The sequence below is a fragment of the Candidatus Polarisedimenticolia bacterium genome, from assembly GCA_036004685.1.
Classification (GTDB): domain Bacteria; phylum Acidobacteriota; class Polarisedimenticolia; order Gp22-AA2; family AA152; genus DASYRE01.
The window spans coordinates 1-48,104 of record DASYRE010000021.1 but is presented as its reverse complement, the minus strand read 5'-3'; the positions used below and the strand labels follow the sequence as shown (position 1 = coordinate 48,104).

Below are 48,104 nucleotides of genomic sequence, written 5' to 3'. Positions count from 1 at the left end.
CTGACCAGCCTGGCGAAGGATGGAATCGCCAGCGCGGTCACGGGCGGCATGACGAACGACTTCAACTGCGACATCCTGTTCGCCAACGGCCAGTTCTTCCAGTGGCCGCAGGGTACGCAGACCTAAGCAGGCGTCCACTCTCTTCCTGCGGGCGGTGCCGGACTTCCGGCGCCGCCCTTTTTTTTGCGCCAGCCGATGGATGGAGCATCCGAGCCGCCGCTCGGCTACAATCACGCGCGGCGCGCCGCCGCCGCGCGCGAGCGGCGCAACTGGAAGGAAGCCTTGACACCCGATCCGGCGCAGGCAAGGTGGAGTCTCCGGGTGCTTTTTCTCGCGGCCCTGATCGGCTGCGTGGCGCTGCTTCCTCCCGAGTTGCATCCCTCCGGGCTCGAGCTGGCGTCGGCATTGGCCGCCGGGGCCGGGATCCTCGTCCTGTTTCCGCCGCGGAATCCCCTGAGGTTCCAGCGCGAGTGGCGGGGGGTCGCGTCGATCGTCCTCGTCTACTGCCTGGCGGCGGTCGCCGCCTCGTCGCAGCCGCATCGGAGCCTGTCGGTCCTGATGGGCGCCGGTCTTTCCTTCCTGGCGTTCGCGGCGGCGCGCGCGATCTCCGAAGATCGAGAGGCGGACCGGGAAAGAATCCTGATGAGCGTGATCGCGACCGGCGCGCTGGTGGCCGCCTGGGGGATCCATCAGCGCCTCTTCGGCCTGGCCGACACCGCCCGGCGCCTGCGCAGCCTCGGGCAGCCGGAAATGGATCCACACATTCTGCGGGCCGAATCGGGGCGCGCCTTCGGACCGTTTCTCCTTCCCTCGTCCCTGGGGATCTACCTGGCGATGGCGCTGCCGCTGACCTGCCGCGCCCTGCTCCGATCCAGGGGGCGCGGACGATGGCGAATCGTCGTGGCGGCTCTGCTTCTCGTCCAGGTCGCGGGCCTCGCGGCGACTCTTTCGGGAGGAGCGGCCGGATCCCTCATGCTTGCCGCTGCCTTCCTCGTGTCGCACAGACCGTCGAAGCGAATCCGGCCGCTGGTGGCACTGGCGATTCTCTCCCTCGCGGCAGTCGCCGGCTTCACGGTCCTGAGGGCGGGGGAGGGCCTCACCCCCCTGCAATTGCGCGCCGCAAATTGGCTCGCCGCCTGGAGGATTTTCTCCAGAGCGCCGTTGATGGGCGTCGGGTTCGGCAATTTCGGAGACGCCTATGCGCGCCTGCTCTCGCCCGGGATGAACGAAACGGCATACGTCCACAACAGCTATCTCCAGGCGGCGGCGGAAGGGGGTCTCCTGGCCTTCGCCTGGGTCCTCGCCGGGTCGATCGCCCTGGTGGCGGGGATTTCCCGCGCCCTGAAGTCGGTCACCGAAAGATGGGACTCGGTCCTCCTGAGCATCCCGCCGGTCGCGTTCCTGCTGCACAACCTGGTCGACTTCTCCGCCTACCAGCCGTCGCTGAGCGTCACCTTCGGAGCGCTGGCCGGAGCTGCCCTGGCGCGCGGCGGCGCGGGCTCGGGGCCGGCCGAGCCGCGACGCGATCCCGGCCGCGCCTTCAGGATGGCTCTCTTGGTGCTCATCCTGGGGCTCGCCGGCTGGGGGTGGCGGGAGGCGGCGACACGGCTGAGCCTCGAGTCCGGCCGGTCGATGGCGGAGCAGGGAAGGATTGCCGAAGGGACGAAGCTGATTCGTCGCGCCGCCCGGAAAGATCCGGGCGATCCCGATCCGCCGGCGCTGCTCTCCGAGATCGCTCTCACCGGCGATGCCGGGATCAGCCGAACTGAAGGAGCCGCCGCCGCCCGACGCGCCGTCGAGCTCCGACCGGAGCGGGCCTTCGGCCACTACGTCCTGGCGCTCTACGCGATGGCCCGGGGAGATCCGGCGGACGCCTGGGTGGAAATCGCCAGCGCGCGTCGGAAGTATCCGGCGCGGGAGCTGTACGCTCGGGAGGAAGAGCGGCTGCGCGCCCTTCTCACGCGCGGCGGCGCGCCGGAGAAAGCCGTCGATGATTCCCGTTGAGCGCCCGCGGCTCGGCTGGGTGCCCGCTCTCTTCCTGCTGGCGCTGCCGTTCGGGGAGGGTGGGGCGGCTCCCGGGGCCCTTTTCGCGATCCACACCCTGGTCTTCGCCGGCGCCGCGGCGCTCGCGCTTCTCCCGGCAGGTTCCCGCCCGCCGGCGCTGATGCCCCGGTCGCTGCTCGCCCCCGCTTCGGCCTTCGTGATCGCCCTTCTGCTGTCCGCCTGGGGGACTCCGTATCCCTACGCGAGCTTCCTGCGATGCCTCGATCTCCTGGTCGCGGGAGTCGCGTTCGTCCTCGCCCGGCGGTGGGGCGCGCCGGATCCGGAGCACAGGATGCTGAGGAACTGCCTGCTTGCCTCGGGAGTCCTGCAGGCGGGGGCGGTGCTCTTCGGCGCCGCCGCGGGCCGCCTGCCAGCCACGCTTGCCGCCTGGGGACTTCTCAATGCCAATCATCAGGCTGCCTACCTCGGTTTCGCGAGCCTCATCGCGCTTCCCGAGCTGCTGGCGGGCGATCGAAAAAGAAGCAGCTGGCGCCTCGCGGCGATGGCGCTTTGCCTCGCCGCGTTCTCGGTGCTGGCCTCGCGGGGGGCGCTGCTGGGGCTCGCGGCCGGCGTCCTTTGGCTGGCCTGGGACTCCCGCGGAGAGATCAGCGGAAAGCGCCGGCTGGCAGTGGCGGCGATTTTCGCGGGGGTCGCCGGCTTGTCGGTTCTGGCTCTGGCGCACCGCTTTGCGGCGCTGGGCGATCCTTTTCCCTACGAGCGCGCCAGAATCTGGAAAGCGGACCTGAACTGCTTCGCGGGGCACCCCGTGCTCGGAGTTGGCCCGGGAGTCTTCCGCCACGTGGCGCACCGCTTCAATTTTCCTCTCGCGGGGCCGGTCCGCTACGCGCGGAACTTCGAGACACCCCACAGCGACTACCTCGGATTTCTCGTGGAGACCGGAATCGTCGGTTTCGCCTCGGCGCTGTTCCTCGGGGCGCGAATCCTCGCCGTGATCGGGCGATCGAGACGGGCATCGCCTCTTATGGGAACCGGACTCATGGCCGGGGCGATCGCCCTGGCCGTGCAGGCGGCGGTCGAGGACCTGTCGCTGCGGCCGGCCTTGATTCTGAGCCTCGCGGTGCTTGCCGGTGTTGCCTCGCGGGAAACCGAAGTCACAGAGAGCCGGCTCTTTCGCGGCTGGAAGGAAAAGGCTCTTTTCGCCGCCCTGCCTGTCGCGGTGGCCTGGGCGATCGCCGTCCTGTGTCCCTACGCCGCCTTCCGGAACGATCAGGCGATGCGGCATGCCGCCTCGTTGAAAGAGATGGAGAATCATTTCCAGACGGCGGTCGCGGCGAATCGCTATCAAGGAGAGACCTGGAGATTTCCGGCCACCGCCTTCCTGGCGGCGCGGCCGCCCGCCGGACTGACGCTGGAACTGTATGCCCGCTTTCGCCTCGAGTTGGACCAGGGGATCCGGGTGGACTCCGCCTCCGCTGATCTTCTCCTCACGCGCGCGCGCCTGGAGAGCCGGGCATTTCGGGAGCTGTTTCACGATGAAGCCACCCTGAGAAGGGCCCTCGAATCCTACCGTGAGGGGGTTCGAAGGGTCCCCCACGATCCCCGGCCCCGCTTGGAAATGGCCACTTTTCTGAATGAGATAGGGCGTGGGCAGGAGGCGCTGGTTGAGGTCCGGAAAGCCTTGCGGGAGGAGCCCGGATTCCTCGCGGCGAGGCTTTTGGCGGCGCTTCTCCTGCAAGCCTCGGGCGACCTCGGAGCCGCCAAGGGGGAATGGGAGCGCGCCCGCGACATTCGGCATGGCCTTTTAACTTACAGGCCTGACAGTGTTTATGCCGCTGATATCGTTCGGGATGTGCCGCCCTACGAAGCGCGACTCCGGGAACTGCTCGGACCTTCCTAAAGCTGCGTCCAAAAACCCGTCAATTTCTGGACAAGCCCCAGAGCGGAGTATATATTCCGCGCTGCAAGTACTTGTCTCGCGGCATGATGCCGTTTTCCGAGAGGTTCAGAGATGTGCGGCATCTGTGGGGTATTCAGCTTCGAGATCCCCACCGAGGCGATCCTGTCGGAGCCCATTCTCATCCGGATGCGGGAGACGCTCGTCCATCGCGGACCCGACGATGCCGGCGTCTGGATCTCGTCCGACCGCAGGATGGGCATGGGGCATCGACGCCTCGCCATTGTCGATCTCACGCCGGCCGGCCGCCAACCGATGTCGAACGAAGATGAGACGCTCTGGATCTCCTTCAACGGGGAGATCTACAACCATCAGGATCTGAGAAGGCCGCTCGAGGCCAGGGGGCACCGCTATCGGTCGGCGACCGACACCGAGACGATCCTTCACCTCTTCGAGGAGAAAGGGCTCCGGACGTTCCAGGACCTCGACGGGATGTTCGCCATCGCCTTGTACGACGCGACCAAGAAAGAGCTCGTCCTGGTCCGTGATCGGATCGGAGTCAAGCCGCTTTATTACGCCTCGATCCCCGGAGGCCTGGTCTTCGGCTCCGAGATCAAGGCCTTGCTCGCCCACCCCGCCGTCTCCCCGCGGCTCGACTTCGAGGCCTTTCTCGACTATCTGACCTTCGTTTCCACCCCCGCGCCCGCCACCCTCTTCGAGGGGATTCGCAAGCTTCGTCCCGGAACCTGCCTGCGGGTCGGCGCCGGAGGCGAGATGCGGGAGGAGGTCTACTGGGACGCCATCGTCCCCGGGCGTCTCGAGGAGACCGACGAGAGCGACATCTGCACCGAGATCCTCCGGCTTCTGGAGAACGCGGTCGCGAAGCGCATGATGTCGGACGTGCCCTTCGGCGTCTACCTTTCGGGGGGCATCGACTCCTCCGCCAACGTCGCCCTGATGTCGCGGAAGATGGATCGTCCGGTGACGACCTTCTCGGTGGGATTCGCGGGCCAGCCCGCCTACAACGAGCTGGAGGAGGCCCGCCGGGTGGCGCGCCTCTTCTCCTGCGACCACCACGAAATCGTCCTCACGGCGCGCGATTTGCAGGAAACAGTCCCGGAGCTCATCCATCACCAGGACGAGCCGCTCGCCGACTGGGTCTGCGTTCCTTTGTACCATCTCGCCAAGCGGACGCGGCAGAGCGGCACGATCGTGGTGCAAGTGGGGGAGGGAAGCGACGAGCAGTTCTTCGGATATCCGGGGTACCTGTCGGTCTACGGCATGGAGAAACGGTTCGGGAGCGCGCTGCGCTCCCTTCCGGCTTCCTTGCGAGCCGCGCTTCACGCCTCGGCGGCCACGGCGTCGCGCCTGCTGTCCCGCGGCGGGGACCGGCTGGAGCTCCTGCGCAGCGCCGCGCGCGGCGAGACGACGTTCTGGGGAGGCGCCATCGCGTTCAAGGGCGAGGAGAAGCGGGACGTCCTTTCGGCGTCGGCCCGCCTGCGCTGCAACGGCTTCGACTCCTACCGGGTCGTGGCCGATTACTGGGAGCGGATCGGCCGCGCCAAGCCCGAAGCGGATTTCGGCGAGAGAATGGTCTATCTGGAGCTCAAGCAGCGCCTCGCCGAGCTGCTCCTGATGCGGGTGGACAAGATGACGATGGCGGCCGGCGTGGAAGCCCGGGTTCCGTTTCTCGACTACCGGCTCGTCGAGTACACCATGAGAATCCCGACGGACCTCAAGATCCGCGGGGGGGTCTCGAAGTATCTCCTGAAGAAATCTCTCGCCGGCGTCCTTCCGCCGGAGATCCTCCACCGTAAGAAGCAGGGCTTCGGCGCGCCCGTCTCCGAATGGTTCGCGGGGGAGCTGTACCGCTTCGCGGAGGCCTCGATCCTCTCCTCCCGCCTGCGCGAGCTGGACCTTCTCGACTACGGCGTCATCCAGGGCATGCTGGAGGAGCACCGTTCCGGACGGAGGGACCGGGCCTTCCACCTGTGGAATCTCTTCAATCTCAGCCGCTGGTACGACTATTGGGTCGCGGGACGGAGGGGAATTTGAGGTTCTCCGGGGACGTGGCCGCCACCTTCGCCGCGCGGGTGGCGCTGGTGGGAGCCGGGGTCGCCTCCTCCGTGCTCACGGCGAGGGGCCTCGGGCCGGGAGGCCGCGGAATCCTGGCGACCTTGGGAGCGCTCGCCGGGATCGGCCTGCAGATGGGCAATCTCGGCCTGCACGCTTCAAACACCTACCAGATATCGCGCTGCCGCGGGCTTCTCGGTCCTTTGTGGGGGAACAGCCGGAGGACCGCCTGGTCGATCGGCGCCGCGCTGGCGATCCTGACGCTGTCGCTGGCGTTTTTCGTGCCGCAGGTCCTGGGAGAGATCCCGCTCTGGCTGCTACTCCCGGCGGTCGCCTGCATCCCGTTTCAGCTGCTGATTCTGTTCGGACTGAATCTCCTGGTGGGGCTCGGGCGGGTTCCTCTCTTCAACGCGCTGGAAGTGACATTCCGGGGGATTGGTCTCGGGGCGTTGTTCGTCGTCCTGGTCGTGATGCAAGGCGACGTTCGTTGGGTGCTCCTGCTGAATCTCGCCATCGCGGCCGGGGCGGCCCTGGCCGTGGCCGGCGTGCTTCAGAAGCTCCTGCGCGAATCGGGAGGCGGAACGCCGAGGGCCGATCTGGTCCTCTTCCGGACGAGCGTGGGCTACGGAGCGCGAGCCTATACGGCGGCGCTTCTGGCCTTTCTCATCGTCCGGTCGGACATGCTGCTCGTGAACGTGATGCGGGGCACCTCCGATGCGGGCGTCTACTCGATCGCCGTCCAGGTGGCGGACCTGATCTACCTGCTTCCCATGAGCGTCGGGATGGTCCTCTTCCCCCGCCTCACGCGGCACGAGGAGGGAGATCCCGTCTTCGCGAGGAAGGTCACGCGCCACACCGCCTTTCTGCTGATGCTGCTTTGCGTGGCGGCCGGTCTTCTCGCGAAGCCGGCCGTCGCATTGCTGTACGGCGCGGCGTTCCTGCCGGCGGTGACCGCCCTCTGGTGGCTGCTTCCAGGAATCTGGGCCTACGGCGTGACGAATCAGATCGCCACCCAGCTGGCTTCCGCGGGAATGCCGTGGTCGGCCGTCTGGATCTGGATCCCGCCCCTGCTCTTGAACGTGGCGCTGAATCTCTCCTGGATCCCACGCTGGGGGATCCTCGGCGCCTCCGCCTCGTCGAGTCTGTGCTACGGCCTGGCGCTCGTTCTGCACCTGGTCCTCTGGAAGCGGCGGCTGCGGGGCTCGGTCGGAGACGCGCTGCTGCTGCGCCGGTCGGATCTGCGGGAGATTGGCGCTCTCGCGTGGATCACCGGATGGTCGTGAGAAGAAACTTCGAGGAGCTCTACCGCCAGGAGGAGGACCCCTGGCAGATCGGGGGCGCCGAGGACGAGCGGTATAGGGTCTATCTGGAGCTCCTGCACCACCGCCGGCCCGCCGGCGGCTTCGACGCGGCCCTCGATCTCGGATGCGGCAAAGGGGCCTTCACCGCCCGGCTCGCCTCCGTGGCGCGGCGCGTGACCGGTGTGGAGCTTTCCGAGATTGCCGTCGCCAAGGCGCGGGCCGCTCATCCCGGCATCCGGTTCCTGCGCGGCGACGCCCGCCGGCTGAAGGATCTGGATCTGCCTCCGAAATCGTTCGATCTGGTGGTCTGCAGCGACGTCATCGCCTACTTCACGCCCCGGGAAGCCGAACGCCTCCTGGAGGAGGTTCGCGGTCTTCTCGCCCCCGAAGGGATGCTGTTCCTCGCGGCCTGGTCGCCCGGCGGCCGCTACTACACGCCCGAGTCGCTCGAGCGGATTCTCTGCCGCCGCTTCGCCGTGACCGCGCGCCATCTGCTTCCCAGCTCCCACGTCTTCTTCCTGGCCCGCCGGAGATGGCGTGATCTGGTCCTGACGATCGACTACGAGACCTGGCAGCCGATCCCAGCAGGAAAGCGGATCGACTGGCAGGAGAGCGTGCTGCGGCCGGCCGAGTCGCTCATGCGGACGGCGGAGCGGTTCGGCGCGCCGCTGACCTTCTTCGTGGAGATGGGGGAGCTTCTGTTCTTGAGAGAAAGCGATCCGGCGGCGGCGGCCGCCCTGGAGGAGCAGATACGTGCCGCCCGGAGGCGCGGACACGATCTCCAGCTGCACCTGCATCCCGAGTGGCTTCCGGAATCGAAGCCGCGCCGGGACGCGGCCTCCGGAAGCTGGTGGTGGGACGAGGGGCGGAGCCGCCTCCATTGCCTGGAAGAGGATCCGGCGGCCGTGCTCCGGCGCTTGAAGGAGGAGCTCGAGCGCATCGTTCACGACGCGGACCCCGGCTATCGGGTGCGCGTCTTCCGGGCCGGAAAGTACCGGATCCAGCCGCACCGGAAGATCTTCCAGGCGCTCTGGGAGTGCGGGATCCAAGCCGACTCCTCGGTCTGGCAGGGCGGACATTCGTTCGAGCATCGTTATGACTTCCGGGGCGCCTGCTCCGCCATGAACCCCTTCTTCCCCTCCCCCGACGAGATCAACCACCCCGCCCCTCCGGCCGAGGAGGGGATCCTGGAATTCCCCATCCAATCGATGCGGGGAAAGCGCCTCAGCCTGGACGGCGCCGGTGCCGAAGAGCTGCTCGAGGCGTTCGACCGCGGCCGGCGGAGGGATCCGGTTGCCTGGTTCAAGGACTTGCATCCGGACGCCTGGCGGCGGATCGCCTCGCGCCTGCGCCGGGCGCCGGTCGTGGGAAGCCATCCGCGACTCGATCGCGAGCCGGCGCCGGCGTTCAACGCCGAGGGAGACGACACGATCGTGGCGATCGGGCATACCAAGGGGAATCTCCGCTTCGCGGAGATCGAGCGGTTCCTGGAGACGCTGTCGCGCCGGGAGGAGGTGCGCTTCCGGCGATTCTCGGACGTGGTGGACGAGCGTCTCGCGGAGCGCGGCCGCCGGCGCCCGTCGGATAGGGAGAGTCTCGAACACCAGGTCGAGCGGGAGCGCGAGGCGATTCTGGGGGAAGCGCGCAACGCGGCCCAATCGGCCCGCCTCCAAGAGAGGGTCCCCCTCGATCGCGGCCGGATCCTGGATCTGGGATGCGGGGCCGGGTATTGGACGAAGATCCTCCACGACCGGCACGGAGTCTGTGTCGGTGCCGACTTCGGCGCCGAGTTCCTGCAGAAGGCCCGGCAGGTCCACCAGGTTTCCGTGGTGCGGTGCGACTTCCACGCTCTTCCCTTTCCCGCATCGAGCTTCGACGCGGTTTACGCCGACAACGTCCTGGAGCATTCCCCTGATCCCGCCCGGGCCCTGTTCGAAATTCACCGGATCCTGGGCCGGCGGGGCCTGCTCGCCGCGGCCGTCCCCCCCGACGCGCGCGGCCCGCGTTACCCGGTCTCCGATCACCTCTGGAAGATGGATCGAGCCGATCTCGAGCGCCGGCTCTTCGAAGCGGGGTTCAGCCGGGTCCGGATCGCCGAGGTGGACACCGTCGAGACGCTCGACATGCCCCCCTATCCCGCATCCGGGAACGCGATGCTCTACGTGACGGCCTGGAAGCACGGCGGAGAGGAATACACCGACCGGCAACGGGCGTCCGACCTGATGGAGTTCCTCTACCGGCGGCTGGATCCCTCCCGGAGTCAGGAAAGTCTCGATCTCACGGCGATTCTCCGGGGCGGAGTCGCCTGGTGCCTCGGCTACTGCGCCGCTCTCGGCGAGATGGCGCGCCGGGAAGGGATCGCCTCCCGCTACGTAACGCTGCAGGCCGAGGACCATCCCCGGGGCCGCGGCAAGCGCCGGCATGACACGCACGAAGTGGTGGAGCTGCTCGTGGCGGGAAGATGGCTCGTCTTCGATCCGATGGCCAACCGGATTCTCGAGGGAAGCGTGGAAGAGATCCTCGCCGACCCCGGCCTCGCCGATCGAGGCGCCGCGTCGAGGCTTCCGGACGAGCGATTCCGCTCCCGCGGATACCATCTCTACTGCTCCTCCTTCTTCTACGAGCGCGTCGTCCGTTATTGCCGCCGGAGCCGTCTCGATTCCGGGGAGATCTGGCATTGGATCCCGGTGCGCCGGGCCCGGAAGCGATCCGGCGGAGAAGCCGCCGAATCGCTGCGGCGGCTGCTCTTGACCGATCCCGAGCGAAAGCCGGAGGAAGGGGAGCGTCCGGCCGCCGGCGAATGGACGCGTGAGGATTTTCTGCGCTCGTCGCCACGCGACATTCTGCGGAAGCTGAGAGGCATCCGCGAGGAGATTTTCGAGATCGTGAGCGAGGACCTCGCCTGGCACGAGCGCGTCTTCAGGCTGCAAGTGTTGGGGGCCCTCGCCCGGTCGCGGGAGAGGCGACTGCGCGATCTCAAGGGACGCGTCGAGACGCTGGGATGGGTTCCGCTGCTCACCCGGCAGATTCCGGCGCTCCTGGCCGGCGCGCTGCGGGCGGCGGCTTCGCGGCCGCGGATGGCGGCGGTGCTCGCCGGGCTGTCGCAGGTCCCGCGCCGCCGCGTTCGCGACCTCCCCGCCCGCCGAGCAGCTTCGGTCCTCTACCTCCGCTCCGATCTGTGGCGCGATCTGCGCGCCGGAGGATCGGTGGGTCACATCGCCGGGATGGCGGAGGCGTTCCGGAGCGCCGGGCAGCGGATCCGCTTCCTGTGCGCCGATCCGCCGGCGGCGATCTCCCGCGAGGAGATGCCCGTCTTCGTGATTCCTCCTCCCTCGGTGATTCGCGTCTCGCGCTCGGCCGCGCGCTTCGAGCACTCCTTCGCGCTCGGCCGCGCCGGATCGGATCTCTTCCGGACGGACCGGCCGGGCATGATCTACCACCGCTTCGACGAAGGAAGCATCGCGGGGGTCCTGCTCTCGCGCGCGCTGCGCGTTCCGCTCGTGCTGGAGTACAACGGCTCCGGAGTCTGGATCGCCGACCATTGGGATCGCCCGCTGCCCCACCGATCGGTCTTCGAGGCGATCGAGAGGGCCAACCTGAGGCACGCGCACCTGGTGGTGGCGGTCTCGAAGGTCCTGAGGGAAGAGCTCTTGTCGAAAGGGGTGGAGCCCCACCGGATCCTGGTCTGCCCGAACGGGGTCGATTTGCGATCCTTTCATCCCGAGCGAAGCGGCGATGCGGTGCGCCGCCGGCTAGGGCTCGAGGGGAGGACGGTGATCGGCTTCGTGGGGACTTTCGGCCCGTGGCACGGGGCCGAAGTCCTGGCGCAGGCGTGGGGCCGGGTCGCCCGGCTTCATCCGCGGGCGGCACTCTTGTTCGTCGGGGACGGACCGGGCATGCCGCGCGTGCGGGAGATCATCCGGCAGAGCGGAGCGGAAGAGCATTGCCGGTTCGCCGGCCTCGTGCCGCAGCGTGAGGCCCCCGATTACCTGGCGGCGTGCGACCTCTTCGCCTCGCCGCATCTGCCGAACCGGGACGGCAGCCGCTTCTTCGGCTCGCCCACCAAGCTCTTCGAGTACATGGCGATGGGCAGGGGGATCGTGGCGAGCGACCTGGAGCAGATCGGTGAGGTCCTGGTGCCGGAGAGGACGGCGCTCCTGGTGCCGCCCGGGGATCCGGAGGCGCTGGCGGAGGCCCTGGGGCGGCTGGCGGGCGATGAGCCGCTGCGCCGGCGCCTCGGAGCGGCCGCCCGGGAGGCGGCGGCGGCGCATACCTGGGATCGGAACGCCGCCCGCGTCCTTGAAGCGGTACGTTTTCTTTGAGGGGAGCCTTGGCAGCTTATCGGGTCGAGGATCTGGCGCGCGACGTTCGCAAGGCGCTGTCGCTTCCCGCCGCCGAGACGTTGCGGCGCCTTTCGGGGAGGGCGGTGCGGTACGCCCGGCGCGTCCGCAACCGCCGGCAGATCCCCAGCCTCACCGATGCCGATTTGCTGGCGGCCCTCGCCGTTCCGGCCGCGTCGCGCCAGGAGCTGGTGGCGCGGCGCCGCTTGAGCGAGCCCCTCGTGCCAGCGTCCCTTCAGGTCCGCGCGGCGGCCCGCGCCCTCAGCCAGAGCTGTCCCGAGTCGCTGGAGCCGATTCTGCGGTCGGCGGAGGCGCTGGTGGCGGGGGTTTTCGACCTCCTGGGATCCGGCCCGCGGCGTCTCGGCGAACGCCCCGACTGGCACACCGACTTCAAGTCGGGGAAGCGCTGGGAGCCGGCGCAGTACTCCCTGGAGATCGTCCAGCGCCCCGATCGCGGTGAAGACATCAAGGTGCCGTGGGAGCTCAGCCGGCTGCAGCATCTTCCCACTCTCGGGATCGCCGCGGCGGTGAGCGGCGATCCACGGTTCCTCGCCCTGGCGGTCGGACATCTCGAGTCGTTCGTCGCCGCCAATCCCGTTTACCGCGGAGTCAACTGGAACTGCACGATGGACGTGGCCCTGCGGGCCGCGGAGATCCTGGCCGCCGAAGGCTACCTCCGGCAGGCGGGGGACGACCGTTTCTGGGGCGAGTTGCTCAAGGCGCTGCTCCTCCACGGGAGGTTCATCGTGCGGAATCTGGAGGATGGCCCGGTGCGGGGCAACCATTACCTCGCCGACCTGGCGGGGCTCTATCTCTGCGGCCTGGGACTCTCCGAATTCCGGGAGTCGAGCGAGTGGAGGGATTTTGCCCGCCGGAGCCTGATCGAAGAGATGGACCGGCAGGTCGCCAGGGACGGGATGGACTACGAAGCCTCCCTCTCGTATCACGCCTTCGTGACCGAGATGCTCCTGTTCCCGGCGCTGTTGGCGGCGGAGAAGCACGACCCCTTTCCCCCCTCGTATAGCGAGAAACTCGCGACAATGCTCGAGGGAGTGGCGGTTCTGATTCGGCCGGACGGAACGCTGCCGCAGATCGGGGACAACGACGACGGCCGCTTCCTCATCTTCTCCCAGTACCATCGATCGCGCCGCGACTGGCGTCCGCTGATGGCGCTGGGCGGCTATCTGTTCCGGAGATCCGACTGGCTCCATCTGGCGGGGGACGCCTGGGTCGAAGGGGCTTGGGTCCTGGGAGAGCCCTTCCTGCAGTGGCGGGAAGCGGCCGCGACGCCCGCCGGGCCGCGATCCTTTCCATGCCGCGCCTTCCCCGACACGGGCATCTACCAGCTTGGCGGGGGCTCGGTGCAGATGGTGGTCGACGCCGGCGGCGTTGGGCAGGGCGGCAACGGAGGTCACGCCCACAACGACACCCTCTCTTTCGATCTCTACCTCTCCGGCCGCGAGGTCCTCGCCGATCGCGGCACCGGAAGCTACACGCCCAATCTCGCCGAGAGAAACCGCTTTCGCTCGACGCGATCGCACAACACCATGCAGGTCGACGGTGAAGAGATGAACCCCTTTCCCGAGGAGCCGTTCCGCCTGATCCCGGCGGATGCGCCGCGCGTGCTTCGCTGGCGCAGCCAGGAACGCTACGCCTATCTGCGGGCGGAGCATTCCGGGTACCGCCGCCTGGGGGTGTCGCATCGCCGCAGCATTCTCATGGATCGAAGGCAGGGGAGCTTCCGGATTGAAGATCGGCTGGAAGGGGCGGGAACACACCGGTTCGTTGCCAGCTTCCATCTCGCTCCCGGCCTCACCGCCTCGCAGGAAGAGCGAGGCTGGTCGGCGCGGGACGAGCGCGGCGCGCCGCTTTTGGAATTCTCCTGGATCGGGGATCCCGGGCCGCACCGGCTTCACGTGGAGGAGGATCTCCACTCGCCGTCCTACGGGGTGACGCGCCCCGCCTTCGTGGTCCGGGTCGAGCGGGCGGGAGCCGTTCCCTTCCGGCTCCGGTACGTCTTGACGCCGCGCCCGGGGGAGCCACGATGAGGCAGGTCCTGGTGCGAGGCGGAAAGGTGGAGGTGGCGGAAGTTCCGGCCCCCGCCCCCGATCCTCATCGGGCCCTGGTGGTGACCGCCTACTCCGTGATCAGCGCCGGCACGGAAGGCGCGGCGCTCGCGGCGAGCGGCCGGTCGTCCCTGGATCGGATGATCCGGCACCCGTCGCCGCTCCGAAGAGCGGTCGAAGTGGTGCGTTCCGAAGGTCTGCCGGGAATCCTGCGGCGGGCCGGGGCCCTTTCCTCCCCGCCGGAGGCTATGGAAATGGGCTATTCCGCGTCGGGTGTGATCGTGGAGCGGGGCGAAGGGGTGCAGATTCCCGTGGGGACGCCGGTGGCGTGCGCCGGTGCGCAGTACGCCCACCACGCGGAAATCATCTCGGTTCCCGCGAATCTGATGGCCCCCGTCCCCGCCGGGCTGCGGATGGAGGAGGCCGCGTTCGCGACGCTCGGCGCCATCGCCCTGCACGGCTTCCGGCGCGGCGGCGCCGGCGTGGGCGAGACGGTCGGCGTGGTGGGTCTCGGGTTGGTGGGAATGCTGGGAGCGCAGATCGCGCGCGCCGCCGGCTGCCGGGTGCTGGCGTTCGACCGCAGCGCGGGGCGCGCCGCTCTGGCCCGCGAGCTCGGGATCGTGGGCGCCCGAGGACTGGAGGAGTGCGATCCGGAAGGGGAGAGCCTCGGCGAAACGGCGGGCCGCGGCCTCGACGTCGTCATGGTTTTCGCCGCTTCTTCCACGAGCGAGCCCCTCGACCTCGCCATGAGGCTCGCCCGCAAGAAAGGGAGGGTCGTGGTCGTCGGGGACGTGCGCCTGGAAGCCGATCGCTCGCTCCTCTATGCCAAGGAGCTCGACCTCCTGATCTCCACGTCCTATGGACCCGGACGATACGATCCGGCATACGAAGAGGGGGGACGGGACTATCCCTTCGCCTACGTGCGCTGGACGGAAGGGAGAAACCTGGCCTGCGTCCTGGAAATGATGGCTGCCGGAGGCCTGAGGACCGCCCCGCTGATCGAGCGCATCTGGCCCGTTCAGCAGGCTCACGAAGCCTATGAGAGCCTGGCGGTGCCGCCCTCCCGTCCGGCGGTGCTTCTGTCGTACCCGGCGCGCGCCGAGCCCCCCCGGCCGATCGAGCGGACCGTTCCGCTCCGTCCGGCGACGAAGTCGGCGTCGGACCTCGGGGTCGCCATCGTCGGAGCCGGCGGCTTCATGAAGGAGGTCTTCGTTCCCGCCCTGCGCCGGCGATCCGGGGTGCGAGTCCTCGGAGTGGTCTCGGGCACCGGCGGAGGGGCGCGGCTGGCCGCGGATCGCTTCGAAGCGGCGTATGCCTCGACCGACTTGGAGGCCGTCCTGCGCGATCCGGCGATCTCCCTCGTCGTCATCGGAACCCGCCATCACCTTCACGCCGAGCAGGTGGTGCGATCGCTGCGGGCGGGAAAGTCGGTCTTCGTCGAGAAGCCGCTCTGCTTGAGCCGCGCCGAGCTCGAGCAGATTCGCGACGTCCGCCGGAGCTCCCCAGGCCTGCTGGCGGTGGGTTTCAACCGCCGGTATGCGCCCCTCGTCCGCCGGATGAGGGAGACGATTGCGCGGCTGCGGGGGCCGCTGATGATCGAGGTCCGGGTGAACGCGCTGCGCCTCCCCGCGGATCATTGGACCCGGGATCCCGCCGTGGGAGGGGGGCGGCTGACGGGGGAGGGGTGCCACTTCCTGGACCTGATCCCCTTTCTGGCCGGATCGGCCATCGCTGCGCTTCGGGCGGAGAGCCTCCCCGCCGAAGAAGGCGCCGCTTCCGGCGACAACTTCCTCCTTTCTGTTCGGATGCAAAACGGCTCGCTGGGAACCCTCTTGTACACCAGCCTCGGCGACGCCTCCTTGCCCAAGGAGCGGGTCGAGATCCACGCTGCCGGGACCTCGCTCGTCCTCGACGATTATCGGGATCTCTCGATTCACGCCGGCGGGAAGGCGCGGCGCATCACGCGGAGCCGGGACAAAGGGATCGAAGCGGAGACGGAGGCGCTGGTCGGCGCGCTGGGCGGGCAGCCCTCGGAGCTGATCTCCTGGGAGGAGATCGATGCGGCGACGGAATGGACGCTGCGGGCCCGCGAGACGCTGGAGTCCCCTTCATGAAGGGAGCCTCGTGAGCCCGGCGGCGATCATGTGGGAGCACCACTCCTGGGAAAGCCCGATCCGCGTCGGCGGCCGGGCGTTCGCGGCACGCTTCCTGGACGAGGGCTGGAGCGTGGCCTGGCTCAACGGTCCGCTCGCCCCCTGGAATCTCGCCGGCGGAAACGACGAAGTGCGGCGCCGGCGAGCCTGCTGGCGGCAAGGAGGAGTGCGCCTCCGCGCCGGGAGCGGGCGCCTCTTTGCCTACGCTCCCTTGAGCCCCTTCGCCTACCGCCGCCATCCGCTTCTGGATCGTCGCTGGCTGCACCGTCATGCCCTCTCCCTGACCGTTCCCGGCCTGATGCGGCGCCTGGAAGGAGAGGGATTCGGCCGGATCGATCTGCTTTGGCTGGCGACCGGCAGTCCTCTCCTGCCCCTGCTCGAGAAAGTGAAGTTCGATCTCAGCTTGTACCGGGTCAGCGATCACGCCGCCGCCTTTCCCGACACGCCGCGCTCCTACGCGAAGATCGAGGAGGAGGCTCTGCGAAGGGTGGATCGAGTGGTGGCCACGGCGCTCTCCCTGGCGGAGAGGGCGAGCCGCTTCAATTCGCGCGTCCTCCTGCTTCCCAATGGAGTGGATCTCCGGCGGTTTCCGATTCTTCCGAAGAGGATGTGGCCGGCTCCGGCGGCGCGCATCATCTACCTGGGGGCCATCGACAGCTGGTTCGACACTGCGGCGGTCGCCGCCCTCGCCCGCGGCCTGCCCGAGGCGGAGATCGTGCTGGCCGGGCCGAACCGGCTCGGCCGGAGCTGGGCCAAAGAGCTTCCCGCAGTGAAGTTCCAGGGTCCGGTCTCCGCGGAGGAAGTGCCGAGGATCCTGGGGGAGTCGGATCTTGGGATCATCCCGTTCCGGGACACGGCGCTGACCCGGGCCATCCACCCGGTCAAGCTCTACGAGTATTTCGCGGCCGGGATCCCGGTCGTCGCCGCCGATCTCGAGGAGATTCGCCGGATCGCCTCCCCCGCCCTCCTGGCGCGCAACGGATCCGAATGGGTGGATGCGGCGCGCAGCGCCCTGGCGGGGGGCCGGCGCAGCGAGTATCGGGCTTTCGCGGAGCGGCATGACTGGGGGACACGGTACGCCGAACTGATGGCTTTCCTCGGGCGCCCCGCGGCTCTCTCCGGCCGCCGCGCGCGGGAAGGCGCCTCATGAGGATCGGCATGGACGCGCGGTTTCTGGTGGCCGAACGGACGGGGGTGGAGACCTACTTCCAGGAGATCCTTGGAAGGCTGATCCTCCTCGGCGGCAGCGAGGAGTACCTCCTCTTCGGCGCGCGCGAGGGGGCGCCCCGTCTTCCGGAGGGAAGATGGCAGTGTGTGGGGGTTCGCTCGCCCTGGATGGCCTGGCGGCGGCCGTCCCCGGTCCCCGGGGACCGGCTCGATCTGTTCTATTCGCCGGTCACCGCTTTCCCGACCGCCGGCGTCCCGCTGCGCATCGTGACGGTCCACGATCTCTCCTGGCACCACGTCCCGGAAAGCTATTCCCTCCTCGAGCGTGCGCGGCAGCGCCGTTGGGTCTCCCTGGCGGCGCGCCGGGCCGATCGGATCGTCGCCGTTTCGGAATCGACCCGCCGTGATCTGACGGCGCTCCACCCCGAAGCCGGGCCGAAGACAGTGGTGATCCCGCCGGGCGTGGAAGATCGCTTTTTCGCCGAATGGGGACGGCGGGACGAGCAGCGCGTCAGGGACCGCTATGCGCTCGACGGCCGGTATCTGATCACCTTGGGGTCGTTCCATCCGCGCAAGAACCTCCTCCGTCTCGTCGAGGCTTACGATCTCTTCCGATCCCGGAATCCAGGCCGCGTGCAGCTCCTGATCGCGGGACGTGGGGGGCGCGACTCGAGCCGCCTGCTGTCGCGGATCGTCCGCAGCCCCTATCGCCGTGACATTCTCCTCTCCGGCTACGTTCCCCGGGAAGATCTCCCGGCGCTTTACGCCGCCGCCGATCTCCTCGTCTTTCCGTCGCGCTACGAAGGCTTCGGAATCCCGGCGCTGGAGGCGATGGCCGTCGGCACGCCGGTCCTGGTCTCCGATCTTCCGGTGTTCGAGGAGATTTGCGGTCCGGCGGCGCTCCGCTTCGATCCCGCGAGTTCCGAATCGCTGGCGGAGGGGATCGCGCTCTCGCTGACGGAAGAGCCCGGCCGGACGGAGCGAATTCAAGAGGGCGTTCGCCGCGCCCGGAGCTTCCGCTGGGAGGACTCCGCCCGCCGTCTGCTGGATCTGTTCCGCCAGGTGGGAAGGAGCGGCGCATGAGCGCGACGCGCCCTCCACGCCTGCTGCTGCTCACGGTCGGCCTCGGCGTGGGCGGGGCGGAGGAAATTCTCCGGCGTAGCCTCCCCGGGTTGCGCGACGAGGGGTTCGAGGTCACGCTGGCGGCGCTGAAGGACGGAGCGCGGCGCGGCGCGGAGCCGGGCGCCGAGGGCTCCGGAGCTCAACCTTCGGGCGGTGCGGGCCGCTTCAGCCCCGCTTGCCTGGCGCGACTCTGGTCGAAGCTCCGGCGGGGCCGGTTCGACGTCATCCACTCCCACCTCTACTGGGCCAACCTGGCCGTGAGGCTGACGGCCGCCGGCGCGGGATCCGCGGTGATCGTGAATTCGCATCACGGCACCGATGCCTGGCTTCCGGCTTCCCGGCGCTTCGTGGAGCGGGCCACCTTCTTCCTGGCGGATCGCCTCGTCGTCTGCTCCGAAGCGGTGCGGCGGTGTGCCATCGAGGAGGTCGGCCTCCCGCCGGAGAAGATCGTGACCGTGCCCAACGGCGTCGAGACGGAGAGATTCCTGAACGACGCGCGCCGCGATCCGGTGCGCGCGAATCTCGGCCTGGTCCCCGGCCAGATGGCGGTGGGCTGTGTCGGCAGGCTCGACGAGCCGGTCAAGGGATTGTCGGTGCTGATCGAGGCGATGGCGCAGGTCCGCGACCGCGTTCCCGCGGCGGTGTGCCTGGTGATCGGCGACGGGCCGGGGCGATCGCGACTCGAGGCCATGGCCCGGCGCCTGGAGCCGGGAGCGTTCCGTTTCCTCGGGGAGCGAGGCGATGTTCCGGATCTTCTTCCAGCCCTCGATCTTTACGTTCAGCCTTCGCGGCTCGAGGGATTCGGGCTGGCGGCGCTGGAAGCGATGGCCGCGGGGAAAGCGGTGGTGGCGAGCCGCGCCGGAGGACTGCCGGAAGTCGTCGACGAGGGAGTCACCGGAGATCTGGTGCCGCCGGGCGACGCGGGAGCCCTGGCGGCGGCGGTCACGCGGCTTCTCCAGGACGCCGCCCGGCGGGAACGCTACGCACGGGCGGGCCGCGAGCGGGCGCGGGAGCGGTTTCCGCTTCGCGGCATGGTCCGAGGATGGGCGGACCTCTATCGCGAGTTGATGTCCGGAAGCGCGGCGAGGAGGGCGGCTTGATTCGGATGGCGCTGGCGTTCGCGGCGGCGGCCCTGTTCTCGCACTACCTCACCCCCGTTCTGCGGCAAGCCGCCATCCGCTTCGGAATCGTGGACCGGCCCGACGGGCGCCTCAAGAACCATCGGGCGCCCGTCCCTTACTTGGGCGGCATCGCCATCTACCTCTCCTTCCTCCTGTCGCTGGCGCTTACCGCGGAGTTCGAGAGGGACGTGCTGGGAATCCTGCTCTCGGGCGCCATCGTGGTCATCCTGGGGCTGATCGACGATCTCGGCGCTCTCAGCCCGTCGGTGAAGCTGGCCGGACAAGTCGTCGCGGTGCTCGCCTTGATGAAGGCTTCGGTCACCATCAAGCTCGCCTTCCTGCCTCCGGCGCTGGCGCTTCCCCTGTCGTTCCTATGGCTCCTCGCGGTCACCAACGCCTTCAACCTGATCGACATCATGGACGGCCTGGCCGCCGGCGTCGGGCTGGTGACCGCGATCGTCCTGACGTGCGTGGCGGCCGGAAGCGGTCGCCACATGATCGCCCTGCTTCTCGCCGCGCTCTCCGGCAGCCTGGCGGGCTTCCTGCGTTACAACTTCGAACCGGCGCGGATCTACATGGGCGACGCGGGAAGTCTCTTTCTGGGGCTGATGCTGGGGGCGCTGGCCATGAACAACAGCTACACTACCAAGAACCTGGTGGCGTCGCTCTCCCCGGTCGTGATCCTCGGCGTGCCGATCTTCGACATGCTGTTCGTGATGGTCATCCGGTGGCGCCGGGGAATTCCGATCATGCGCGGCAGCCCCGATCATTTTGCCCTGCGCCTGAGGAAGTGGCGTCTCACCACGCGCCAGACGGTCTGGACCAGCTGCTTCGCCGCGGCGCTCCTGGGCGCCGTGGGGATCGCGATGATGCTCACGCCGGCGCGCGCCGCCGCCGGCATCCTGGCGGCGACGCTGGTGGTCGCGCTGGGCCTCGGAATCTATCTCAAGAAGATCGAAATGACCCTGTAGGAGCCCAGCGTTGAATCCGGTGCGCCATCTGATCCTCGGGGCGGGACTGGCGGGGCTGTCGGCCGCGTTCCACCTGCCGCGGAAGGAAACGCTGCTGATCGAGCGCGAGGCGGAGGTGGGGGGACTGTGCCGCTCGCGCGACGTCGACGGGTTCGTCTTCGACTGCACGGGACACTTGCTCCACTTGCGGGAGGGACCGGTCCGCGACCTGGTCCTGGATCTCCTCCCCGCCGCCTTCAATGCGGTACAGCGGCGCGCGCTGATCTTCTCGAAAGGGGTCCTCACGGGATACCCGTTCCAGGCGAACACCTACGGCCTTCCCCGCGAGGTGGTGCGGGAATGCGTCGTGGGGTTCATCGAGTCGATGATGAAAGCGGGGTCGGGCGAGCCCGAGAATTTCAGGCAGTGGGTGCTGGCGACGTTCGGGGAGGGGATCGCCCGGCACTTTATGTTCCCTTACAACGAGAAGCTCTACCGCGTCGATCTCGCCGAGATGGAATGCGGCTGGGTCTCCTGGTCGATCCCCCGCCCGTCGCTGGATGAAGTGATCCGCGGGGCCCTGGGGACGGAGGTCCGCGGCCTCGGCTACAACGCGCAGTTTCTCTATCCGAAGAAGGGAGGAATCTCCTGCATCCCGGAGGCGCTGGCGGCGCGCTGCGGATCGATCCGTCTGGGATGCGCCGTCCGGAGCGTCGACCCGGCGGCGCGGCGGGTCACCTTCGATTCGGGGGAAAGCGTCGGATACGAGCGGCTGATCTCGACGCTGCCGCTCGACGCGCTGCTCCGGATGCTCGATCCTCTTCCGGAGGGAATCCCGCGGCGCGGGGCGGAGAGACTGCGCGCGGTGAAGGTGATCAACCTCAACCTCGGGGTGGCGCGTCCCGACGTGCTTCCGGGGCATTGGATCTATTTCCCGGAGCCGGAGTATCCCTTCTACCGCGTCGGGTCCCCCACGAACTACTCCCGGTCGGCCGCGCCGTCCGGATGCTCCTCGCTCTACGTGGAGGTCGCCCGGAAACGGGACGAGGCGGCCGACCCGCAGAAGATCGAGGAGGAGGTCCTGGACGGGCTGCGGCGCGCCCGCATCCTGCGCCGGACGGATCGGGTCGTCGCCCGGGAGGTCCTGGTGCTCGATCCCGCCTACGTGATCTATGACCACTTCCGCCGGGACTCCCTGCCGGGGATCCTGGCGGTCCTCGAGCGTCACGAGATCTTCTCCACCGGCCGTTTCGGAGCCTGGGAGTACGGCTCAATGGAGTCGGCGATGCGGCAGGGAAGGGAAGCAGCGCGCCGGAGCGCACCGCTCCGCCGGGCGGCGGGAGATCGCCGATGAGCCGGCTTGCCGCCCCCCAGCGGCGGATCCGCGTCTGCCACGTCATCACGCTCCTGGAGCTGGGCGGCGCCCAGCAGAACACGCTCTACACGGTGGCGCACCTGGATCGCCGCCGCTTCGAGCCGGCGCTGGCGGCGGGCCGCGGCGGGCTCCTCGACGATGAGGCGAAGTCGATTTCCGATCTTCGCACCTTTTTCGTTCCGGAGCTGATTCGCGAGGCGGAGCCGTGGAGCGACTTCCGCGCCTTGGTCCGCCTGACGGCCATCTTTCGCGCCGCGCGGCCCGACATCGTGCACACCCACTCGTCGAAAGCGGGAATCCTCGGCCGCTGGGCGGCTCACCTGGCGGGCGTCCCGGCCATCGTCCACTCGGTGCACGGCTTCGGTGTCACCCCCGGGCAAAGCCGCCTCAAGCGATGGGTCTTCGGCAGGCTCGAGGCCGCGACGGCGCCGGTGACGACCCGGTTTCTGGCGGTTTCGCGCGCCAACCTCGCGGATGGGGTCCGGCGGGGCTTCTTTCCGCGGAACCGGGTGGCCCTGCTGCGCAGCGGCGTGGATCTGGCCTCTTTCCGGAACGGCATCTCGCCCGGGGATCTGCGGGCGCGCCTCGGAATCGCCGCCGCCGCGCCCATCGCCGGAATGGTGGCGTGTCTCAAGCCGCAGAAGGCGCCTCTCGATTACGTGGAAGTGGCGAGCCGGGTGGCGGCGCGGATCCCCGCGGCTCATTTCCTCTTGATCGGGGACGGAGAGCTGAGGCCGGGGGTGGAGGAGGCGGTCCGCCGGGAGCAGCTGGAAGGACGGTTCCACCTCCTGGGATGGCGGCGGGACATCCCCTCGATCATGAGGAATCTGTCGGTCCTGGTGCTGACCTCGCTCTGGGAAGGGTTGCCGCGGGTGATTCCCGAGGCGATGGCGGCCGGCGTTCCGGTGGTGGCCACCCGGGTCGACGGGATTCCGGAAGTGGTCCGAGACGGCGAGACCGGTTACCTGGCGGAGCCCCACGACGTCGACACCCTCGCCCGGCGGGTCGCGGAGCTGCTCGCCTGTTCCGATCTCCGGCTCCGGATGGGGACAGAAGCGCGCGCGGCGGTCGGGGAGTTCGACATCGACGCCATGGTGCGCAGCCAAGAGGCTCTATATCAAGAGCTTGTGGTCCATTCCGGTTGACAGAGCCCCTATCTTCTTTATATTGCACCCCCGGATGACCCGAAAAGGGGAGACTGAGCCATGACGCCGGTGCTGGAGATCTCCAATATTTCGAGGAGTTACCGGACCAACGTCTCCTTCCAGAAGTACTGGATCCTGCGGGATCTCAGCTTTTCGGTGGAAGCGGGAGAGATTTTCGGCTTCATCGGCCCGAACGGGGCTGGAAAGACCACCACCATCAAGCTCGTCATGGACTTGATTCGCCCGGACGGCGGCTCGATCCGGATCTTCGGCCGCAAGCATGACGAGGTCCAATCGAAGAGCCGGATCGGCTTCCTTCCCGAGAACCCCTATTTCTACGACTACCTGACCGCCCGGGAATTCCTCGACTTCTACGGCCGGCTGTTCGGCCTGGCGCGCCCGGCGCGCGAGGCGCGGATCCGCGAGCTTCTGGCGCGCGTCGGCCTCGCCAACCGCGCCGATCGCCAGCTCAGAAAATTCTCGAAAGGCATGCTCCAGCGGATTGGCCTGGCGCAGGCCTTGATCAACGATCCCGATCTGGTCATCTTGGACGAGCCGATGTCGGGGCTGGATCCGGTCGGAAGGCGGGAGGTCCGCGACCTGATCCTCTCCTTGAAGGAGGCGGGCAAGACGATCTTCTTCTCCACCCACATCCTCTCCGATACCGAGCTCATCTGTGATCGTGTCGGGATTCTCAGCAAAGGGGATCTGAAGGCGGTCGGCAAGGTCTCCGAGCTGCTCGCCGATCGGGTGGATTTCTGGGAAGTCACCTTCTCGGGAGTCTCCCCGGGAACCCTCCCCGGGATTGACGCGGTGATCTCCCGCGACGGGGACAAGACGCTGGTCCGCGCCCGGGACGAGGAGGCGATGAAGGCCCTGGCGGCGGCGATCCTCCGTGAAGGGGGGAGCCTGCAGGGAATCGTCCCTCACCGCGAGCGCCTCGAGGACCTTTTCCTGAGGGAGATCAAGGGGTGACCCGGATTTGGGCGATCGCATCCAACACGTTCCGCGAGGCGATTCGGGATCGCGTCCTCTACCTCCTCCTCGTCTTCGCCCTGGTCTTCATCGCGTTCGCCCAGATTCTCAGCCTGCTGACCGTGGGCAGCGAGGAGAAAATCATCAAGGACCTCGGCCTCGCGTCGATCTCGCTCTTCGGAGTCCTCACTTCCATCATCATCGGCGTGTCGCTGGTGAGCAAGGAAATCGATCGGCGGACCATCTACACGATCGTCTCCAAGCCGATCCACCGCTACCAGTTCGTCCTGGGGAAGTACTTCGGCCTGGCCCTGACCCTCTTGGTCAACACCGCAGTGATGACCTTCTGGTTCTACCTGATCCTCCTTCTCAAGGGATTCGGCGACGCCCGGCTGCTGCTGGCGGTCTACATGATCTTCCTGGAGCTGCTCCTCGTGACGGCGCTCGCGATTTTCTTCTCGTCGTTCTCGACGCCGATGCTCAGCACTCTGTTCGCGTTCTCGCTCTACCTCGTCGGGCATCTTTCCTGGAGCCTCAACCTGCTGCGCGATCGGCTCGCGGGCGCGGCCGGGAAATGGATCTGCCGGGGGCTGTACCTGGTTCTTCCGAACCTGGAGATCTTCAACATCAAGGGAGAGGTCGTGCACCGGATGCCGGTGCCGCCGGAACTGCCGTTGTGGGCGACGATCTACCTCGCCGGGTACGGAGCCGCGGTGCTGATCGCCGCCTGCTGGATCTTCCAGAGAAGGGACTTCAGCTAAGATGCCGCGCTTCGCCTTGACCCTCCTCCTTCTGCTCGCCGCGGCCCTCACGGGCGTCTCGGCCCGGAAGGTCGAGGCGCTGCGCTCGGAGCAGGCGCCCGGGCAGCATCTCCTGTACCTTCCGAGCGGCAAGTACCTCAAGGCGGTGACCTTCGGCTACAGCAATCTCATGGCCGATATGATCTACCTCTGGTCGATCCAGTACTACTCCAACTACCAGGCGTCCGATCGCTACGATTACCTGGAGCAGATCTACCGCCACGTCATCGAGGAGCTCGATCCTCACTACGTCGATCCCTACCTGGTGGGATCGATGATCATGTCGGTGGAGGCCGGGAGGCACGATCTGGCGCTGCGCCTTCTGGACGACGGGATCGCCAGGAACCCGCAGGAGTGGATCCTGGCCTTCTCGGCGGGGTTTCTCTGCTACAACACGCTGCACGACCCCCAGCGGGCCCGCGATTACTTCCAAAAGGTGGTCCGGATACCGGGCGCCCCCGCGGTGGCCAAGCGGTTCTATGCCGAGATGTTCAACCGTCTCGGCGACCGGGCGACCTCGCTGCGCTACTGGTCCGAGATCTACCAGACGGCCGATTCGGACTACGTCCGCCAGGTGAGCTGGCTGCACGTGCACGATCTGCGCATCGACCTGGATCTGGAATCGCTGCAGAGCGGCGTCGCCAGCTACCGGCAGCGGCGGGGGGGGCTTCCGTTGAGGCTGGCCGACCTGGTGCGCGCCGGGCTCCTCAGCGAGCTACCGCTCGATCCCGACGGTCGGGACTATCGCTACGATCCCCGCACGGGAAGCGTCGCTTCGGAGTCGCGCCTCCTTCTCCAGGCGCGCTGATGGAGCTTTGGCTGGCGCTGGCGTTCTTCCTCCTGGGCTCGATCATCGGGAGCTTCCTCAACGTCGTCATCCACCGGGTCCCCCGGCGCGCGTCGATCGTCTTCCCCCCTTCGGCATGCCCTGCCTGCGGCGCGCGCATCCGGGCGGCGGACAACGTCCCCATGCTTTCGTTTCTTCTGCTGCGAGGGCGATGCCGGTCGTGCCGGACGCCGATCTCGCAGCGCTATCCCTTCGTGGAGCTGCTCTCGGGGCTCTGCTCCGGCGGGCTGTTCCTGCTGTTCGGCCTCTCCGTCCCCCTGGCGGTCTACCTTCCCTTCACCTGGGCCTTGATCGCGCTGGCCTTCATCGACGCCGAGCACCAGATCCTTCCCGATCGGATCACCTACCCGGGAATCATTCTTTCCGCCGCCGTCCCCCTCCTGGGAGGGACCGAGGGAATCGCGTGGGGAATCCTTGAACCTCCGGCCTGGGGAAGCTGGGCGCTGGGAATCTTGCTGGGGGCCTCCATCCCGTATCTGGTCGGCGAGGCTTATCTCCTCGCGCAGTTCCGCAAGCCCGCCGGAGAGCGCGTCGAGGGGATGGGGATGGGCGACGTGAAGATGCTGGCGATGGTCGGCGGCTTCCTGGGGTGGAAGCTGTTGCTGCTGACGATCCTCATCGGCTCGGTGCTGGGCTCGGTCTGGGGACTTTCGGGGGTGGCCCTATCGCGCTACGGGATGAAGCAGGCGCTGCCGTTCGGGACGTTCCTGGCGGTCGGCGCGTTTCTCTCGCTCACCGCCGGTCCGGCGCTGTTGCGATGGTATGCCGCGCTCGCGGGATACGGGGGCTAGGGGATGGTCCGGCTGAATTCCTACGAAGGAAAGATCAAGACCTTCCTGGGGCTGCTGGTCCTGTTCCTGGCGATCGCCATCTACGTGAGCTTTCACCTGCTGGTCGTGAGCCGCAACGCGATCTTCGAAGAGGTACGCCAGAGGATCGGCCTGGCCGCGGAGACGGTGGAATCGGACCTCAAGGTCGGGGAATCGGGCCTCCCCCGGGAGCGCGAAGCGATCGTCGGGTCGCCGTTCAGCCAGAGCCGGTTCGCCCGGATCGCGACGGCCCACGGGCTCGTCTCGCTGGAGCTGCTGGACCCGGGCGGAAGGGTCCTGGTCTCCTCCCTGGTCGGGAGGGTTCGGATGCGCGATCCCGGCTGGGACTCGCTCGGGCCGGCGGGACGGAGGAACCTGGAGACCGGCAATACGGTGCTCTCCTCGCTCCGTTCCGATGCCGGCATCGCCTACGCGACGATGACCGGCTATCGCCCGCTGCTGGACGCGGCCGGGCGGCTTAGCGGGATCATCAAGGTGGAGGATCGGGCCGAGAACCTCGCCAGGGTGGAGCGCAGCGTGCGGATTCTCTCCGCCATCCAGGCCGCCGGATTGAGCCTGCTGGCGGTCCTGATCTTTTTCTTCGCCCGTTGGATTCTCGCGCCTTACCGAAAACTGATGGCCACCGCCGACCAGGCACGGCTGGCGGAAGCGCTCGACCGTCAATCCGTCGGCGACCCCGGGACGGAGCCTGATTTTCTGGTGGCCTCCTTTCAGGCGGTGCTGGAGAAGCTCAAAGGACAGGAGCTCGAGCTGCACCGGCTGAAGGAAACGCGCGGCGCGGCCCGCGAAGACGACTTTCCGGCGGAGAGCGTCGCCGAGAGTCTCAACAGCGGCATGATGACGCTCGACCGCGAGGGACGGATCCGCCTGGTGAATCCGGCGGCGCTGCAGATTCTGGGGATGAGCCGGGCCGACGTGGCGGGGCGCCTGGCGTCGGATCTCTTCGGCGCGGAGGAGGGGCTGGGGAAGCTCCTCCTCGAAGGGATTCGGCGCGGGCAGCCACGCAGCCGGGAGATGGTTCCGCATGCCCGGCCCGACGGAAAAGAAATCCATCTCGGCGTCGGACTGTCCCCGGTTCACGGGAGCGGCGGGGAGGTCCGCGGTCTCGTCTGCCTGCTCTCCGATCTCACCGAAATCCGCAGCCTGAGGGATCGGGTCGCCCTCAAGGAAAACCTCGCCCAGCTCGGCGAACTCTCCGCCGGGATCGCGCATGAGTTCCGCAACTCGCTCGCCACGATCCAGGGGTACGCCCGGCTCATCAGCCGGCGCTCGGAAGGGGAGGAGCGGGAGCTGGCCGCCTCGATCCTGAAAGAGGTCCAGGGAATCTCGAAGGTGGTCGAGGATTTCCTCCAGTTCGCGCGGCCGGCGCCGCTGAATCTCTCGGAGGTGGATCTGAGAGGGCTCTTGGAAGATCTCGCGCGGGAGATGTCGCAGGTCCAGGGGACGCGCCCGATTCGGGTCCTCGTCGAGGGAGATTTCCCGGCCGTGCCGGGGGACGAGCCCCTCCTCAAGCAGGCTTTTCACAATCTGATCCGCAATGCCGCCCAGGCGGCGAACGGCCAGGGAGTCCGCGTGTCGATCCGCGGCAGGGTGGAGGAGAATCACCTTAGCATCGAGCTGTCGGACAACGGCCCGGGAATACCGCCCGAAGTGCTCCCCCACATCTTCACCCCCTTCTTCACGACCCGCCCCGGGGGGAGCGGGCTGGGGCTTCCCCTGGTCCAGAGGACCATCGTCAGCCACGACGGATCGGTCGACGTGGCCAGCCAGGTCGGGCGGGGCACCCGCTTTCAGATTCGCCTTCCCCTCCCGCGGGCTGCGGAGAACGCCTAACGTCGCGTCTGGGAAATCCGCATCGCCCGGACCGGCGATGGGAAGCGGAACACTTGAACCGTTACGTTTTGTAACGCCCTCAGGGGCCGGTGCCTCACCCCGTGCCGTGAAGATCCCGGACGGCCCACCTCGATCCCCTTCCGCCTGAGCAGATCTAGCCGCGTCAAGCCCCCGACGCTCCATGGCATCCCCCTTGCTGGCTTCGGAAGGCGAGGAATCGGAACCGGCGCGAGCGCGCCACGCAAGGAGCAGCCGATGTGCCGAAAGAGAATCGATCCCGTAAGGCGCGACGCAAGAGGGGAGCGCGGTTTCTCGATCACGGAGATGCTGACCGTTCTCGCCCTGGCAGCTTTGATGATCACCTTCGTCGGTCCGGCGTTCGCCGAATCGTACCGGGCTTACAAGGTCCGGTCGGCGACCCTGGAGCTGACCGACGCGCTGCGCGCCGCCCGGCAGGTGGCCGTGTCGACGCGTGTGGCCACCAGCCTGACGATCGACACCGCCGCGGGCAGCTACTCGTGGACCGATTCCAAGGGAAGGCTCCGGACGATCGTTCTGCCTTCTCCCGTCCAATTTGTGACCGCCAACCCCGCGACCATCACCTTCACGACGAACGGGACGGTGACGACGGGGGCGGCCACGATCGCCCTGAAGAACATGGTCAGCGCTCAGGTGGCCCACCAGTGGACGATCGATCTCAACACCGTGGGGCGGATCACCACGGCGAAGAGCGAGGTGACGCCGTGAGGGGAGCTACGACGATGCGCATGCCGGATCCACGCGAGGTCTTGGGACGCGGCGCCGAGCCTCGGCGGGAGGGAGGATTCAGCCTGATCGAGGTCACCCTCGCGCTCGGGTTGCTGGCCACGGTCCTGATCTCGATCGCCTCCCTGTTCATCATGGGTGGCAAGCAGGTCAAGACCGGCAAAAGCACCACGACGGCCGCCGCCATCAGTCACGAGATCATGGAACGGATCGAGCAGAAGTCGTATTCCGACACCTACGCCTATTTCGGAGGGACCGACAGCTCCACCTCGGTGTCGGTCAATACCTTCACGTCCGGCAACAACGCCACCCAGTGGCAGGCGGAGATCGGCAGCAAGCTCGGCCCGCAGGCCAAAGCGTTCATCGACGTGACCCCGCTGGGGGGCGCCTCGCCCTTGAACATGGGCAACTCCCAGGCGCTGCAGGTGCGGGTGACCGTCTCCTGGAACGAGCTGGGCAGGTCGAAGAGCGTTTCGCTCCAGGCGATTCGATACTAGAAAGGCGCGGTCCGGCATCGGGTCCGGACCAGAAGGAGGCTCGGGATGCTTCGCAGCGATCGCAGGAAACGAACCGGAGAGGGCGGCTTCACGCTCGTCGAGATGCTCGTCGCTTCGGCAATCTTCGCCATCGCGGCGGCCGTGGCGTTCATTCTCTACACCGCCGCCCAGAACTCCTACAAGGCGGGACAGAACTTCACCGATCAGCAGCAGAACACCCGGGCGGCCTTCGATCGAGTCCTCTCGGACCTCCGGAACGCGGGCTACAACTACAACCCCGACGGCAGCAAGAGCCGCAATGACGAGCAAATCGAAGCGGCGTACGACACGGCCGTGGTCCTGCGCGCCGATCTCGACTTCGAGGACGCGACCCTCAGCACGGCTCCCGAAGCGAGCATCAAGGGCGCCTACAACGTCGTCAGCACGGGGAACGACGAGATCGTGGCGTACGTCCTGGCGAAATCCGGCTGGACCGGCGGATCGACCATGACGTTCAACGCCGACATCGACAATCCGACCCGCACCACGATCGTTTACCAATCCGCGAACATCAGCGTCGGGCCGCGGGACGGGACGGCCGAGCCCGTGAGGCTGGGAAACGTCGCGCTGGTCGAGGACGACCCGCCCTACACGCTGTACCGCGTATCGCTGAACAACGACATGACGACTTACAGCTCCGGCGCCAACCCGACGGCGGCCTCGTTCTTCGTGAAGCAGCCGGTCGCCGACAACATCAGGTCGATGACCTTCAAATACTACGACGACCAAGGCAACCTGGTCAGCCCCAACACGCCGTCCGACGCCTCCGACGACATCGGCGGCGGCGATCCAAACATCGCGGTCCGCTCCCGCATCCGCCGCATCGTCGTCGACCTGGTGGGGATGACGCCCGATCCCGATCTGAAATACCTCGATCCGGCGGAAGCCTCGACGAGCAGCACCGCCCACTACCGCAAGTTCGACCTGACCTCCGACGTGACGCCTGAGAACCTGGGGCGCAGCGGCATGCAGGACTCCGACACGACCCCGCCCGGCCAGGTCTCTCCGGCGCCCACGCTGTGCGGCGGTCATTGCCAGGGCGTGCTGGTGAACTACACGGGCCGCCCCGCCTCGGAGCTGGTGACCAGCTACAACGTGGGTTACGGGGCGACCAGCGCCGCCACCCCGTACGTCGCGAACACTCCGTACCCGCATTACGACAACGGCGTGGTCAGCTTCGTGACGCATTCCTACGTGCGCGACGCAGCGCACTTCACTCAGGGAAGCACCTGGTATTTCAAGGTCCAGGCCAAGGACTCCTCGGGCAACGTGGGTCTGTTCTCCGGGTCAGCCTCCAGCGGAACGATCACCGACACCACGACGCCCGCGGCTCCCGCCTCGGGGTGGGCGACGCAGAAGGGGAGCGCCACGCATCCGGCGCACGACGGGGACATCGAGGTCCATTGGGATGCGGTGGCCACGAACGCCACCGGGCCGACCGGCTGCACCGACGCCGACGCGCCCATGATCCGCGACCTGGCGGGATACCGGGTCTGGAGAGGCAGCGTCAGCGGCTTCACTCCCGGCGGGACTCCTCTCGCCAACGAGGGGGCGCTCTCGCCGGGCAACCTGCAGTTCACCGACAACACTGGAATCTCGCAGTGCCAGACCTACTACTACAAAGTGGCGGCGGCCGATCTGTGCGGCAACATCGGCGCCTACTCGCCGGCGATCGCCGGCTCCTCCGACACCACCATCCCGCCGATGTCCCCGAGCGGGATCAACGTCGGGCGGACGAGCCAGAATACGGTGACCATCACCTGGGCCCCCGTCATGGTGGACGTCCAGAGCAGGACCGTCTCCGTGACCAGCTACGAGGTGGTCTACGCCGCCGGCACCGTCGGGATGCCGCCGAGCTCGGGCGCCTTCTCGCCCGTGCCCGGCAGCCCTGTCCAGTCCCCGACCGTGACGCTGGTCCACAACCTCACGACGTCCGACAAGGACTACCTGCGCATCCAGAACAACACCTATTACTATATGGTGCGGGCGTCGGACGCCTGCCCCAACTTCTCATATTTCTCGTCACCCCAAGAGACGACCTGCACGTTCAACGGAACGCCGTCGCTCTCTCCCCCCAACGCGACCCACGTGGCGGGATCGGTGCCGTTAAACCTCTCGGTGAGCGGCGGAGGCGACACCTACGTGCGCGCCCGGATCCGGATCCCCAGCATCACCGGCGGCTCCGACGTCTACGACCAGACGGCCACTTCGTATCCCTTCGTCTTCCCGAGCTGGAACGCCTCGACGGCTCCTCCGGGGACCTACACCCTCTACATCGAGGTGGAGAACAGCAACGGCTGCGTCAACTTCCGGACCCAGACGCTGATCGTCGACTCGGTTCTGGCCTGCCAGATCTCGCCGGCGAACCCCAACCTCAGCCCGACGACGGGAACGGCGGGCGGCGACAAGAAGAGCGATCTCACTTGGCAGATCATCAACAACGCCGCCAAGGATCTGTTCATCGACGGGATCGACGTGACCTGGACGAACACCCTGGGGTTCAATCCGGCCCTCAACGCTTTCTTCTACCCGTCGATCATCTCTCCGGCCACCAAGACCTGGTCGCCGGCGGCCACGTCGCCCGCTTCGGCCAACTTCTCGTTCCCGCAGTTCTTGGACAAGGCCAACGACAGCACCAGCCCGCTGGAGGTGAAGCTCGATTTCACCAACTCGCTGGTGAGCTCGAGCGGCAACTCCGGCGAGACGATCACCATCCGGTTCCGCTTCCACGACAGCACCAGCACCGGCGGAAGCTGCACCTTCCAGGTCATCGCCAAAGACCTTTCCGTCGTGACCCAGTGAGGGGGGAGATCATGCGAAGCCCAGCGCGTTCCCATCGAACGGCCCAAATCTCCCCGCCGCCAGGGGGCGGCCGGGAGAGAGGATCGGCGCTGCTCATCGCCGTCCTGATCATGGTGATCCTGACGCTTCTGGGGATTTCCTATCTCATGCTCGCCCAGACGGAGAGCCAGATCGCCGAGAACCAGCTGAACGCGCAGCAGGCGCTCTTCGTGGCCGAGTCGGGGGCGCGGACCGTCCTGAACTGGTTCAACGATCCGACCGGCACCGGCTACAAGGTGCCGACTCCGGCCCAGGTGAACCGCGCCATCCGCTGGTACGATCACGACGCCAACGCCGGGACCGCGAACGTCAAGGGGATCGCCGGAGATCTCGCCAAGCCGATCTACCGCGACGGGACGGACGACCTCTTCGAGAAGGCTTACCGGGGCAGCAACGCCATGTCGTTCCTCGGGGAGGAGTCGCATGCCGGGGACGAGGGGCCCGACCTGCGGATCGACGCCGCCGCCGGGGGCGCCCAGGCCACCTTCCTGAACGATCTCAACGGCACCCTCTTCCCGAATTATCCCTCCCCCAACAAGCGGGCCCGTATCACGCGGATCGAGGTGTTCAGCCCGCCGATCATCGACTTGAGCGGCCAGAAGGTGCGCTTCGGCATCGCCACGGTGAAAGTCACCGCGGGCGTCTTCCTGTATCCCGGCTCGGCGCAGGAGCGCCAGGTGGCGCAGAGAGTCACGAAAGCGGTCCTCTCCGAGGTCCCGTATCCGGGCGATTTCGGACCACTCACCTCGTGCAACTTCCTGAGCACCTCGGGAGATCTCGCCGTCCACTGGGGCTTCATCAACGCCGCGAGCAACTTCCAGTTCAATACCTCCTCCATGAACAACAAGATGGACAGCGGCTTTCCCTACGACGATTCCGGCGCCCCCGGGTTCCCCGACGCCCACATCACCACCGCGGAGCTGACCTCGTTCATCAACGCCAACGACAACTCGATCGAGGATCCCTGGTTCGGATCGAAAGCGGGAGGGCAGATCCTCGACGGCTCCGGGACTCCTCTGGGGAATCAAGCCCAACAACCTTTCGGGTTCTCGTGCACGAGCGCCTCCGATGCGAACTGCACCGACAACGATCACAGCAACCTTTTCCAGAACCTGGGATTCTCGACGATTCCTTGCCCCGATCTCGACTACAACTTCTGGCGCCAGATTGCCCTTTCGGGGCTCAAGAACGCCTATTATTACAAGTACGTTTCGGGCGGGAACTTCCAGCTCAACGGCGATCCCAGCGCGCCCCTGATCAACATCAACGACGCCACCTTGGGGAAGACCGGGCTCTTTTTCTTCGATACGAGCAACGGCCAGGCTCCGGTGGATACGAACGCCGACGGAATCTTCGACAACCTGACGGCGGACGTGACCTTCACCTCGGGGTGGAACTCGGCCGGCTTCATCTTCATGAACGCCGGCACGCTCTCCAGCCAGGGACTCGGGAACTCGCCCCCCACGCGCGTCATGTACGCGCCCGGAGAGCCCTACATCGAGAGCAACGGGACCGACGGCTGGCAGTCGGGCGAGACTTTTCTCGACCTGACCTACCCCACCACCGATCCGACGGCGATGCCCCATCCCACATTCGCCAAGATCAACACCGCCACCGCCGGGCGCGCCGCGAAAGGCCCTAACGTGAACGGCACCGTCCACATGGCGGGGGTCATCTATAACAGTGGCTACTGGAACGCCAAAGGGAACGGAATGTTCTTCGGCAGTATCATCACCAAACAGGGGATCGTCGAGGCGGGCGGCGGACCGGCGGGCACGCCCGACATCTGGTTCGACACCTGCCTGAAGGACAAGTGCTGGCCGCCCCCGTCCCTGAAGCTTCCCCGGGTCATTCCGACGAGCTGGGAGAATGACATGTAAGGCTTGCCCCAGGCCTTCCGGGACACTAAATTAGCCCGGGGAGGAGTCTCCTTCCCGGGCTTTCTTTTGGAAACGAGGGTCCCATGGCGAAACCGCCCCGCTTCATCACCCCCGTGATGATCCTTTCGATGAGCCTGCTCCTGACCGGGCTTCCCGCGGCCACCCGATCCATGCCCGAGGCCGAAAAAGAGGAGAAGGCTGAAAAGACATCCGCGACGAAGCAGACGGCCCCGTCCCATCCCGCCCGTCGGCCCGCGACGCGCCCGGCGGCCGCGAAAGGGAAGGGGGGAGGGAAAAAGCCCGCCGAGAAGCCGCTCGCCTTCACCGACGAAGACCTGAAGAAGTTCCATTCCGGAGCCGCCGCGAGCGCGCCGCGCCCGGCGCCCGCCCCGCCGTCCGAGGATCCCCTGAAAAGCCTTCACGACAAGCAGGAGAGGGCGCGCTGGCGGCAGGAGAAGATGGCGGGAATGCAGCAGCGCATCCTGGATCTCGAGGGGAGATTGAAGAGCCTGCAGCAAAAGCGCCTTTCGATCGCTAATCCGTACGTGCCGCGCGTCGTCGAGGGGGAGGCGGAGAAGGCCGAGGAGGACGGCCTGTCGGGCCCCGAACGCATGTCCAGGGTCGATGACGAGATCCGCAAGACCGCCCAGGAGCTCGAAGCGGCGCGCCAGGAGTTGGCGAGCTTCCTGGAAAGCAATCCGGAATGAGCTCGCCCGAGCCCAGTTTTCCGCCGGCCTCGACCGTTGCCGCGCTGAAGAGCCGGATTCTCCTGGTGGAAGACAAGGAAGGCCTCCGGAACGTCCTCCAGAAGACGCTCGAGGACGAAGGGTACGAGGTGGAGGCCTGCTCCGACGGCGCGGCGGCCCTGGAGAGACTGGGGCGCGAGAGGTTCCTTCTCGTCCTGACCGATCTGCGACTCCCGCACGCCGACGGACTCAAGCTCCTGCGGGAATCCCGCTCCTCCGACGCCTCTCTGCCAGTCATCGTCATGACCGCCTTCGGCACCATCCAGGACGCCGTGGCGGCGATGAAGGAAGGGGCCTACGATTTCCTCGAGAAGCCGGTCGACGCCGATCATCTCCTCGCCCTCATCCGGCGCGCCCTGGAGCATCGCCATCTGTCGGTCGAGAATTCGTTCCTGCGGGAGCGCTTCGCCGAGGAGCTCGAATTCCCGCGCATCGTCGGCGAAAGCTCCGCCATCCGCGAAGCCCTCGCGCAGCTCGGGAAAGTGGCCGCGACCGACGCGACCGTCCTGCTCACCGGGGAATCGGGGACCGGGAAAGAGCTTTTCGCCCGGGCGCTGCACCACCTCAGCCCCCGCCGGCCCGGGCCTTTCTTCGCCATCAACTGCGCGGCGATTCCGGAGACGCTGCTCGAGAACGAGCTGTTCGGCCACGAGAAGGGGGCCTACACGGGGGCGGGCGCGGCGCGCAAAGGGAAGATCGAGATGGCCGACGGCGGCACGCTCTTCCTGGACGAAATCGGGGATCTCTCCCCGGCGCTCCAGGGAAAGATCCTGCGGGTCATCGAAGCGCGGCAATTCGAGCGGGTGGGGGGGACGGACACGCGATCGGTGGATCTCCGCCTGGTGGCCGCCACGAACCGGGATCTCAAGCGGCTTGTCGAGGGGCGGACGTTCCGCCAGGATCTCTATTTCCGGCTGTCGGTCTTCCCGGTGACGATCCCGCCGCTCCGGGAGCGTCCGGGGGACGTCCCGATCCTCGCCTCCCATTTCGCCCGGCGGTTCTCGGCCGATTCCAAGCGGCGCGTCCCGGTGCGGGTCTCCGAGGAGGCGATGGAGGTCCTCAACCGGTACCCGTGGCCGGGGAACATCCGGGAGCTGCAAAACGCCCTGGAACGGGCCGTGATCCTCTGCGAGGGAGACGAGATCCGGGCGTCGCACTTGAGCCTGGCAGGGCCCGCTCCGGTGGAAGACGGGCCGCGGATGGGGGAGCTGGTCGGGCTGGAGGGGTCGCTCGCCGAGGTCGCCGCCCGGGCCGCCTGCCTCGCCGAGAAGGAGAAGATCCGCCTGGCACTGGATGAAGCCGGCGGCAACAAGACGCGCGCCGCCACCCTTCTCCAGATCTCCTACAAGACCCTGCTCAGCAAGCTCCGCGACCTGCAGATCGCCCCCGGCGAAAATTGACAAGTCGAATCGTTGGTGTATACTCCGCGCTACTCCAGGGCCGCGCTGAGCGCCTCCGGAGGCCCCGCAGGCTGTATGGGGACGGAGCGATCGATTCGCTCCCTTTCTGGTGGCTGGACAACGCCCGCCTTCCGCCGGTCGTTTCCGGCAATCCCCTCGGTCTCAAGTACTGACGCCGATCGCGCCCGGGAGAAAGTGCTCACCCGGCTTCCCGTCGCCGCCGCGCGCGGCCCGGCGACGAACGTTCATGCCGACCGCTCGGGCGGCCGCCGTCCGGTCGGGCAGCCAGTGACTCCGGCCGGAGCGGATCGCTTCGTTTCAATTCATGCAGAGGTGAGTTCATGAGCGCTCGCAGGGTCCTGATCATGGGGGCCGCCGGAAGGGACTTTCACAATTTCAACGTCGCCTTCCGGACGCGCGAGGACGTCGAAGTCGTGGGCTTCACGGCCACGCAGATTCCGAACATCGCCGGCCGGAAATACCCCGCCGGGCTGGCGGGAGCCCGCTATCCTCAAGGCATCCCCATCTTCGCCGAGTCGGACCTGGAGGAGAAGATCCGGGAGCTGAAGGTGGACGACGTGGTGTTCGCCTATTCCGACGTCAGCCATCAGTACGTGATGCTGCGGGCCTCCCGGGTGCTCGCGGCGGGGGCCGATTTTCGGATGCTAGGGGCCGACTCCACCATGCTGCCGTCCCGGGTCCCCGTGATCTCCGTGTGCGCCGTGCGGACCGGAAGCGGCAAGAGCCAGACGACCCGGCTGGTGTGCAAGAAGCTCTCGGCGAAGGGGCGGAGGGTCGTGGCCGTCCGACACCCGATGCCCTACGGCGACCTCGAGAAGCAGCGGGTGCAGCGCTTCGCGACCCTGGCCGACCTCGACCTGCACCGCTGCACGATCGAGGAGCGCGAGGAATACGAGCCGCACATCAAGAGCGGCACCATCATCTACGCGGGCGTGGATTACGAGGAGATCCTGCGGCAGGCGGAAAAGGAGGCGGACGTCATCGTCTGGGACGGGGGAAACAACGACCTTCCCTTCTTTCAGGCGAACCTCGAGATCGTCGTGGCCGATCCCCTGCGTCCCGGCCACGAGATGACCTACCATCCCGGGACCACGAACCTCTTCAGGGCCGGGTGCGTCGTCATCAACAAGATCGACGCCGCCTCGCCCGAGGGGGTGGCCCGGGTGCGGGAGAACATCCGCCAAGTGAATCCCCGCGCCGTGGTGATCGAGGCGGCCTCGCCGCTGACGGTCGAGGACTCCTCGGCGATCGCCGGAAAACGGGTGCTCGTCGTGGAGGACGGCCCGACGCTCACGCACGGCGAAATGAAGTACGGAGCCGGGGTCGCCGCGGCCTGGAAGTTCGGCGCGGCGCAGCTCGTCGATCCCCGCCCCTTCGCCGTCGGCAGCATCCGCCAGACGTTTGCCCAGTACCCGGAGATCGGCACGCTGCTGCCGGCCGTCGGCTACGGCGAGTCGCAGATGAACGACTTGCGCGCGACGATCGACGCCGCGGACTGCGATTTGGTCATCATCGCCACGCCGATCGATCTGCGCCGGACGATCCCGATTTCCAAGCCGGCGCTCCGGGTCACCTATGACCTCCAGGAAATCGGCAAACCCGACCTGGACGACGTTCTCTCCCGCTTCTGAGCGTGGCGAAGCGCCGGCGGGTGGTCGTGGCGTTCGGCGGCAACGCCCTGATCCGCCGCGGGGAAGAGGGGACGCAGACCGAGCAGATCGAGAATTCGGAAAGACTGGCCCGCCGGCTCGTCGCCCTCGTCGGAGAACGAGACGAACTCCTTCTCGTCCACGGGAACGGCCCCCAGGTCGGAACGATCCTCATCCAGGTCGAGGAGGCGGTGACGAAGGTGCCGCCGGTTTCGCTCGATCTGTGCGTGGCTCAGTCCCAGGGGAGCATCGGTTATCTCCTGGAACGGTCCCTGGTGAATCGTCTGCGCGCGCGGGGGACGCGCCGGGAAGTCGTCTCGCTGATCAGCCAGGTGGTCGTCGAGCGCTCCGATCCGGGCTTCCGGAAGCCGAGCAAGCCGATCGGGCCCTTCTATACGCGCTACCGCGCTGAGTACCTCGCCAAGCGCCAGGGGTGGCTGATGGTGGAGGACTCGGGAAGGGGATACCGGAAGCTCGTCCCGTCTCCCAGGCCGCGGGAGGTGCTCTGCCTCGGGGCCATCGCCGACGCCCTGAAAAGGGGCTGCATCGTCATCGCCGGCGGAGGGGGCGGCGTGCCCGTTTACCGCGACGAGCGCGGGGTCCTGCGGGGGGTGGAGGCGGTGATCGACAAGGATCGGACGGCCGGACTGCTCGCCACCGAGCTGAAGGCGGATCTTTTCGTGATTCTCACGGCGGTGGATCGCGTTTATCTGAACTTCGGACGTCCCGACCAGCTGCCGGTAGACCGGCTCTCCGTCTCCGACGTCCGCCGGCATCTCCGGGACGGCCAGTTTCCCGCCGGGAGCATGGGACCCAAGATGGAGACGGCTGCCGACTTCGTCGAGGCCACGGGACGGGAAGTGGTGATCACTTCGGTCGAGAAGGTGAAGGAGGCCCTGTCGGGGAAATCGGGAACCCGGATCATTCCGGACGCGCGAGGGCGAGGGAGAAACTCATGAAGCTTTCCTCCAAGGATTTGCTGACGATTCACGATCTTTCGGCCTCGGAATTCACCGGAATCCTCGATTTGGCCGACGCGATGAAGGCGCATCCTGAGCGATTCCGCGATTCCCTGCAGGGGAAGACGCTCGCCATGATCTTCGAGAAGCCCTCCCTGCGGACCAGGGTGACGTTCGAAACGGGAATGACCCAGATGGGCGGTCATGGGATCTACCTGGCGCCGGCCGACATCCAGCTCGGGGCCCGGGAGTCGATCCCCGACGTGGCCAGAAACCTCGAGCGCTGGGTGGACGCCATCATGGCCAGGACGTTCAAGCACGACTCGATTGTCCAGCTGGCGCGCCACGCCAAGATCCCGGTCATCAACGCCCTGAGCGACTATTCCCACCCCTGTCAGGCGCTGGCCGATTTCCAGACGCTGCGCGAGCTCACGGGGAACCTCCGAGCGCTGCGACTGACCTACGTCGGAGACGGCAACAACGTCTGCCATTCGTTGATGTTCGCCGCGGCGAAGGCGGGTTCGTCGATCACCGTCGCCACGCCGCCGGGTTACGAGCCCTCCAAGGAGGTCGTCGAGCTGGCGCTGTCGGATGCGGGCCGGACGGGGGCGAAGGTCCGGATGGTGAGCGACCCCGTCGAGGGGGTCCGGGGCGCGGGGGCCGTGTACACGGACGTCTGGGCCAGCATGGGACAGGAGGCGGAGACCGAGAGCCGGGCGAAGATCTTCAAGGCCTATCAAGTGAACGAAGCGCTGATGTCCCAGGCAGCCCCGGGAGCCGTTTTCCTCCACTGTCTGCCGGCGCACCGGGGATGGGAAGTGACCGATGCCGTCGCCGACGCCCCTACCTCGGCGATATTTCAACAGGCCGAGAACCGGCTGCACGCCCAAAAAGCGGTCCTGCACCTTCTGGCCGGGAAAAGCGCCTGAAAAATGAGCTTGACAGGCCCCCGAGGTTGTTGTAAAAATTGCGTTTCTGCGAACAAGCCGCGGCACCGGAAAGGGCCCCGCGGAGGACCCGGAGGGAGTTGATGCGGACTTACGTGCCCATCAAGGAGAAGCTCAGCCGCCAGTGGCTGCTGGTGAACGCCGAAGGCCAGACGTTGGGGAGGCTCTCCACCTACGTCGCGTCCCGCCTGATGGGCAAGCACCGTCCGACGTGGTCCCCGTCGGTGGACACGGGCGACTTCGTCGTCGTGGTCAATGCCGACAAAGTCCGCCTGACCGGACGCAAGCTCGAGCGCAAGATGTACCGCTGGCACACGGGATATCCGGGAGGGCTCAAGCAGGTGAGCGCCGGGAAGCTCCTGGCGGAGAAGCCCGAAAGGATCGTGGAGCTCGCCGTCCACGGCATGCTGCCGAAGAACCGTCTGGGGAGAAAGCTCCGGACGAAGCTGAAGGTCTACGCGGGCCCGGACCATCCCCATCAGGCTCAGAAGCCCGAGCCGGTTCAGCCGAGCTGAAGAAAGTCGCGGAGGAGTCGTGACAGCAATCCAATACTACGGAACGGGCCGGCGCAAGCATGCCACCGCCAGAGTTTTCCTGCGGCCCGGCGCGGGCAACATCCAGGTCAACAATCGTCCCCTCGAGCAGTATTTCAAGCGCGAGAGTCTCAAGCTCATCATCCGGCAGCCCCTGCTGATCACCGAGACCACGAACAAGTTCGACATCCACGTCCGCATCGACGGAGGCGGCATGGCGGGCCAGGCAGGAGCGATCCGGCACGGCCTGTCGCGAGCGCTGGTGGATTACAACCGAGAGCTGCGCTCGAAGCTCAAGGAAGCGGGATTTCTGACCCGAGATTCGCGAATCAAGGAACGGAAGAAGTATGGACAGCGCGGCGCCCGCGCCCGCTTCCAGTTCTCCAAGCGGTAGCGAGGGTCGGGGATGTTCACCGACCGTCTCAATTCCTAAGAAAGGAGCTGGGTTTGATTTCGGTTTCCATGAAGGAGCTCCTGGAGGCCGGTGTCCACTTCGGGCACCAGACCAAGCGCTGGAATCCGAAGATGAGGGAGTACATCTTCGGTAAACGAAACGGGATCTACATCATCAACCTCCAGAAGACGCTCCGTCAGTTTCAGGAGGCCATCGGGTTCGTCACGCGCCTCGGCGCCGAGGGGAAGCAGGTTCTCTTCGTGGGCACGAAGCGCCAGGCGCAGGACGCCATCGCCGAGGAAACCGCGCGCTGCGGGATGCATTTCGTCAATCAGCGCTGGCTCGGCGGGATCCTCACCAACTTCAAGACGATCAAGCGGCGCATCGATCGCCTCCGCAAGCTGGAGGAGATGACCGCCACCGGAGAGGCGGTCGGGTACACGAAGAAGGAGTTCGCGCAGCTTCTGCGCGAGAAAGCCAAGCTCGATCGGGTGCTTTCGGGGATCAAGCGTCTCGATCGTCTTCCGGAGGCCCTCTTCATCGTGGACCCGAAGAAGGAGCAGATCGCGGTCTCGGAGGCGCGGAAGCTGGGGATCCCCGTCATCGCCATCGTCGACACCAATTGTGACCCGGAGGAGATCGACTATCCGATTCCGGGCAACGACGACGCCATCCGGGCGATTCGACTCTTCACCTCGCGCGTGGCCGATGCCCTCCTGGAGGGAGGGAATCTGCGCATGAAGCAGGGCGAGGGGATGGAGGATCTGCCGGCCGAGTCTTTCGAGGCGGGCGTCGCCGAGAAGCTGGAGGCGGAGCTGGCCGAAGCGGAGGAGGAAGGGGTTCCCGCCGGAGGCCCCGACGCGCTCGCGCCGAAGAAAGCGCGCGGGGCGGTGAAGGCCCGCACTGCCTCGGGCGCTCCGCGGATTCGCCGGTCCGCTTCCCCGGCCGCCGAAGAGCCGGATGAGGAAAACCCTTCCGAGACCAAGGCCGCAGCTTCCCAGCGCGCCGGCTCCGGTTCAGAATAGGCCCCAACCCCGGCCGGAAGGAACCCCTGCCGACGCCACCGGGTGCGAGGCACCGTTTCGCGCCCGCGCCGCGCGGCAGCGGCTCGACTTGAGTGCCAATCGATCCAGGAGGAGAGATGGAGATTACCGCGGAAATGGTCAGAAGCCTCCGGGAGCGCACCGGTGCCGGCATCATGGAGTGCAAAGGCGCTCTCGCCGAGGCGCAGGGCGACTCCGATCAGGCGCTCCAGATTTTGCGGAAACGCGGTCTTGCCGGGGCGGCAAAGCGGTCGGGACGAACCACTTCCGAAGGCATCGTGAGCTGCTACATCCATCCGGGCGGCCGCGTCGGCGTCATGCTGGAAGTGAATTGCGAAACCGATTTCGTGGCCCGCACCGCGGAGTTCCAGGAAATGGTGAAGAATCTCGCGATGCACATCGCGGCCTCCCAGCCCCGCTACGTCTCCCGCGAGGAGGTTCCCGAATCGGTGTTGGCCGCGGAGCGCGAGATCTACGGAGCCCAGGCGCGTGGTTCCGGCCGCCCGGAGGCGGCGCTGCCGAAGATCGTCGAAGGAAAGGTCTCCAAGTTCTATCAGGACACCTGCCTGATGGAACAGCCCTACGTCCGGGATCCGAACCAGTCGGTGAAGGACTACATGACGGGGATGATGGCCAAGACCGGAGAGAACATCCGGGTTCGCCGGTTCGTCCGCTACGCTCTCGGAGAGGCGCTGTCCTCCGAAACGGCCCGCCCGGCGGTTCCGGCCGAGCAGGCCTGAAGTCCGGCAGGGGGAAGCCCGCCCATGCCCGAAGCGCAGACCGAAACTCCCCAATACCGTCGCGTGCTGCTGAAGCTGAGCGGAGAATCCCTCATGGGGGCGCAAGGCTTCGGGATCGATCCCACGGTCGTCGTGCGCATCGCCGAGGAGATTCGGGAGATTCGCGACCTGGGGGTCCAGGTCGCCTGCGTCATCGGCGGCGGGAACATCTTCCGCGGTCTGTCCGCGGGCGCGTCCACGGGGATGGACCGGGTGACCGCCGACCACATGGGAATGCTCGCCACGCTGATCAACAGTCTGGCGCTGCAGGATCGTCTGGAGAGGCTCGGGGCGCACACCCGCGTGCTCTCGGCGCTCGAGGTGCGGCAGGTGGCCGAACCCTACCTGCGCCGCCGCGCCCTGCGTCACCTGGAGAAGGGGAGAGTCGTCATCATCGCTGCGGGAACGGGGAACCCGTACTTCACGACCGACACGGCGGCCGCGTTGCGAGCCATGGAGATCCGGGCTGAGATCATCCTGAAGGCGACGCGCGTCGACGGCATTTACAGCTCCGATCCCGAGAAGGTCCCCGACGCGACGCGGTTCGAGGAGATCACCTACCTGCAGGTGCTGCAAAAAGGTCTCCAGGTGATGGACTCCACGGCGATCTCCCTGTGCATGGACAACCAGCTTCCCATCATCGTCTTTAACTCGAACATCCGGGGGAACATCCGCCGGGTCATTCTGGGGGAGAAGATCGGTTCGCTGGTTCGCGGCTAGCGGACGTTCCTGCGAGGCGAAGATGCTCAAAGACGTTCACGCAACGGCGGAAAAGAAGATGAAGGGGGCGGTCGAGGCGACCCGGCGCGACCTGGCTTCCATTCGGACCGGCCGGGCATCGCTGGCCATCCTGGACGGGATCATGGTGGAGTACTACGGCGCGCCGACGCCCTTGAACCAAGTCGCGACGCTCGGGGTCCCGGACCCGACCCAGATCACCATCCAGCCATGGGATCCCAAGGCTCTCCCGGAAATCGAAAAGGCGATTCTTCGATCGGACTTGGGTCTGACCCCGGCGAACGACGGCAAAATCGTCCGCCTCCCCATTCCTCCCCTCACCGAGGAGCGCCGGAAACAGCTGGCCAAGAAGGTGCACCAGGTGGGAGAAGAGGGAAAGACGATCATTCGGCAGCATCGGCGGGAGGCGAATGACCATCTGAAGACCCTGCTCAAGGAGAAGACCGTCTCCGAGGACGAGGAGAAAAGGGCCCTGGAGCAAATCCAGCAGCTGACCGATCGTTGCGTCAAGCAGATCGACGAGCTGATCCAGCACAAGGAGAAAGAGATCCTCTCGGTGTAGGGACGCCTTGCCAGCGCTCCCCCTTGCCTCCCGGTCGCATCAGGTCGGATGACAATGTCAGGAGAAGGCTCTTCTTCCCTTTCGGCGGCGGCCATCCTCGTGGCCGCCGGCAAAGGGGTGAGGGCCGGTTCGGGCCCCCCCAAGCAGTTCCGCTGCTTGGACGGAGTTCCGCTGCTGGCCCGAGCGTTCCAGCCTTTCCTCCTCTGCCGGGAGATCCACCAGATCTTCCTCGTGGTTCCTGAGCCCGAAGAAGCCCGGGTGCGGTTGTCGGCCTGGGTTCCGGAGGGGAGCCCGGTCGATTTCGTCCGCGGCGGGGAGACGCGGCAGGCCTCGACGCGGAAGGGGCTCGCCGCGACACGAGCCGATTTGGTTTTGGTCCACGACGGCGTTCGCCCGTTCGTGACGCCCGATCTGATTCGCAGAGTCCTCGCCGCGGCCAAGCGCCGGGGGGCGGCCGTGCCGCTCGTTCCGGTGCGCGAGACGCTCAAGAGGATCGAGCCGCCGGACGGCGCGATCCAGACGGTTCGCCGGGACGACTACGCGTTGTCCCAGACCCCGCAGGGCTTTCGCAGGGAGGTCCTCGAAGCCGCCCTCGACCGGGCGGATCGGGAGGGGTTCGAGGGGACCGACGAGGCGGAGCTGGTGGAGCGGCTGGGGCACCCCTTGGCGCGGGTCGAAGGGCTTGGAGAGAACCTGAAAATCACGACGCCGGAGGACTTCCGGCGGGCGGAAGCGATGCTTTCGAGGCCGGGAACCTCCGCGCCGGGGGGGTGGCGCGTCGGGATCGGCTATGACGTCCACCCTCTCGTCCCGGGACGCAAGCTGATCCTCGGGGGGGTCGAGATCGCGCATCCGGCGGGACCGGCCGGACATTCGGATGGAGACCTGATCTGTCACGCCGCCACCGACGCGCTGCTGGGAGCCGCCGGCCTGAGCGACATCGGACAGACATTTCCCGACACGGATGCGGCCCTGAAGGACGCGAGCAGCCTTGATCTTCTCGCGCAGGCCGGCAGGAAGGTGCGGCAGGCGGGATTCGCCCTGGGCAATCTCGATGTGATCGTGGTGCTCGAGGAGCCGAAGATAGCGCCGCACGCCTCCCTCATGCGCGAGCGGATCGCGGAAGCGCTCGGATGCGACGCGGCGCGCATCGGCGTGAAGGGAAAGCGCGGAGAGGGCCTCGGCTTCGCGGGCCGGCGGGAAGGAGTCGCGGCGCAGGCTGTGGCGCTGCTGTTCCGGCAGAGCGAAGGGCCGGGAAGGTGAGCGTCCGGACCCGGTTTGCGCCCTCGCCGACGGGACTTCTGCACGTCGGAAACGCCCGAACGGCGATCTTCAACTGGCTGTTCACCCGGCACGAGCGAGGGAAGTTCGTCCTGCGGATCGAGGACACCGACCGGGAGAGGTCCAGGCCCGAGTTCGAAGCGGGGATCGTGCGGGAGCTGAAGTGGCTGGGCCTCGACTGGGACGAGGGGATCGACGAGGGGCCTCGCGGCCCCTACCGCCAATCCGAGAGGCATGCGAAGGGGATGTATCGTGAGGCGCTCGAGGAGCTGGCGCGCGCTGGGCTCGCCTATCCCTGTTTCTGCAGCGCCGAGCGGCTGGAGTCGGATCGGCAGGCCGACCGGGAAGCGGGGAGAATGCCGCGCTACCCGGGCCGCTGCCGCTCGATTCCCTCGGCCGAGTCGCGCCGCAGGGTCGAGGCCGGGGAGCGAGCGGCCCAGCGTTTCAGGGTGGGCGATGCTCCGGTGATCTTCGAGGACCGCATCCGGGGAGTGGTGCGCGTCGACTCGCAATCGATCGGCGATCCCGTCATCTTCCGGAGCGACGGCTGGCCCACCTACAATTTCGCGGTCGTGGTGGACGACATCGGCATGAAGATCACCGACGTGATCCGGGGTGAGGATCACCTCTCGAATACGGTCCGGCAGGTTCTCCTGTACCGGGCGCTGGGGACCCAGACGCCGCGGTTCGCCCATCTTCCCCTGGTGCTCGGCGAGGACCGCGCTCCGCTGAGCAAGAGGAACGAGGACACGTCGCTGCGACAATTCGCGGAGCAGGGGTACCCTCCGGCGTCGGTGATCAACTGTCTGGCGCTGCTTGGATGGTCCGCGGCGGACGGCGTCGAGGTCCTGGAGCCGCCCGATCTAATCGAGAGATTCGATCTTTCCCGGATCTCGAAAGCCGCCGCGGTCTTCGACCGTGCCAAGCTGGACCACCTGGGGAACCAGCATCTTCGCCGGATGGACCTGCCTCGCCTCGTGGACCTGGCGCTTCCCCGGCTGCGAGAGATCGGGCTGCTGCCGGACGGCCCCGGGGCCCGGGAGGAGCGCTGGGCGGAAGCGGTCCTTGAGCTGATCCGGGAGTCCATCAGCCGCCTGGATCAAATCGATTCCGCGGACGCCGTGAAAGTCCTCGCGAGATTCGCGCCCGAGGCCACCTTGACGAGCGGCGAGCCGGCCCAGGAGCTTCAGGAGGAGTCGGCCCGGCGGGTCATTCGCGAATTCCTCGATCGGCTGCCTCCGGGCGCGAGACTCTCCCGGGAGGAATACACCCGGACGGCCTCCGAGGTGGGACGGCGGACCGGCGCTCGGGGACGAAGCCTGTACCACCCGCTTCGACTTGCCTTGACCGGGTTGCCTTCCGGTCCGGAGCTCGCGAGAATCGTCCCCTTGATCGAAGAGGGAGCGGATCTGAAGCTGCCGATCGTCGTCCCGGGATGCCGGGAGCGCTGCCAGAGGGTCCTGCAAATTTTCGAGAAGGCTTGAAAAGGATGAAAAGCGCGAAGATTGAGACGCTTTACGGGGTGCATCCGGTGATGGAGACGCTGCGCGGCGGCCGCCGCCGGGTGGAGCAGATTCACGTGTCGGTGGGCAGACAGGACCGCAAGGTCCGCGAGATTCTCTCCCTGGCCTCCCGGAAGAAGATCCCTGTACAGCGGGTCCCGAGGGAGTCGCTCGACCGCCTCGCCGGAGGCGGGGTCCACCAGGGGGTGGTGGCGCGGGTTTCGGGGTCGGGGCCGGTGAGCGTGGAGGAGATCCTCGCCACGGCGGGGACGCGCCCCTTCTTCCTTATCCTGGATCAGGTCGAAGACCCCAGGAACCTGGGGGCCATCCTGCGGTCCGCCGCCGCGGCGCGCGTCGACGGGGTGTTCCTGCCGCCGCACGGCTCCGCCGGTCTGACTCCCGCCGCGGCCAAGTCCGCGGCAGGGCAGGCGGATCGAGTCCGGCTCGCGGTCGCCGGGAACCTGGTCTCGCTCATGGAAAAACTGAAGGAACGGGGGATTTGGGTGGTCGGCCTGGACCAGGGGGCCCGGACGCTATGGACTGAATTCGACTACTCCCTGCCGGTGGCGCTCGTGCTCGGAGGGGAGGGGAAGGGGATCCGCCGGCTGGTGCGCGAGCACTGCGACGTCCTGGTCGGAATCCCCCTCTCCAGCGGGGTGGACTCCTTGAACGTGTCGGTGGCGGCGGGAGTCACCCTCTTCGAGGTGGTCCGCCAGCGGGGCTCCCGGGGCGCCGGAGCTTAAAACAATTTCCAAATTACTATTGCATCTAAGTACTCGCTTTGTTAGCATTACGGGTTTGCTAAAGCTGGCGTAGCTCAGCTTGGTAGAGCAGCTGATTTGTAATCAGCCGGTCGGGGGTTCAAATCCCTTCGCCAGCTCCAGGTGAGACAGCGGGCGGGCCGAAGGATCCGGGGACGAAGCCTTGGAACCGGGGCGCGCCCCTTCACGCGTCGAAGACGATTGGGGGAGATTCCCGAGCGGTCAAAGGGAGCAGACTGTAAATCTGCCGCCGTAGTGCTTCGGAGGTTCGAATCCTCCTCTCCCCACCATCCCCGCCCATCCGGAGGATGGGGGGAATCCCCGCGGGAAACTCGTCGAGTTCAATCTGCGGAAAAAATCGGGCGGGAGTAGCTCAGTGGCTAGAGCGTCAGCCTTCCAAGCTGAGGGTCGCGGGTTCGAATCCCGTTTCCCGCTCCAAGAATTCTCGTTCGGCGCGCAGCGGCAGCGCCGGGTTCAACCATCGGAAGCTCCATCCGGGCTTTCCGCCGGGGCGCCCACGTGGCTCAGTGGTAGAGCACGTCCTTGGTAAGGACGGGGTCACCGGTTCAATCCCGGTCGTGGGCTCCAACCCTTTCCAGCAAGCCGGGCACGGACCGAGACGGAGGACGCGATGTCCAAGGAAAAGTTTGATCGTTCGAAGCCGCACGTGAACGTGGGGACGATTGGACACGTGGATCACGGGAAGACGACGTTGACGTCGGCGATCACGATGGTGCTGGCGAAGAAATTTCCGAAGATTCAGGTGCGGTC

37 protein-coding genes and 4 tRNA genes are annotated in these 48,104 nt (G+C 67.2%); all 41 read left to right on the top strand.

Translation table 11 applies throughout. The features are described 5' to 3' along the window. Window positions 1-195: 195 nt before the first annotated feature. Window positions 196-2,004 carry an O-antigen ligase family protein gene (locus VGR67_04940; protein HEV8335742.1) on the top strand — a complete coding sequence of 603 codons (1,809 nt, stop codon included), beginning with the start codon at window positions 196-198 and terminating at the stop codon, window positions 2,002-2,004. Beyond that, the gene (locus VGR67_04935) at window positions 1,991-3,901 is read left to right on the top strand and encodes an O-antigen ligase family protein (GenBank protein HEV8335741.1); all 1,911 of its coding nucleotides are present in this window, start codon (window positions 1,991-1,993) and stop codon (window positions 3,899-3,901) included. Before VGR67_04940 ends, VGR67_04935 begins: the two co-directional genes overlap by 14 nt. Before the next feature lie 111 nt (window positions 3,902-4,012). Continuing rightward, window positions 4,013-5,953 (top strand): asparagine synthase (glutamine-hydrolyzing), encoded by a 1,941-nt coding sequence (gene asnB, locus VGR67_04930; protein HEV8335740.1) that lies wholly within the window; start codon window positions 4,013-4,015, stop codon window positions 5,951-5,953. Continuing rightward, the gene (locus VGR67_04925) at window positions 5,950-7,254 is read left to right on the top strand and encodes a polysaccharide biosynthesis C-terminal domain-containing protein (GenBank protein HEV8335739.1); all 1,305 of its coding nucleotides are present in this window, start codon (window positions 5,950-5,952) and stop codon (window positions 7,252-7,254) included. Before asnB ends, VGR67_04925 begins: the two co-directional genes overlap by 4 nt. Beyond that, window positions 7,233-11,594, top strand: coding sequence for a methyltransferase domain-containing protein (locus VGR67_04920; GenBank protein ID HEV8335738.1), 4,362 nt, complete (start codon window positions 7,233-7,235; stop codon window positions 11,592-11,594). The genes VGR67_04925 and VGR67_04920 overlap by 22 nt, the downstream gene beginning before the upstream one ends. A gap of 8 nt (window positions 11,595-11,602) precedes the next feature. Beyond that, window positions 11,603-13,660: an alginate lyase family protein gene (locus tag VGR67_04915; GenBank protein HEV8335737.1), complete on the top strand. Its 2,058-nt coding sequence runs from the start codon at window positions 11,603-11,605 to the stop codon at window positions 13,658-13,660. Next, window positions 13,657-15,792, top strand: coding sequence for a bi-domain-containing oxidoreductase (locus tag VGR67_04910; protein HEV8335736.1), 2,136 nt, complete (start codon window positions 13,657-13,659; stop codon window positions 15,790-15,792). The genes VGR67_04915 and VGR67_04910 overlap by 4 nt, the downstream gene beginning before the upstream one ends. A gap of 10 nt (window positions 15,793-15,802) precedes the next feature. Further along, window positions 15,803-16,981 carry a glycosyltransferase gene (locus tag VGR67_04905; GenBank protein HEV8335735.1) on the top strand — a complete coding sequence of 393 codons (1,179 nt, stop codon included), beginning with the start codon at window positions 15,803-15,805 and terminating at the stop codon, window positions 16,979-16,981. Then, complete coding sequence (locus tag VGR67_04900; protein HEV8335734.1) at window positions 16,978-18,081, top strand: glycosyltransferase family 1 protein; 1,104 nt, start codon at window positions 16,978-16,980, stop codon at window positions 18,079-18,081. Before VGR67_04905 ends, VGR67_04900 begins: the two co-directional genes overlap by 4 nt. After that, window positions 18,078-19,220, top strand: coding sequence for a glycosyltransferase (locus VGR67_04895; protein ID HEV8335733.1), 1,143 nt, complete (start codon window positions 18,078-18,080; stop codon window positions 19,218-19,220). Before VGR67_04900 ends, VGR67_04895 begins: the two co-directional genes overlap by 4 nt. 5 nt (window positions 19,221-19,225) lie before the next feature. Next, complete coding sequence (locus VGR67_04890; protein ID HEV8335732.1) at window positions 19,226-20,212, top strand: MraY family glycosyltransferase; 987 nt, start codon at window positions 19,226-19,228, stop codon at window positions 20,210-20,212. A 19-nt stretch (window positions 20,213-20,231) separates the two neighbouring features. After that, the gene (locus VGR67_04885) at window positions 20,232-21,545 is read left to right on the top strand and encodes an FAD-dependent oxidoreductase (protein HEV8335731.1); all 1,314 of its coding nucleotides are present in this window, start codon (window positions 20,232-20,234) and stop codon (window positions 21,543-21,545) included. After that, a complete protein-coding gene (locus tag VGR67_04880; protein HEV8335730.1) occupies window positions 21,542-22,711 on the top strand; it encodes a glycosyltransferase family 4 protein in 1,170 nt (389 codons plus the stop codon). The genes VGR67_04885 and VGR67_04880 overlap by 4 nt, the downstream gene beginning before the upstream one ends. Window positions 22,712-22,771: 60 nt before the next feature. Then, window positions 22,772-23,686 (top strand): ABC transporter ATP-binding protein, encoded by a 915-nt coding sequence (locus VGR67_04875; protein HEV8335729.1) that lies wholly within the window; start codon window positions 22,772-22,774, stop codon window positions 23,684-23,686. Beyond that, window positions 23,683-24,447, top strand: coding sequence for an ABC transporter permease (locus tag VGR67_04870; protein ID HEV8335728.1), 765 nt, complete (start codon window positions 23,683-23,685; stop codon window positions 24,445-24,447). Before VGR67_04875 ends, VGR67_04870 begins: the two co-directional genes overlap by 4 nt. A 1-nt stretch (window position 24,448) precedes the next feature. Further along, window positions 24,449-25,294: a hypothetical protein gene (locus VGR67_04865; protein HEV8335727.1), complete on the top strand. Its 846-nt coding sequence runs from the start codon at window positions 24,449-24,451 to the stop codon at window positions 25,292-25,294. Then, window positions 25,294-26,124 (top strand): prepilin peptidase, encoded by an 831-nt coding sequence (locus tag VGR67_04860; protein ID HEV8335726.1) that lies wholly within the window; start codon window positions 25,294-25,296, stop codon window positions 26,122-26,124. The genes VGR67_04865 and VGR67_04860 overlap by 1 nt, the downstream gene beginning before the upstream one ends. A gap of 3 nt (window positions 26,125-26,127) precedes the next feature. Beyond that, window positions 26,128-27,996: an ATP-binding protein gene (locus tag VGR67_04855; GenBank protein ID HEV8335725.1), complete on the top strand. Its 1,869-nt coding sequence runs from the start codon at window positions 26,128-26,130 to the stop codon at window positions 27,994-27,996. A gap of 255 nt (window positions 27,997-28,251) precedes the next feature. Beyond that, window positions 28,252-28,743, top strand: coding sequence for a GspH/FimT family pseudopilin (locus VGR67_04850; GenBank protein ID HEV8335724.1), 492 nt, complete (start codon window positions 28,252-28,254; stop codon window positions 28,741-28,743). 20 nt (window positions 28,744-28,763) lie between these two features. Further along, window positions 28,764-29,258 carry a hypothetical protein gene (locus VGR67_04845; protein HEV8335723.1) on the top strand — a complete coding sequence of 165 codons (495 nt, stop codon included), beginning with the start codon at window positions 28,764-28,766 and terminating at the stop codon, window positions 29,256-29,258. Between the two features lie 45 nt (window positions 29,259-29,303). Further along, complete coding sequence (locus tag VGR67_04840; GenBank protein ID HEV8335722.1) at window positions 29,304-32,099, top strand: prepilin-type N-terminal cleavage/methylation domain-containing protein; 2,796 nt, start codon at window positions 29,304-29,306, stop codon at window positions 32,097-32,099. Window positions 32,100-32,110: 11 nt separating this feature from the next. After that, window positions 32,111-34,018 carry a hypothetical protein gene (locus VGR67_04835; protein HEV8335721.1) on the top strand — a complete coding sequence of 636 codons (1,908 nt, stop codon included), beginning with the start codon at window positions 32,111-32,113 and terminating at the stop codon, window positions 34,016-34,018. 83 nt (window positions 34,019-34,101) lie between these two features. Then, window positions 34,102-34,725 carry a hypothetical protein gene (locus tag VGR67_04830; protein HEV8335720.1) on the top strand — a complete coding sequence of 208 codons (624 nt, stop codon included), beginning with the start codon at window positions 34,102-34,104 and terminating at the stop codon, window positions 34,723-34,725. Next, window positions 34,722-36,164, top strand: a complete 1,443-nt coding sequence (locus VGR67_04825) for a sigma-54 dependent transcriptional regulator (GenBank protein ID HEV8335719.1) — start codon at window positions 34,722-34,724, stop codon at window positions 36,162-36,164. Before VGR67_04830 ends, VGR67_04825 begins: the two co-directional genes overlap by 4 nt. Before the next feature lie 341 nt (window positions 36,165-36,505). Beyond that, complete coding sequence (locus VGR67_04820) at window positions 36,506-37,816, top strand: cyclic 2,3-diphosphoglycerate synthase (protein ID HEV8335718.1); 1,311 nt, start codon at window positions 36,506-36,508, stop codon at window positions 37,814-37,816. Between the two features lie 2 nt (window positions 37,817-37,818). Beyond that, window positions 37,819-38,793, top strand: a complete 975-nt coding sequence (locus VGR67_04815; protein HEV8335717.1) for a carbamate kinase — start codon at window positions 37,819-37,821, stop codon at window positions 38,791-38,793. Continuing rightward, window positions 38,790-39,722 (top strand): ornithine carbamoyltransferase, encoded by a 933-nt coding sequence (gene argF, locus VGR67_04810; GenBank protein HEV8335716.1) that lies wholly within the window; start codon window positions 38,790-38,792, stop codon window positions 39,720-39,722. Before VGR67_04815 ends, argF begins: the two co-directional genes overlap by 4 nt. A 101-nt stretch (window positions 39,723-39,823) precedes the next feature. Continuing rightward, window positions 39,824-40,255 carry a 50S ribosomal protein L13 gene (gene rplM / locus VGR67_04805; GenBank protein ID HEV8335715.1) on the top strand — a complete coding sequence of 144 codons (432 nt, stop codon included), beginning with the start codon at window positions 39,824-39,826 and terminating at the stop codon, window positions 40,253-40,255. Between the two features lie 19 nt (window positions 40,256-40,274). Then, entirely contained in the window at window positions 40,275-40,667 is a 393-nt protein-coding gene (gene rpsI / locus VGR67_04800; protein HEV8335714.1) for a 30S ribosomal protein S9, read from the top strand. A gap of 53 nt (window positions 40,668-40,720) precedes the next feature. Then, complete coding sequence (gene rpsB / locus VGR67_04795; protein ID HEV8335713.1) at window positions 40,721-41,692, top strand: 30S ribosomal protein S2; 972 nt, start codon at window positions 40,721-40,723, stop codon at window positions 41,690-41,692. A gap of 116 nt (window positions 41,693-41,808) precedes the next feature. Continuing rightward, a complete protein-coding gene (tsf, locus tag VGR67_04790) occupies window positions 41,809-42,450 on the top strand; it encodes a translation elongation factor Ts (GenBank protein ID HEV8335712.1) in 642 nt (213 codons plus the stop codon). A gap of 24 nt (window positions 42,451-42,474) precedes the next feature. After that, a complete protein-coding gene (gene pyrH, locus VGR67_04785) occupies window positions 42,475-43,209 on the top strand; it encodes a UMP kinase (GenBank protein HEV8335711.1) in 735 nt (244 codons plus the stop codon). A gap of 22 nt (window positions 43,210-43,231) precedes the next feature. Next, complete coding sequence (gene frr, locus VGR67_04780) at window positions 43,232-43,789, top strand: ribosome recycling factor (GenBank protein ID HEV8335710.1); 558 nt, start codon at window positions 43,232-43,234, stop codon at window positions 43,787-43,789. 54 nt (window positions 43,790-43,843) lie between these two features. Beyond that, a complete protein-coding gene (gene ispD / locus VGR67_04775; GenBank protein HEV8335709.1) occupies window positions 43,844-45,052 on the top strand; it encodes a 2-C-methyl-D-erythritol 4-phosphate cytidylyltransferase in 1,209 nt (402 codons plus the stop codon). Next, window positions 45,049-46,554 carry a glutamate--tRNA ligase gene (gene gltX / locus VGR67_04770; GenBank protein HEV8335708.1) on the top strand — a complete coding sequence of 502 codons (1,506 nt, stop codon included), beginning with the start codon at window positions 45,049-45,051 and terminating at the stop codon, window positions 46,552-46,554. The genes ispD and gltX overlap by 4 nt, the downstream gene beginning before the upstream one ends. Window positions 46,555-46,559: 5 nt before the next feature. After that, window positions 46,560-47,315, top strand: coding sequence for a 23S rRNA (guanosine(2251)-2'-O)-methyltransferase RlmB (gene rlmB, locus VGR67_04765; protein HEV8335707.1), 756 nt, complete (start codon window positions 46,560-46,562; stop codon window positions 47,313-47,315). Between the two features lie 63 nt (window positions 47,316-47,378). Then, window positions 47,379-47,455: transfer RNA gene (locus VGR67_04760), tRNA-Thr, on the top strand. 82 nt (window positions 47,456-47,537) lie between these two features. Then, a tRNA-Tyr gene (locus VGR67_04755) sits at window positions 47,538-47,623 on the top strand. Window positions 47,624-47,695: 72 nt separating this feature from the next. Beyond that, window positions 47,696-47,771: transfer RNA gene (locus VGR67_04750), tRNA-Gly, on the top strand. Between the two features lie 75 nt (window positions 47,772-47,846). Continuing rightward, window positions 47,847-47,921 (top strand) — tRNA-Thr (locus VGR67_04745). A gap of 43 nt (window positions 47,922-47,964) precedes the next feature. Continuing rightward, window positions 47,965-48,104, top strand: a 140-nt coding sequence (locus VGR67_04740; protein ID HEV8335706.1) for a GTP-binding protein, incomplete at its 3' end; no start/stop codon positions are given.

Coding starts and splice junctions, on each gene's coding strand:
- VGR67_04860 (HEV8335726.1), top strand. CDS start 25,294: ATGGAGCTTTGGCTGGCGCTGGCGTTCTTCCTCCTGGGCTCGATCATC.
- VGR67_04895 (HEV8335733.1), top strand. CDS start 18,078: ATGAGCGCGACGCGCCCTCCACGCCTGCTGCTGCTCACGGTCGGCCTC.
- VGR67_04825 (HEV8335719.1), top strand. CDS start 34,722: ATGAGCTCGCCCGAGCCCAGTTTTCCGCCGGCCTCGACCGTTGCCGCG.
- argF (HEV8335716.1), top strand. CDS start 38,790: ATGAAGCTTTCCTCCAAGGATTTGCTGACGATTCACGATCTTTCGGCC.
- VGR67_04835 (HEV8335721.1), top strand. CDS start 32,111: ATGCGAAGCCCAGCGCGTTCCCATCGAACGGCCCAAATCTCCCCGCCG.
- VGR67_04900 (HEV8335734.1), top strand. CDS start 16,978: ATGAGGATCGGCATGGACGCGCGGTTTCTGGTGGCCGAACGGACGGGG.
- VGR67_04865 (HEV8335727.1), top strand. CDS start 24,449: ATGCCGCGCTTCGCCTTGACCCTCCTCCTTCTGCTCGCCGCGGCCCTC.
- VGR67_04855 (HEV8335725.1), top strand. CDS start 26,128: ATGGTCCGGCTGAATTCCTACGAAGGAAAGATCAAGACCTTCCTGGGG.
- VGR67_04840 (HEV8335722.1), top strand. CDS start 29,304: ATGCTTCGCAGCGATCGCAGGAAACGAACCGGAGAGGGCGGCTTCACG.
- VGR67_04875 (HEV8335729.1), top strand. CDS start 22,772: ATGACGCCGGTGCTGGAGATCTCCAATATTTCGAGGAGTTACCGGACC.
- VGR67_04940 (HEV8335742.1), top strand. CDS start 196: ATGGATGGAGCATCCGAGCCGCCGCTCGGCTACAATCACGCGCGGCGC.
- VGR67_04880 (HEV8335730.1), top strand. CDS start 21,542: ATGAGCCGGCTTGCCGCCCCCCAGCGGCGGATCCGCGTCTGCCACGTC.
- rlmB (HEV8335707.1), top strand. CDS start 46,560: ATGAAAAGCGCGAAGATTGAGACGCTTTACGGGGTGCATCCGGTGATG.
- frr (HEV8335710.1), top strand. CDS start 43,232: ATGCTCAAAGACGTTCACGCAACGGCGGAAAAGAAGATGAAGGGGGCG.
- VGR67_04890 (HEV8335732.1), top strand. CDS start 19,226: ATGGCGCTGGCGTTCGCGGCGGCGGCCCTGTTCTCGCACTACCTCACC.
- VGR67_04935 (HEV8335741.1), top strand. CDS start 1,991: ATGATTCCCGTTGAGCGCCCGCGGCTCGGCTGGGTGCCCGCTCTCTTC.
- ispD (HEV8335709.1), top strand. CDS start 43,844: ATGTCAGGAGAAGGCTCTTCTTCCCTTTCGGCGGCGGCCATCCTCGTG.
- VGR67_04845 (HEV8335723.1), top strand. CDS start 28,764: ATGCCGGATCCACGCGAGGTCTTGGGACGCGGCGCCGAGCCTCGGCGG.
- VGR67_04820 (HEV8335718.1), top strand. CDS start 36,506: ATGAGCGCTCGCAGGGTCCTGATCATGGGGGCCGCCGGAAGGGACTTT.
- tsf (HEV8335712.1), top strand. CDS start 41,809: ATGGAGATTACCGCGGAAATGGTCAGAAGCCTCCGGGAGCGCACCGGT.
- VGR67_04830 (HEV8335720.1), top strand. CDS start 34,102: ATGGCGAAACCGCCCCGCTTCATCACCCCCGTGATGATCCTTTCGATG.
- pyrH (HEV8335711.1), top strand. CDS start 42,475: ATGCCCGAAGCGCAGACCGAAACTCCCCAATACCGTCGCGTGCTGCTG.
- asnB (HEV8335740.1), top strand. CDS start 4,013: ATGTGCGGCATCTGTGGGGTATTCAGCTTCGAGATCCCCACCGAGGCG.
- VGR67_04910 (HEV8335736.1), top strand. CDS start 13,657: ATGAGGCAGGTCCTGGTGCGAGGCGGAAAGGTGGAGGTGGCGGAAGTT.
- rplM (HEV8335715.1), top strand. CDS start 39,824: ATGCGGACTTACGTGCCCATCAAGGAGAAGCTCAGCCGCCAGTGGCTG.
- VGR67_04850 (HEV8335724.1), top strand. CDS start 28,252: ATGTGCCGAAAGAGAATCGATCCCGTAAGGCGCGACGCAAGAGGGGAG.